Annotated in this window: 40 protein-coding genes, 1 tRNA gene, 1 pseudogene and 1 riboswitch; of the genes and pseudogenes, 29 read left to right on the top strand and 13 right to left on the bottom strand. The window is 67.9% G+C overall.

All coding sequences use genetic code 11. The features are described from left to right. From TX83_RS07355 to TX83_RS07325, 7 genes and pseudogenes are all read left to right on the top strand, one after another. Positions 1-2,366, top strand: a pseudogene (locus TX83_RS07355) (hypothetical protein); the annotation flags it as partial. 3 nt (positions 2,367-2,369) lie between these two features. Further along, a complete protein-coding gene (locus TX83_RS07350; protein WP_064747288.1) occupies positions 2,370-4,181 on the top strand; it encodes a hypothetical protein in 1,812 nt (603 codons plus the stop codon). Beyond that, the gene (locus TX83_RS07345; protein ID WP_064747287.1) at positions 4,178-4,861 is read left to right on the top strand and encodes a hypothetical protein; all 684 of its coding nucleotides are present in this window, start codon (positions 4,178-4,180) and stop codon (positions 4,859-4,861) included. The genes TX83_RS07350 and TX83_RS07345 overlap by 4 nt, the downstream gene beginning before the upstream one ends. 358 nt (positions 4,862-5,219) lie before the next feature. After that, the gene (locus TX83_RS07340; protein WP_064747286.1) at positions 5,220-7,373 is read left to right on the top strand and encodes a hypothetical protein; all 2,154 of its coding nucleotides are present in this window, start codon (positions 5,220-5,222) and stop codon (positions 7,371-7,373) included. Between the two features lie 104 nt (positions 7,374-7,477). Then, positions 7,478-9,757, top strand: a complete 2,280-nt coding sequence (locus TX83_RS07335; RefSeq protein ID WP_064747285.1) for a hypothetical protein — start codon at positions 7,478-7,480, stop codon at positions 9,755-9,757. Between the two features lie 217 nt (positions 9,758-9,974). Beyond that, on the top strand, positions 9,975-13,040 hold the full coding sequence (locus TX83_RS23250) for a hypothetical protein (RefSeq protein ID WP_064747284.1): 3,066 nt from the start codon (positions 9,975-9,977) through the stop codon (positions 13,038-13,040). Positions 13,041-13,047: 7 nt separating this feature from the next. Continuing rightward, the gene (locus TX83_RS07325; RefSeq protein WP_064747283.1) at positions 13,048-13,980 is read left to right on the top strand and encodes a hypothetical protein; all 933 of its coding nucleotides are present in this window, start codon (positions 13,048-13,050) and stop codon (positions 13,978-13,980) included. Between the two features lie 308 nt (positions 13,981-14,288). On the opposite strand, the gene btuB is transcribed toward TX83_RS07325, so the two are convergent. From btuB to TX83_RS07310, 3 genes are all read right to left on the bottom strand, one after another. Further along, complete coding sequence (gene btuB, locus TX83_RS07320; protein WP_064747282.1) at positions 14,289-16,136, bottom strand: TonB-dependent vitamin B12 receptor; 1,848 nt, start codon at positions 16,134-16,136, stop codon at positions 14,289-14,291. Positions 16,137-16,256: 120 nt separating this feature from the next. Further along, positions 16,257-16,508, bottom strand: a riboswitch (cobalamin riboswitch). 146 nt (positions 16,509-16,654) lie between these two features. Further along, on the bottom strand, positions 16,655-17,113 hold the full coding sequence (locus TX83_RS24055) for a TfoX/Sxy family protein (RefSeq protein WP_075575041.1): 459 nt from the start codon (positions 17,111-17,113) through the stop codon (positions 16,655-16,657). Beyond that, the gene (locus tag TX83_RS07310; protein ID WP_064747281.1) at positions 17,110-17,592 is read right to left on the bottom strand and encodes a GAF domain-containing protein; all 483 of its coding nucleotides are present in this window, start codon (positions 17,590-17,592) and stop codon (positions 17,110-17,112) included. The genes TX83_RS24055 and TX83_RS07310 overlap by 4 nt, the downstream gene beginning before the upstream one ends. 105 nt (positions 17,593-17,697) lie before the next feature. Between TX83_RS07310 and bioD the strand changes: the two genes are divergently transcribed. Then, entirely contained in the window at positions 17,698-18,417 is a 720-nt protein-coding gene (gene bioD / locus TX83_RS07305; protein ID WP_428992546.1) for a dethiobiotin synthase, read from the top strand. 169 nt (positions 18,418-18,586) lie between these two features. Here the strand turns inward: bioD and TX83_RS07300 are convergent, their stop codons facing one another. From TX83_RS07300 to TX83_RS07290, 3 genes are all read right to left on the bottom strand, one after another. Next, entirely contained in the window at positions 18,587-19,000 is a 414-nt protein-coding gene (locus TX83_RS07300) for a phasin family protein (RefSeq protein WP_064747279.1), read from the bottom strand. 494 nt (positions 19,001-19,494) lie between these two features. Then, positions 19,495-19,848, bottom strand: a complete 354-nt coding sequence (gene queD, locus TX83_RS07295; protein ID WP_064747278.1) for a 6-carboxytetrahydropterin synthase QueD — start codon at positions 19,846-19,848, stop codon at positions 19,495-19,497. Between the two features lie 159 nt (positions 19,849-20,007). After that, positions 20,008-20,084: transfer RNA gene (locus TX83_RS07290), tRNA-Met, on the bottom strand. A 127-nt stretch (positions 20,085-20,211) separates the two neighbouring features. On the opposite strand from TX83_RS07290, the gene TX83_RS07285 reads away from it, so the two are divergent. From TX83_RS07285 to bfr, 3 genes are all read left to right on the top strand, one after another. Then, positions 20,212-20,829 (top strand): RNA pyrophosphohydrolase, encoded by a 618-nt coding sequence (locus TX83_RS07285; RefSeq protein WP_064747277.1) that lies wholly within the window; start codon positions 20,212-20,214, stop codon positions 20,827-20,829. Positions 20,830-20,940: 111 nt separating this feature from the next. Further along, positions 20,941-21,144: a (2Fe-2S)-binding protein gene (locus TX83_RS07280; RefSeq protein WP_064747276.1), complete on the top strand. Its 204-nt coding sequence runs from the start codon at positions 20,941-20,943 to the stop codon at positions 21,142-21,144. A 135-nt stretch (positions 21,145-21,279) separates the two neighbouring features. Beyond that, the gene (gene bfr / locus TX83_RS07275; RefSeq protein ID WP_064747275.1) at positions 21,280-21,759 is read left to right on the top strand and encodes a bacterioferritin; all 480 of its coding nucleotides are present in this window, start codon (positions 21,280-21,282) and stop codon (positions 21,757-21,759) included. A 183-nt stretch (positions 21,760-21,942) separates the two neighbouring features. Here the strand turns inward: bfr and TX83_RS07270 are convergent, their stop codons facing one another. Beyond that, the gene (locus tag TX83_RS07270) at positions 21,943-22,533 is read right to left on the bottom strand and encodes a DUF4126 domain-containing protein (protein WP_064747274.1); all 591 of its coding nucleotides are present in this window, start codon (positions 22,531-22,533) and stop codon (positions 21,943-21,945) included. A gap of 63 nt (positions 22,534-22,596) precedes the next feature. On the opposite strand from TX83_RS07270, the gene TX83_RS07265 reads away from it, so the two are divergent. The 9 genes from TX83_RS07265 to TX83_RS07225 all read left to right on the top strand — a co-directional run bounded on the left by TX83_RS07265 (position 22,597) and on the right by TX83_RS07225 (position 32,107). Next, positions 22,597-23,331 carry a DUF6776 family protein gene (locus tag TX83_RS07265; RefSeq protein WP_064747273.1) on the top strand — a complete coding sequence of 245 codons (735 nt, stop codon included), beginning with the start codon at positions 22,597-22,599 and terminating at the stop codon, positions 23,329-23,331. A 3-nt stretch (positions 23,332-23,334) separates the two neighbouring features. Further along, entirely contained in the window at positions 23,335-23,757 is a 423-nt protein-coding gene (locus TX83_RS07260; protein WP_064747272.1) for a bactofilin family protein, read from the top strand. Positions 23,758-23,788: 31 nt separating this feature from the next. Next, on the top strand, positions 23,789-24,607 hold the full coding sequence (locus TX83_RS07255; RefSeq protein WP_261370051.1) for a DUF6776 family protein: 819 nt from the start codon (positions 23,789-23,791) through the stop codon (positions 24,605-24,607). A gap of 58 nt (positions 24,608-24,665) precedes the next feature. After that, positions 24,666-25,040, top strand: a complete 375-nt coding sequence (erpA, locus tag TX83_RS07250; protein ID WP_064747270.1) for an iron-sulfur cluster insertion protein ErpA — start codon at positions 24,666-24,668, stop codon at positions 25,038-25,040. After that, positions 25,037-25,993 carry an NAD(+) diphosphatase gene (nudC, locus tag TX83_RS07245; RefSeq protein ID WP_064747269.1) on the top strand — a complete coding sequence of 319 codons (957 nt, stop codon included), beginning with the start codon at positions 25,037-25,039 and terminating at the stop codon, positions 25,991-25,993. Before erpA ends, nudC begins: the two co-directional genes overlap by 4 nt. Positions 25,994-26,126: 133 nt before the next feature. Further along, the gene (gene ampE / locus TX83_RS07240; RefSeq protein WP_064747268.1) at positions 26,127-27,038 is read left to right on the top strand and encodes a regulatory signaling modulator protein AmpE; all 912 of its coding nucleotides are present in this window, start codon (positions 26,127-26,129) and stop codon (positions 27,036-27,038) included. A 380-nt stretch (positions 27,039-27,418) separates the two neighbouring features. Beyond that, positions 27,419-28,180: an RNA polymerase sigma factor gene (locus TX83_RS23775; RefSeq protein WP_315851253.1), complete on the top strand. Its 762-nt coding sequence runs from the start codon at positions 27,419-27,421 to the stop codon at positions 28,178-28,180. Beyond that, positions 28,177-29,169 (top strand): FecR family protein, encoded by a 993-nt coding sequence (locus tag TX83_RS07230; RefSeq protein WP_064747267.1) that lies wholly within the window; start codon positions 28,177-28,179, stop codon positions 29,167-29,169. Before TX83_RS23775 ends, TX83_RS07230 begins: the two co-directional genes overlap by 4 nt. 94 nt (positions 29,170-29,263) lie before the next feature. Next, positions 29,264-32,107 carry a TonB-dependent receptor gene (locus TX83_RS07225; RefSeq protein WP_064747266.1) on the top strand — a complete coding sequence of 948 codons (2,844 nt, stop codon included), beginning with the start codon at positions 29,264-29,266 and terminating at the stop codon, positions 32,105-32,107. Between the two features lie 3 nt (positions 32,108-32,110). Here TX83_RS07225 and TX83_RS07220 read toward each other — a convergent pair whose 3' ends face one another. The 3 genes from TX83_RS07220 to TX83_RS07210 form a co-directional block, all read right to left on the bottom strand. Further along, positions 32,111-32,533 carry a DUF2752 domain-containing protein gene (locus tag TX83_RS07220; protein ID WP_064747265.1) on the bottom strand — a complete coding sequence of 141 codons (423 nt, stop codon included), beginning with the start codon at positions 32,531-32,533 and terminating at the stop codon, positions 32,111-32,113. A gap of 25 nt (positions 32,534-32,558) precedes the next feature. Beyond that, complete coding sequence (locus tag TX83_RS07215; RefSeq protein WP_064747264.1) at positions 32,559-32,888, bottom strand: CD225/dispanin family protein; 330 nt, start codon at positions 32,886-32,888, stop codon at positions 32,559-32,561. 84 nt (positions 32,889-32,972) lie between these two features. Further along, on the bottom strand, positions 32,973-34,856 hold the full coding sequence (locus TX83_RS07210; RefSeq protein ID WP_064747263.1) for an MFS transporter: 1,884 nt from the start codon (positions 34,854-34,856) through the stop codon (positions 32,973-32,975). Between the two features lie 668 nt (positions 34,857-35,524). Between TX83_RS07210 and TX83_RS07205 the strand changes: the two genes are divergently transcribed. After that, positions 35,525-36,577, top strand: coding sequence for an alpha/beta fold hydrolase (locus TX83_RS07205; RefSeq protein WP_064747292.1), 1,053 nt, complete (start codon positions 35,525-35,527; stop codon positions 36,575-36,577). A gap of 169 nt (positions 36,578-36,746) precedes the next feature. Here the strand turns inward: TX83_RS07205 and TX83_RS07200 are convergent, their stop codons facing one another. Both TX83_RS07200 and TX83_RS07195 read right to left on the bottom strand, forming a co-directional pair. After that, on the bottom strand, positions 36,747-37,352 hold the full coding sequence (locus tag TX83_RS07200; protein ID WP_064747262.1) for a mechanosensitive ion channel family protein: 606 nt from the start codon (positions 37,350-37,352) through the stop codon (positions 36,747-36,749). A gap of 135 nt (positions 37,353-37,487) precedes the next feature. Next, entirely contained in the window at positions 37,488-37,892 is a 405-nt protein-coding gene (locus tag TX83_RS07195; protein ID WP_064747291.1) for a RidA family protein, read from the bottom strand. 130 nt (positions 37,893-38,022) lie between these two features. Between TX83_RS07195 and TX83_RS07190 the strand changes: the two genes are divergently transcribed. The 7 genes from TX83_RS07190 (at position 38,023) to TX83_RS07160 (ending at position 48,781) form a co-directional block, all read left to right on the top strand. After that, positions 38,023-38,943 carry a LysR family transcriptional regulator gene (locus tag TX83_RS07190; RefSeq protein WP_064747261.1) on the top strand — a complete coding sequence of 307 codons (921 nt, stop codon included), beginning with the start codon at positions 38,023-38,025 and terminating at the stop codon, positions 38,941-38,943. Between the two features lie 203 nt (positions 38,944-39,146). Next, on the top strand, positions 39,147-40,628 hold the full coding sequence (locus tag TX83_RS07185) for a type I restriction-modification system subunit M (RefSeq protein ID WP_064747260.1): 1,482 nt from the start codon (positions 39,147-39,149) through the stop codon (positions 40,626-40,628). Further along, positions 40,625-41,704 (top strand): restriction endonuclease subunit S, encoded by a 1,080-nt coding sequence (locus TX83_RS07180; protein ID WP_075575040.1) that lies wholly within the window; start codon positions 40,625-40,627, stop codon positions 41,702-41,704. Before TX83_RS07185 ends, TX83_RS07180 begins: the two co-directional genes overlap by 4 nt. Positions 41,705-41,763: 59 nt before the next feature. Further along, the gene (locus TX83_RS07175; RefSeq protein WP_064747258.1) at positions 41,764-42,543 is read left to right on the top strand and encodes a hypothetical protein; all 780 of its coding nucleotides are present in this window, start codon (positions 41,764-41,766) and stop codon (positions 42,541-42,543) included. 6 nt (positions 42,544-42,549) lie between these two features. After that, positions 42,550-46,035, top strand: coding sequence for a DEAD/DEAH box helicase family protein (locus TX83_RS07170; RefSeq protein WP_064747257.1), 3,486 nt, complete (start codon positions 42,550-42,552; stop codon positions 46,033-46,035). Positions 46,036-46,231: 196 nt separating this feature from the next. After that, positions 46,232-46,513: a hypothetical protein gene (locus TX83_RS07165; RefSeq protein WP_064747256.1), complete on the top strand. Its 282-nt coding sequence runs from the start codon at positions 46,232-46,234 to the stop codon at positions 46,511-46,513. 639 nt (positions 46,514-47,152) lie between these two features. Next, complete coding sequence (locus TX83_RS07160; RefSeq protein ID WP_222423733.1) at positions 47,153-48,781, top strand: FAD-dependent monooxygenase; 1,629 nt, start codon at positions 47,153-47,155, stop codon at positions 48,779-48,781. A 184-nt stretch (positions 48,782-48,965) separates the two neighbouring features. Here TX83_RS07160 and purD read toward each other — a convergent pair whose 3' ends face one another. Then, positions 48,966-50,264, bottom strand: coding sequence for a phosphoribosylamine--glycine ligase (purD, locus tag TX83_RS07155; RefSeq protein ID WP_064747255.1), 1,299 nt, complete (start codon positions 50,262-50,264; stop codon positions 48,966-48,968). Positions 50,265-50,393: 129 nt separating this feature from the next. Between purD and TX83_RS07150 the strand changes: the two genes are divergently transcribed. Then, positions 50,394-51,851 carry an alanine/glycine:cation symporter family protein gene (locus tag TX83_RS07150; protein WP_064747254.1) on the top strand — a complete coding sequence of 486 codons (1,458 nt, stop codon included), beginning with the start codon at positions 50,394-50,396 and terminating at the stop codon, positions 51,849-51,851. The last annotated feature ends 65 nt before the right edge of the window (positions 51,852-51,916 follow it).

Genomic DNA, 51,916 nt, shown 5'->3' with positions numbered 1-51,916 from the left:
TCGCCCCGCCGCCGCCGGCGGCCGCCGCGCCGATGCCGCCGCCGCCCGGCGTGTCGGCGGTGGTCGCGCCGCCGGCGGCCGCAGTCGGCGAACTGCGCATGCGCCCGGCGGTGCCTGGCCTGCGGATGAACCCCGCGGCGCTGCGCGCGCAGATCGAGGGCCGCGCGTTGCGGCCGCGTTTGAACGACCTGCGCCCGGACCTGTTCGCGACCGCGCCCGGCGCCGGCTTCGTCCGCGCCGATTCGCCGCAGCCCATCAGCCCCGGCGCCGCGCCCGACGACCGCTGCCTGTACGAAGACCCGCGCAATCCGCAGCAGCGCTACTGGCTGCCGCGCTATCGCCTGCGCCAGCACAACGGCCAATACGAGGTCGGGGTCGCGCTGGGTCAGGACGGCCTGTGGGCGGTCAGCCTGGCGGTGGAAACCTATCCCGCCGAAGAGATCGCCGAGGCCGCGCGCAGCGCGCAGATGTTGCCGCTGACGCGCCAGGCCACGATCGCCTATCGCGTACCGGGCACGGCGATCGAACAACGCGTGCCGGTGGCCGAGGTCCAGGACGATCCGCGCGGCGGCTGCGTGATGCTGCTGCGCATGGGCTTGGCGGAGCGCGACGGCCTGCTGCGCGCCTTCATGTCCGCCGATGCACAGGCGCGGTTGCTGGTCTCGCGTGCGTTCTCGGTCGCGGTGCCGCTGCCGGCGTCGAGCGCTGCGGACACGCCCAGGCGCCAGTTGATGATGGTCAAAGGGCAGATGCAATTCTCCAAGGCCAGCCTGCTGCGTGCCGACGCCGCAGTGCGGGTGGCGCCGGCGGCCCTCGCACCGGCCGCGATCGCGCCGCATGCGGCCACGCCCGCGCCGGCGGGCGTCGCCGCCGCGCGCGCGGTGCGCATCGGCGACGTCATGGCCGGCGGCGGCATCGCCGGCGGTCTGCCGGTCGGGCGTCCGCTGCCGGGGCGCGGCCGCATCGGCGGCATGCCGTTCCCGCGCCCGCAGCCGCGCCCACAGCCTCAGCCTCAGCCGCAACCGCAACCGCAACCGCAGGAACAGCGCTACCAAGTCAGCCATCAGGTGCAGGACTGGGCGGTGGCTTTGTTCTTCGACCCGCAGTTGCATCCTTACGTCTATCCCGCAGGCAGCCGCAACAACGCCGGCGTCAGCCGCTGGGTGGTGCATTCGCTGCGCTATCCCGCCGGCAGCGGGCGCAGTCATCCGTACTTCCAGGACCTGTCCGATCCCAGTCGCATCTATTACCTGCCGGACGCGTTCAAGCTGGCGCGGCGCAGCGAAGCGCCGCACGCACCGTCGCTGGTGTTCCGGGTCGATCAGGGCGATACGCCCGACGACGTGATGGTCGACCTGACGTGCGAAGTGCGCCCGGTGACCGACGGCGAGCGCCTGCTCGCCGCGCGCCGCGAACTCGCCGCGCAGGTGCCTGCCAGCGCCGACAACCCCCGGCGCGAGTTCGAGCTGCGCTTGCTGCGAGCGTCTTCGACCCTGCAGTTGGCCCTTAACCGGAACGGCGGCGTGCGCACCGAAGCGGTGCCGGCGACCATCGATTGGGACAACGGCTTCACCTTCAACGAGCGCTTCGAGTTCGCCGCCTTCCAGGAAGCGGTCGCGGCGCTGATGTCGACGTCCAACTCCAATCTGCTGCAGGGCCACGTGGTGGTCAGCAGCGGCGTCAACGAGAACGTGACCGTGCCGGTGCGGCTCAACTTCGCCGACATGGAAGGCGAGATGTTCCAGTCGATCGAGACGCCCGATCCGCAGACCGGCGCGGTGGCGGTGCAACTGATCAACGCCACCGAGAGCAAGCTGCGCTTCCAGCGCCTGCCGACCTGGATCAGCCGCGGCGAAGGCCTGGTCGATGCCCGCATCGACGGTCTGGACCTGAGCCGACCGGTCGAGATCGAGCCCGAGCAGCGCATCGCCTTCACCGTGCAGCCGCTGACCCCGCCGCCGGGCGCGCTGCCGGCCGACGCGATCTTCGATACCGGCTCGGTGCGCAGCGTGCCGGACGGCGAAGCGATCATGAAATACGTGCTCGACGACTCGATCGAGCAGGAAACGGTGCGCACGATCCGGGTCTCGACGGCGACGGACATCCTGCTCAACGCCGGTCGCCCGGAGGGCGAGATCCACAGCATCATCGTCGAGTTCCGCGGCAACCGCAGCGCGTTCCTCAACGCCTCCACCCTGCTGGTCGAGGTCGAAGTGCCGGTGCCGCTGATGGACATCCTGTTGCGCCGCGACAGCGAGGGCTACTACGAGTACCGCCAGACCGTGATCTACAAGTCCGGCCAGCGCGTTCCGGCCACCGCGTGGCAGCGCGTCGACACCGTCGACCTGTTCGTGACGGCGGTCTGAGCCATGTCCTTCTCCGGCCGCCCCGACTGGCGCAATCCGATGAACGTCGGCGAACGCATCGCGTTCGCCGCCTACGACCGTCCCGGCGCCTTTCTGCTGCCGCCGACCGAACTGGTCGCCTGCGGCGCCGATGCCGAGCCGCCGCTGCGCCTGGACCTGTTCCAGCAGGACCGCGGCCGCGCCGGGCTGGAACGCTTCTCGATCCTCTCGCTGGGTTTCGCCGCCGAGTTCGGCCTGGAGGCCGCGCGCCAGGCGGCGTTCGATGCGGGGCAGAGCTTCGCGCTGTCGGCGTTGCCGGCCGACGGCGGCTGGTTGCGCCTGGACGCGGTCGAGGCGCTGGATCTGCCGCCGGCGCTGGGCGAGCTGTTGCCGCTCGACGTCGCCAGCCTCGGCGCACTGGGCCTTGCGCTGCGCCTGGACAGCGCGGCCAGCGACCTGTTCGTCGCCGCGCTGCAACGCGGCCTGTTGTCGGTCAGCGCCAACGCCTGGCTGCGGGTGCGCGGCGTCGCCGATCGCTTGCCGTCGACGCTGGAGTTCGACCCGGCCGCGTTGCTGAGCGCGGTGCGCCAGCTCGGCCAGGGGCAGCTCGCACTGGACCGCGACCTGTTGCGCGAGCGTCTGATCGAAGCGCCCCAGAGCCTGGGTTTTCCCGCGCAGGCGCCGACCGATGGCTGGACGCCGCAGCGGCTGGCCGATGCCTTGCTCGATCGCATCGCCGTGCGTTTCGCCGCGCTCGCGCCGACGCCGGCCGAGGTCGAGCCGGGGGTACGGCTGGCCTTCGATCCGGCGGCGATGCCTGCCGGGCGAGTGCGCTGGGATCTGGCCGAACCGATGCTGGCGCCGCGCCTGTTCGCCATTCAAGCCGATCCGCTCGGCCCGCTGCGCACGATGCCGGCGGCGATGCACGATGCGGTCGTGCGTCGTCACGACGTGCGCGCGCTGAGCAGCGGTTGGCGCGCGCTGACGGTGCGACCGAACATGCCCGAACGTCGGGTCGGCCTGGCCCAGGCCCAGGTGGAAGTGAAGCTGCCGGCGCGCCTGCCGTCGCGGCCGTTCACGATCAAGGCGTCCGCCCCCTTGGATGCGAGCGACCGTCCGGTCCGGCTGGATCTTCGCTTGTCGCCGAGCGAGGCGCTGAGCTATTCGTGGCAAACCTCGGCGGTGCTGCTGCACGAAGGCCGTGCGGAAATCTTCAAGGGGCCGCTGCAACAGTCCGATCGCGAGCACCTGCTGATCGCGCCGGAAGACTTCGGTCTGCGCCTGATCCCGGTCGAGGCCGAACCGGCGTTTCTCGAGCAGGCCGACATCGATCTGGAATGCGCCGGCCTGCGCCGCGGCAAGCCCTGGTCGTCGCGCGGCCGGTTGGATCGCGACGCGCCGACGCTGGCGTTCGCGATCCCGCCCGACCTCGAACAGGCCGCGATCCGCGGTCTCGCACGCGCCCGTGCCGACGGCCGCTGCTGTGCGCTGGCGCCGGTGGAGGCCGAGGCGTTGCGCCTGGATGCCTTCAGCTTCGAGGGCGCCGGCGTGCGCGAGCTCAGGGTCGACGCCGACTTCGACGACGACGCGCCGCAATTGCTGATCGAACTGGCGCCGGAAGACCGCATCGACGACCCCAAGCGCCGGCGCAGCCTGCGCCTGAGCCGCAACGCCGCGCAGGCGGATTGGCACTGGTTGGCGCTGTCGCCGTTCCGGTCCGGCTATCGCTGGCGCTGGTCGCCGCAATCGCCGTGGTCGCCGGTGCTGCAACCCGATACGCCGCTGCGCCTGCGCAGCAGCCAAATTCCAAGGACGACCGCCGGAGCAGGAGCATGATCCGCAACCCCGCACACGAGGAATACCAAGACATCGCCGGCGTGCTGGCGGCGCCGGCGGACGAGCCGGCTACCTGGTACTACCGCGCCAAAGCGCCGGCGCTGGCCACGGACAACCAAGGCCGGCCGCAGTTCTCGCTGGTCGCGGTGGGCGCGATGGCGATGCTGTCGCTGACCGCGGTCTGGGGCGTGGACGCGGACCGGTTGGGCGCGTTGCGCGCCGAGTTGGCCGTGCGTGCGCAACTGCCGCCTGAGCAGGTGCGGCTGTACCCGGCGCCGGTCGAGGTCGGCGAAGCGGTGCTGCAGATCGGCGACGGTCAGGGCGGTTATCTGCGCTTGGCGAGCAGCCGCACGTCCGGCGCGCCGCCGTACCACGCAGCGTTCAGCGCCATGCTGGCCGGCGAACAACTGGACAAGGCGCGCAAGGCCCTGTCCGGACAGCGCGGATGGCTGGAGATCCGCTACCTGATCGCCGACGTCGAACCGGCGCTGCGCGAAAGAACGGTAACGGCGAGCGAATCCAGCGAGCACGAATCGCGCGTGCGCGACGGGACCGGAGAAGCCGGATTCAGTTCGGTCGCGCGCAGCGACTACCGACAGGAAGACATCACGCCGCGATCGGTGCCGAAGACGCACTGGTATGCGGCGGACGCGGCCGACTGGGGCCTGCCGCGAAGTTGACGCTTGCGCCGCGGTGTGTGCGCCGCGACGGACCTTATCGGCGCGAGTTGCGCCTGCGGCCTGAGCCGCAACGACAACGTGGACCCGACGCGGCCGTCGCCGGCCGCGCAGGCAGCGTTCGTTCCGAAACAGCGTGCGCCGGTCGGCGCGCGGCGGGGAAGCTCATGCCGATGCGGGGCAGGGACGTGGAAGAAACAGCGAAAAACCAGGGAAAAACGTTGTCCGGACGCGATCGCCGGCGGCGTTTGCAAAGTTCGACCGGATCGCAAGGGGTCGCGGCATTCGCGCCGCGGCGACAGGAAAACGCAGCGCGCTCCCGGACTGGGGCGCGGCGGACTATCGGATAAGGAGCAGGTCCATGATGAAACTCGACAGCGGCAGAAACGTCGGCGACTACTTCGTCTACGGCGACGATGCCAACGACCACACTTTCTACATCATGCCGCAGGGCCCGACGTTCGCGCGCATGAGCAACGGCGACCTGGCCCTGCGCTTCGTCGAATACGGCCAGATCCGCGAAGACGGCGGAAAGAAGTTCGGCGGCTTCATCGCGTTCGACACCGATCTGTCGGTGCCGGCCGACGAGAAGAAGAAGATCACCGCCGAACTGCAGAAGGAGCTGGCGGAGAAGTACAAGGGCAAGACCCCGCCCAAGGTGGTGCTGGCGCCGGTGCTGTGGACCGACGGCACGGTCGAGCTGTTGCTGACCGAGGGCGGCGCCCTGGTCGAGAAGATCCGCGGCGCCGGCAAGCCCTCGCTGTACGGCGACAACAAGGCCTCGTTCATGGTCGAACTGTCCGAGTTGGGCACGGCGATCTTCAAGGAGACCCTGAGCACCGGCTCGGCTTCGGCCGTGCAGGTCGTGTACAAGCTCAATTGCTATATGCGCCTGCCGGAAATGAAGGCCTGGGGCACCTGGAACGCGTCGGAGTTCTACCGCTTCGCCCAAGACGTCACGGTCAAGGAGAACTGCTGGGGCGACGACGCTTACAGCGAGATGGTCAGCTCGACGCGCTGGAAGAACGACGTCACCAAGACCCATTTCGACTTCGTCCAAGCGCCCAACGGCACTCCGGAAGAAAACGCCAAGCTGGAGGCCGACATCCGCGCGGCGATCAACAAGCAGCTGGAAGCGGCGGTGCAGCGCAACCTGCTGAAGGAAATCGCCGAGGTCGACCCCAACATCAAGGAACTGCAGGAAGGCCAGGACTTCGAGAAGATCCGCCGCGCGGTCAGCAAGACCCAGATCGCCAACGTGCGGGTCGAATGGAGCGAGGCCAAGGCGGTGATCGTCAACCGCAACCCGCAGGGCATGCTGCCCACCATCACGTCGCTCAAGGACGGCAAGAACAAAGCGCTGAAGTGGGAGAACTACTACTCCAAGATCAACCTGGACGAGTTCCTCAAGACCGTGCGGGTGAACATGCGGGTCAACGCCGACTTCGCCAACCTGCCGATCCACAGCGTCGAGGTCAAGATCAACTACCCGCACGGCCCGAACAAGAAGGTGCAGGAGTTCACCTTCACCAGCCCGGACGACGTGGCCAAGTTCGAGGCCTTCGTGCATCAGGGCATTCGTAAGTTCAAGTATTCCTATACGGTCAACTACAAGGGCAACGCGTTCAAGCATCAGTCGCCGGAAATCGAGACCGACGACACCAATCTGGTGATCAACGTCGACGACCTGGGCCTGCTGTCGCTGGACATCGGTCCCGGCGACATCGACTTCGCTCAGGTGCCGCGCACCCAGGTCACCGTGCGCTACAAGGGCGGCAAGCAACCGGTCGAGGCCAAGTTCAACCTGACCAAGGACACGCCGACCTTCCAGCTGCGCAAGATCATCGGCGTGCCGCGCACCCAGGACATCGAGTACGAACTGCTGTACTCGCTGGCCGACGGCCGCCAGATCAAGAAGGCCGGCGCCCAGCAGGCCAAGGAGCTGTACATCGACGACCCGTTCACCGCCCAGAAGACGGTCAGCTTCCGCGCCGCCGGCGATCTGGAGAACGAGATCGCGTCGATCACGGTGGAAGGCAGCTACGAGGACACCGCCAACAAGTACAGCCAGAAGACCGTGATCACCCTGTCCAAGGACATGACCTCGTTCGACTGGGCCTTCCCGGTGGTCGACGAAACCCTGGGCACGGTCAAGTACGCGGTCACCACCCTGTACGCCGACGGCACCAGCAAGGAAGAGCCCGAGCAGGTCGCCAGCCGTTCGACCGTGCTGGTCGGCAAGAAGCTGGACGCGCTGGAAGTGGCGGTGGTGCCGGACCTGCTCAACTGGGACGAGCTGAAGATGGTCAGCGTCGCCCTGTCGCACGGGCCCAAGCGCATCGACCTGCGCTTCAAGCCCGGCGACGAGGAGAAGAGCTGGAAGCTGCCGATCGCCAACGGCGAGGACCCCGAGTACGACGCCAAGATCACCTATTTCATGGCCGACAACTCGCGCAAGGTGGTCGCGCTCGACGACGCCACCGATCTGACCCTGTTCCTGGAAGTGCCGGCCTGAGCGTTGCGCCGCCGCCGTCGGGCCTGCGCTGCAGGCCCGGAGCGGCGGTCGCGCACCGCCCGCCGTCCACCCGCCATCACGCCTGACTCGGAAGGAGTCCGATCATGCTTCTCCTCGACAGCCGCACTCGCGAGATCAACGGCATCTCGGTCTTCCCGGACCATGCCGATCCCGAGCAGTGGTACTACATGCCGACCGCGCCGCATCTGACCACCGTGCGCGACCCGTCGCTCGGCATCGACGTGCCGCAATTCCTCCTGATCGGTTTCCGCGGCGACGCGGGCACCGGCGGGTTCCTCAATTTCGACTGCAACGTCGGCGCCAGCGCCAAGCAGATCGACGATCTGGCGCGCGAGATCGCCAACGCCGAGAACCTGCGCAACAAGCCGCGCATCGCCCCGGTGCCGCTGGAAGACGGATCGGTAAGGCTGCTGATGCTCGGCAAGGCCAGCGGCGATACCGCGGCGACCCCGGGCGGCGGTCCGCAGTTCGTGCTCAAGATCGACCAGGCCGCCAAGCCCGCCCTGTACGGCAACAACCAGGCCGCGTTCTCGGTGCGCCTGGATCAGGACGGCTACACGGTGATGGAGCAGTGCCTGGAGGGCGAGATCCTGCCGGTGGCGGTGATCTACTCGCTGGACTTCCTCGGCTTGCGCCCGGCCTACAACATCAACCTGAAGATCGATTGGGACCGCGTCCAGAAGCACATGGACGAGAGTTTCTCCGGCGGCAACATCTTCTTCTCCACCGAGATCGGCAAGGCGGTCGACGAGCTGGTCGAAAAGCGCGCGATCGTGCTGGAGTCGGACACCTTCGTCGCCGAGAGCGAGGACACCAAGGGCATCATCGACCGCCGCGATGCGGCCTTGGCCCAGGTCCGCAACATGGTCACCGACGCTTTCTTCCAGCCCAGCTTGCCGCCGTGGTCGCCGGAGAAGAAGAACGACTTCGAACGCGGCCTGGAAGCGATCGGCAAGTTCGCCGCCGAATCCTCGGCCCGCGCCGCCGGCGGACCGATTGGCGCGCTGATGCCGAGCTTCAGCTACAAGCGCATGGACTACAAGCGCGTCGACCGCAAGAAGCTCAACGTCAACTTCTCCGAGCGCGTGGCTATCAAGCGCTCGATCCATCCGCAAGGACACCTGGCGGCGCTGTTCAAGACCGTCCGCGACGGCAACGTGCCGCGCGAGCGGCTGGTCAAGCAGATCAGCCTGGACAACGACTTCTTCAAGAAGCGCAGGGTCAAGGTGATCTCGCGCGCCGACCTGGCCGGCGACGACATCGGCAGCATCAACGTGCGGGTGCGCTACGGCGACAAGGCGCAGAACGCGCTGCTCGGCGCCAACGCCGGCGAGGCCAGCTTCGAGTGGCTGAGCCAGCTCGAGCGCGGGGCGATGAAGCGCGAGGTGCAGGTCGAGTACGAGGTCAACTTCAAGGGCGTGGACGCGGCCGAGCGGCCGACCAAGCTCAAGTCCAAGCCGCAGGTCTTCGACGTGGAGAACATCGAAGTCGTGCCGCGCGACCTGTACGCGATCAACACCGTGCCGGTGTTGGCCGAGAACTACCCCTGGGACCGCTACAGCTCGGTCGACGTATTCCTGCGCTATCGCGACCCGGCCAACAAGATCAACCAGAACGACATGGTGCGGCTGACCAAGGACGCGCCGGCCGGAGCCTGGAAGATGTTCATGATCGACCTGGCCAAGACCGGCTACCAGGTGCGCCTGGTCCATCACGCCGTCAGCGGCCCGGACAAGGTCGTCGATTGGGCCGACCTGGACGAGCCGCAGGTGACCGTGCGCAATCCGTTCCCGACCCGGCGCGTGCTGCAGGTGGTGCCGAACTTCAACTGGAACGAAGTGCAGGAAGTGTTCGTCGACCTGCGCTATGCAGACCGCGCCAACGACGTGCTGATCGAGCAGCCGATGAGCTTCCAGGAAGGATCGGCCTCGCAGACCTTCGCTGTGGACATGCGCAACCCCGATATCAAGGCGGTCTTCTACAGCGTCAGCATCCTGTACAAGGACGGGCGCGACGTCGAGGAGATCCCCGAGTCGGTGACCTTCGGCAACCGGATCATGCTCAAGGCGGGCATGAAGGGCCGGCGCATCGTCACGGTCAAGCCGCCGACCGACTTCGCCAAGCGCAAGATGCGCAAGGTCAAGGTCTCGCTGCGCTTCGAGGATCTGGTCGGCGGGCTGAATTTCGCCGAGGACTTCGAATTCGACAACGCCCAGGCGGTCGGCGAGTTCGAGTACGACTACCTCGACCCGGCGCGCATGCGCTACGAGTACAAGGCCAGTTACCTGCTCGAGAACGGCACCAACAAGAGCCTCAACTGGTCGCCGGGCGAGGCCACCGATCTGGTGCTGAAGATGCCCTGATCGCAACCGCAACCCACAGGATCGCCGGCCCGGGACGTGCCCGCACCGCCGTCGTCCCGCGCAAGCGGGGACCCAGAGACTTCAGCGCCGTGTTTCGGCGAAGCCCTGGGTTCCCGCGTTCGCGGGAATGACGAGCCCAGCGCCCGCACCGCCCGGCGTGCAAGGACAAGGACCGGCCGCGCACCGCGCGTCCATCGCAGAATCTCCGGAGTTCGACATGCTCAGTCTCGAAAAGCCGATCGTCATCGACGGCATCACCGTGTTCCGCGACCACTCCGACAAGAGCCAGTTCTGGTATCTGCCGGGCCCGGTCGCGTTGGCGTCGCGTCCAGCCGACGGACGCAAGGAATTCAGCTTCCTCAAGTACCGCGTCGCCAACGCCGCAGCCGCCAATAAGGGGGGCGGCTTCGTCACCTTCGTCACCACCCTGCAGCTGCCTTCGTCGATGGAGAGCAAGATCGTCGGCCGGCTCAACGCCGAACCCGGCGTGCAGCTGCCGGTGCGCCTGAGCCCGGCGACCTTCGAAGAAGGCTCGGTGCAGTGCGTGGCCTTGAACGTGCAAGGCTCCGGCGGCACTTCGGCGCAACCGGCGCAGCCGGGCACTTTCAATGCGGTCGAGCACATCCTCGGCGCCAGCGTGCCGTCGATGGACGCGGCCAACCGCGCCGCCTTCAGCCTGAGCCTGTCGGCCGAAGGCGCCACCATCCTCGAGCAGGCGCTCAGCGACGGCATGACCCCGATCGGGGTGATCTACAACTTCAAGTACCTGGCGATGCGGCCGGCGCTGCGGGTGACCATCACCGCCGACTTCGAGCGCATCTACAACCACTTCAGCGCCAGCCTGGAAGGCCAATACGCCTGGTTCAAGGCCGGCATCGATGCCGCGTTCGAATCGCTGGTGCAGAAGGGCGTGATCGATATTCAGGTGGAGGCCTTCACCGACGCCGAGGATCGCCGCGACCAGGAGCAGTGGGCGCTGGATTTCTTCAAGAACGACCTGCTCAGCAAGTGGTTCGAGCCGACCCTGGTGCCGGGCCGCCTGGCCGCCGACGGCACGACGCCTGGCACGGGTACCACGCCCGGCACTGGCACGACGCCCGGCACGGGTACCACGCCCGGTACCGGCACGACGCCCGGTACCGGCACGACGCCGGGCACGGGTACCACGCCTGGTACCGGCACGACGCCCGGTACCGGCACGCAGCCGGGTACCGGCACCACACCGGGCACGGGCACCACGCCCGGTACCGGCACGACGCCCGGCAGCAGCGCGCCGGGCGGCGGCTTCAACGGTACCGCCGCCACCAGTCCCGGTACGGCGCCCGGTACCGGCACCACGCCGCCGCCAGCGCAGATCCAACCGGCCACGCTCACGGTCGAATCGCAGCAACCCTCGCCGTTGCCGGCCGGACAATCGGTTAGCCACACGCCGTCGAGCAGCGGCCTCAGCGAAACCATCACCGTGACCGGCGCCGGCGCGGTGGTCAAAGTCGACGCCCAGCCGGTGGCGCTGGACGCGCAAGGCCGTTGCACCGTCAATGTCGATCCCAACGGCGCGCGGCTGATCGAAGTCGAATGGCCGGCGGCGACCCAGGAACAGACCTTCGGCCTGTTCTTCGATTTCGACAAGCCGGCCGCCTCCGGCTGGCGGGTCAGCCCGCCTTCGGCGCAGTACCGCGCCTACGTCGAGAACACCACCACCGACCCGCGCTACCAGGACGCATCGGGCACCTTGCGCGTCGAGGGCGACGGCGACTGGACCGGCCCGCAGCGCGGCGCCGAGCGCCTGGCGGAGTGGATCCGCAATCTGCCGCCGCCGCGTAACGTGCGCTTGCAGGCCTATGCCAGCCACGAGCACGTCAGCGGCGCCAGCGAGTCGCAGCGCCGTTCGCACAACCAGTCGCTGTCGCAGCGCCGGCTCGACGTCGCCCTGGCCGTCGCGCGTCGCGCCGGCGCCACGGTGACCTCGCATACCGCCAGCGGCGACAACCCGGCCGACAGCCGCCCCGGCGCGCATACCCCGATGGGCGGCGATCCGGACAACCGCGTGGTGCACGTCACCGGCCGCGTCGCCGGTACCCAGCCCAGCCGCTGGCGCGGCCAACTGCGCCGCCCGGCTTCGTTGCAACCGCAGCCCCAACCGCAACCTCAACCACAGCCTCAACCCCAACCACAGCCGCAGCCGCAGCCGACCGTGCCGACGCCGCCGACCGCGGTCAGCCTGTCGCTCAAGCTCAAGTTCGTGCGCCAGGAAGAACGCAAGAAGCTGACCCTGCGCTACAACCGGGCCGAAGCCACCCGCCGCACCTATGCGCCGCAGGGCTTCTTCGGTTTGATGCTCGGCGACCTGCGCGACAAGTCCAAATACTTCAAGGAAATCGATCTGGACGATCCGTTCTTCCGCCAGTTCGCGGTCGAGGCGAGCCTGCCGATCGCGTTCGAGCCGATCGACCTGCTGTCGGCGCAGATCGCGCTGGACTACGGCGACAAGAGCAAGCCGCGCGATCACAAGCACGCCGATTTCGTGTTCACCCCGGACGACCACGGCGTGCGCCGGTTCGAAGTGTTCATGAATCAGACCCGCGATCTCGACTACGACGCCGCTTACCAGTTCCATTTCAATCCGCAGTCGGACTGGGCCGCCGACCGGCATTCGTACACGATCCCCGCGTCTTCCACCGAAGACCGCACCTTGTTCGTGAACCCCTACGAGCACGTCGAGTTCCGCGAGATCAACGCGATCCCCGGCGACATCGATTGGGACGTGATCGATTCGATCGAGGTGCGGTTGCAAGCGCGCGGCTATTCCAGCCCCGAACCGCGTACCAGCCTGGTCCTGACCAAGGACAGCGGGCCCAAGACCTGGCGTCTGCGCGGCGCCCGGCCGGGGCCGGCCAACCGCGGCGTGACGTATCAACTGGTGCAACGGCGCAAGGGCGCGACGCAGCCGGATCCGGCGACCGCGCCGGTCGAGGTCGACGTGCCGCAGATCGTGGTCCACGACAGCTTCGAGGATGCGCTGCAGTTGGAGTTCATCCCGACCTTCGACCCGCTGCAGGTCAAGCGCGTGTATATCGACGTCAAGTACAAGGACGGCAGCTACGAACGCAGCGAACGCATCGAGATGCCGGGCGTGCAGACCGATCCGGCCAAGCTGCGCATCGCCTTGCGCAACAAGGACCTGCGCAAGTACCGGCGGCGCTACACCTTCGTCGGCATGCAGGGGCAGTTCGACCAGCGCGCGTGGGTCGACGAGACCGAAGAACTGGTTGCGGTGCAGTGAGGTCGACATGAACGCGATGCTTTGCGAACGCACTGCGGAAACGATGCCCGAGGCGCTGCCCGCGCCGGTCGCCGCGACCCTGCAGCGCCTGGGGCGGGTGCTGCCGGGCCCGGCCGCCGCGGCCGAGGTCCTGCTCGCCCGGACCTTGGCGCCGCTGTCGCGTTCGATTTGGCCCGAAGTCGCCTGGGACTTCAGCGACCTGACCAACACCGGTGTGCCGGTGGAGTTCTCGTGGAGCTCGCGCGAGCCCTGCCTGCGCTGGGCCGCCGAAGTCGCCGCGCCGGAGACCGACGATCGCGCGCGGCTGGCGCTGGCGGCGCGGGCCTTGGATTGGCAAGGCGATCTGAGCGCCTGGTTCGAACATCAGCGTCACGGCCGGCTGATCTTCGGCGCCTGGGCCTCGGCCCGGCACGGCGACGGTTCCTTGGCGACCAAGCTCTACGTGGATCTGCCCGGCGGGCGCCTGCCGCCGCAGTGGAGCGAGCGCCATGCCTGGTTCCGTTCGCCGCTGTTGGTGTGGCGGCTGTGCGGGGTCAATCCCGACGGCAGCACCGAGTTCTACGCCCGCGCGCACGAACTCGACCGCCTGCGTCTGGCGACGATGGCCCAGGCTGCGCTCGGCGACGCGGGCCCGTTGATGCGGCAGCTGGACGCGTTGCTGTCCGGCGCGGAACTGCCGCGCCCCAGCGGCTTGAGCCTGGTGTTGTCGGCGCAGGGCGAGCTGCTGGCCTTGAGCTGGTTCGTGATCGCCAAGGCGGTGTTCCGCGACGATGCCGAAGCCGGCGCGTGCCTGCAGCGTTGCGGCGACGAGACCACGGTACCGGTACACCGTGCGCTCGCCGGCGGACCGGAAGACGGACGGTGGCGCCATGGCGTGATGGGCGTGGTCGCCGACGTGACCGGGCGTTCCTGGGTGCAGTGTTCGCTGCGGCCGACGTGAGCGTTCGAAGCGGGCGCGGCAACGGCGGCCAGGTGCCTCCACCCCAACCCCTCTTTCGCGCGCGGGAGAGGGCTTTGAGGGGGCGATCGGATCTTCAGAAGACGCCCTGGGGGCTCCCTTCTCCGCCTACGGGAGAAAGCGCCCTGAAGGGCGGATGAGGGCGGGGCGGCGAGGCAAGATCGTGGCGCGTGCGGGGCTGCCGCCGCCGCTCCTCTGTCCGCACGCCTGGCTTCCATGACGAGAGCCCGAAACGAACAAGCCCGGCCTGCGCCGGGCTTGTTCGTTCTCGCTGCAGCGAGGGAGCCGACTCAGTTGGCCGGTGCGTAACGCAGGGTCAGGAACCACTCGCGGCCGGGCTGGTTGTAGTACGACACGGTCTCGTACTCGCGGTCGAACACGTTGGCCACGCGCGCCTGCAGGCTCAGCGCCGGGGTGAAGGCGTATTCGGCGCGCAGATCCAAGGTGCCGTAGCCGCCCAGGCGCACGCTGTTGGCGGCGTTGTCGTAGCGCGAGCCGTAGCCGACCGCGGTGGCGCCGACGCGGAACTTGCCGAAGGCGCGGTCCAGGTCGATGCGGCCGCTGTGCTTGGCGCGGCGCGGCAGCTCGTTGCCGCGGTTGAAGCCGCGACGGTTCTCGGTGTCGAGGAAGCTGGCGCTGGCGGCCAGGTTCCAGCCGGCGAATTCGGTGTCGACCCCGATCTCGGCGCCGCGCATGCGCGCGCGTTCGATGTTGTTGGGCAGGTTGATCGCCGCGTCGTAGGTGATCAGGTCGTCGGCGCGGGTGTCGAAGCCGTCGATGCGCGCGGTGAAGCCGTCGCCGCGGTAAGCCAGGCCGACTTCCCAGGTCTTGGACTCTTCCGGCTTGAGCCGGGCGTTGCCGAAGAACGGGTAGTACAGCTCGTTGAAGGTCGGCGCCTTGAACGCGGTGCCGTAGCCGGCGGTGACGCGCCAGCGTTCGGCGAAGTCCAGGCCCCAGGCGACGCCGCCGGTGGTGTGGCCGCCGAACTGTTCGTTGTCGTCGCGGCGCAGGCTGGCTTCGAAGGAATGGGCGCCGAGGCGGCCCTGGTACTGGACGAAGCCGGCCTTGTTGTCGCGCTCGCGCTCGTCGTAGATCGTGTCGCTGTCGACGCGGTCGCGCAGCCAATCGAAGCCCGCAGTCAACACATGGCCGTCGGCGACGGTGAAATCGGCCTGCAGGCTGGCGCTGTCGCGGTCGGTGCTGAAGAAGCCCATCGGCAGCGAGCCGAGGAAGTTGTCGGAACTGTCGACGTTGCGGCCGGCGACCAATTGCACGTTGACCGTTTCGCTCGGGCGCCAGCGGACCTTGCCGCCGATCACCTGCTGCACGGTCTCGGAGTAATTGACGAAGCTGCCGTCGTAGTCGTTCTCGCCCTCGGCGCGCAGGGCCTGGCCTTCGATGCTCCACCTCTCATTGAGGTCGATGCCGCCGCGCAGCGACAGGGCGTGGCTTTCGTAGCCGTCGCGGTCGGGCTCGTCGGTGAAGCAGCCGGCGAACACCGGGAAGCCGGCGCCGCGGCAGGCGTCGATGCCCTGGGTCTTGCGGAAGCTGTAGTCGGCGCCGAACCAGCCGCGGCCGCTGCGGCCGCCGAAGCCGGTGCCGAATTCGATCGCGCCGTTGCTGCCGCCGCCGACGTGGGCACGCGGGGCGAAGCCCTGCTGCTCGCGACGGGTGAACACCTGGATCACGCCGCCAATGGCGTCGGCGCCGTACAGGCTCGAGCGCGGGCCGCGCACGATTTCGATCCGGTCGATCAGGGCCAGCGGCAGATCCTGCAGCGAGGCCAGGCCGGAGGTCGGCGAGCCGATGCGGATGCCGTCGACCAGGAACAGCACGTGGTCGGATTCGCTGCCGCGCAGGAACAGGGTGGTCAGCTTGCCGGCGCCGCCCTGGTTGGACAGCGAGATGCCGGCGCGGCCGCGCAGCAGATCGTTGAGGTCGCGGGCCTGGCTGCGCTCGATCTCGGTGCGGGTCAGCACTTCCACCGGGCTCAGGGCGTCGTTGACGCTGACCGCGGTGCGGTTGGCGGTGACCACGACCTCGTCGAGGTCGGTGGCCTCGCCCGCGGGCGCGGCGAGGGCGGTGGCCGGCAGCGCGAGCGCGCAGGCGATGGCGAAGGACAGGTTCAGGGCACGCATGGCAAAGCTCCACGACGCGCGCGCACGGCGCGCGGTAAAACGGCAGGGAAGGCGGCGGGGGAGAGGCGGACGACGACGGGCGCGGGAACGGCGGCCGTGCCGCGACGCCCTCCGCATCGCAACCGATGGCGCCTCGGGGCCGGTCTCCGGACTCGCGGGCGAAGCCGGCCGGGCCGGACTTCCGGTCGCGGCGCCTTCCCGTGCATCGCACAGTGGCGCAGGCCGCGACCTGGCTCGCTTACCGTTGCGGGGGCAGTGCCGGACTGGGCTGCGGCGCCGGCGGAAGATCCGTCGGGCCGGGCGCGTCACCGGCTTCCCGTTTCAACCCCGGCGGCGGTCGGCCGTGGGGTCACCTCGAAGCGGGGCGGATTCTACGCGATGCCGGGCAGGCTGTCCGAAACGGCCGCGCGGACCGAGCCGGGCGATCCATTGCAGGTGCGGCCGGCTGGCCTCCGGGTCGGGCCCCGGGGCGGGGCGATCGCAGCGGGCGGCGGACGCGTATCGGCCGCCCGGCGGGGTCAGTCGCGCTCGCCGCGTTCGTCGTCGTCGCGCTCGCCTTCGTCCGCGCCGCCATCGCGGTCGAAACCGCCGCCGTGATCGTCGTCGTGGCCGGACTCGCGCTCGCCCGCCGCGGCGAAACCGCCGCCGGATTCGTAACCGTCTTCGGCATGCACGGTGGTGCGCACCGGCGCGGCGGCCGGCTTGTTGCGCGGCGCCGGCAGCAGGGCGGTGGCGGCATCGGCGGCCAGGATCAGCTCCTGCCGGCGCTCCTCGCTGATCTCTTGCCAGTGGCAGTCGAGCAGGGCGCCCTCGATCGCGTACAGCAGGTTGAGGGTCGGCTTGAAGCCGGCGCGCTTGACCCGCATGAAGGCTTCGACCGTGCCGACCGAGGCCAGGTCCTCGTGGGTACGCAGGCCGACCTGGCGCAGCCAGGCCGCGCTCTTGGGGCCGATGTTGCGCATCTTCGCCGCGCTCATGCCAGCGACTCCAGGTAAACGCGGGCGATGGCCTCGAGGCCGGCCTGATCGTCGGCGTCGAAACGTTCCGGCAGCGGACTGTCGAGATCGAGCACGCCGATGAGCTCCTCGCCGCGCAGCAGCGGCACCACCAGTTCCGAACGCGAAGCCGCATCGCAGGCGATGTGGCCGGGGAAGTCGTGCACGTCGGCGACGCGCTGGGTCTGCCGGGTGGTCGCCGCCGCGCCGCATACGCCCTTGTCGAGCGGAATGCGCACGCAGGCCGGCAGGCCTTGGAACGGACCGACCACCAGCTCGCGGCCGTCGTAGAAATAGAAGCCGACCCAGTTGAGGTCGGGCAGGGCGTGCGCGATCAGCGCCGACAGGTTGGCGGCGTTGGCGATGCGATCGCGTTCGCCGTCGAGCAGGCCGCGCGTTTGCGCTACCAGCTGCCGGTACTGCTCGGCCTTGTCGCCGGTCAAAGAAGAGGCGGTAAACATCGCGGAAGTGTAACAGCGGCGTCTTGCGCGACTACCATGGGCCGATCCGGGAAGCGGGAACAAAAGCGCGAGATGAGTCACAACCAGCCTCCGGTCGCCGGCGCCATCCGACCAACGGCCGCAAATCGTGCCGATCCGGCGCCGCGTCCTGCCTGTCCACCGGGCGTATTCGTGACCGGCACCGACACCGGCATCGGCAAATCGCTGGCCAGCGCGGCGCTGTTGCACGCGCTGCGCGCGCGCGGATTGCGCGCGGTCGGCATGAAACCGGTGGCCAGCGGCTGCGAGCCGGGGCCGGACGGTTGGCGCAACGAAGACGCGCTGCTGTTGCAGGCGGCCAGTTCGCCGGTGCCGAGCTACGAGGACGTCAATCCCTACGCCCTGCCGCAGCCGCTGGCGCCGGAGATCGCCGCCGCCGAAGCCGGCGTGAGCATCGAGCTGGACACCATCCTCGCCGCGCACGCGCGCCTGGCCGCGCAGGCCGACTGTGTGGTGGTCGAGGGCGTCGGCGGGTGGGCCGCGCCGATCAGCGCCACGCTGGACCAGGTCGATCTGGTGCGTGCGCTGGACGTGCCGGTGGTGCTGGTGGTCGGCCTGCGCCTGGGCGCGATCAACCACGCCCGGCTCAGCGCGCGCGCGCTGCAGGCCGACGGCGTGCGCGCGATCGGTTGGATCGCCAACGGCATCGATCCGGACATGGCGCGCGCCGACGAGAACTTCGAGATCCTGCGCGCGCGCCTGCCGATGCCGTGCTGGGGGCGGTTGCCGTATGCGCCGCAGCCCGATCCGCACGCGTTGGCGCAGCGGCTGGCGCCGGTGTTCTGAGCGCCGGCGCCGCGGCGCCCGGGCACCGAAGACGGCTTGTCGGACAACAAAAAACCCGGCCGCCGAAGGGGCCGGGTTTCGTGTTTTCCGATGTGCCGATACGAACCGCCGACCGGGCGGAGAGAGAGGAACGCTGCGGTCGGCGGCCGATACCGGCTCTGAGCGGGAGTTACTTGGCGGCCGGAGCGACGCCGGCCTTGGTCGCGGCCTTGGCGGCCTTCTCGACGTTGGCCTGGGTGGTCTTGGCGGCCGATTCGATCTGCGACTTGGCCAGCTCGGCGATCGCTTCGTTGGTCTTCAGCGTGCGGCCGAAGGTTTCCTGGCCGGTGCTGACGGCGCGCTCGACGTTCTCGCGGGCGATCTGCACGCCCTTCGGCCACAGGGTCTTGAAGGCTTCGAAATCGCGGGCCTCGGCGGCTTCGCCGAAGAACGCGAAGGTCGCGTTGACGCGGTCCTCGATCGCGGCGATCTGCAGGCCGAACACGGCCTCGGCGTTGTCGAGGGCGAGACGGTTGACCTGAGCGGCCGTGTCCGCGAACTGGCGCGTAGCGGCGGCGAACTGTTCGTTGAACTGCTGGTACATGGCTGAGCTCCTGAGTGGTCCAGACGGAGAACGGCTGGATGGTGCGGTGCAGCATAGCCAGGGCATTGTTGCGATGCAACATCGCAACGACGAGCGGTCTGAACCGGTTCAGAAAACCTGCCTGTTCAGCCGCTTAGCGCCCAAGCAGCGGTTCAGGCAAAGCCTAATTCGGGGCTGTGACGCCCAGGTTTCGCGTGCCTGACAGGCGCGAGGGGAGGCCGTCGCGGCGGGCGAGGGCGGTTGTGCGGGGCGCGCGGGCGGCCGAGAGACCCTCTCCCCAACCCACTCCCGCCAGCGGGAAAGGGGCTTCGAAGGTTCGATCGGGCCTCGCGACGATGGCGCCGCCGTCGTTGCCTTCTCCCGCTTGCGGGATAAGGTGCCCGGAAGGGGCGGATGAGGGGGCGGGACCGCGCCGGCGCGCGGCGACAGGAGGATTCGCTTCCCGGGGCCCGAACGCATGGCGTTCGGGCGTTCGTTGGCGCGCGAGCCGCAGCTCAGCCGCGGTAGCGGCAGCCGGCGGTGCAGGTTTCGTGCACGACGATCTCGCTCAGCAGCGGCAGCGCCGGCTTGAGCTGTTCCCAGATCCACACCGCCAGGCGTTCGCTGGTCGGGTTTTCCAGGCCGGGAATGTCGTTGAGGTAGTGGTGGTCGAGGCGGTCGTAGATCGGCTGGAACGCCTTCTTGACGTCGGCATAGTCCATCACCCAGCCGCTGTGCTCGCCCAGTTCGCCGGTCAGGTGCACTTCGACCCGGAACGAATGGCCGTGCAGGCGCGCGCACTTGTGCCCTTCCGGCACGTTCGGCAGCCGGTGCGCGGCCTCGAGGGTGAAGACCTTGAAGATGTTCATGACGGACATTGTGCGGCAAGCGGTCGGGCGGTGGACGCCGCCGGTCCGGGCGCGCGGGCCGCGGAGGGCGGAGCGTCGGGTCCGGGGCGGGGCCCGGATACGAAAAAGCCCGCAACGCTGGCGGGCCGGCTGCGACGGCGAAGGCCGGCGCGGAATCGATGGTGGCTATGGGTGGACTCGAACCACCGACCCCAGCATTATGAGTGCTGTGCTCTAACCGGCTGAGCTACATAGCCACGGGGAACCGCGAATTCTTCATGCCGGAGGGGTGCCTGTCAATGGGGACCCCGCCGCTTTGCACGACTTGTCGTCTGCCGCACCCCGTGGCAGAGTCGGACTCAGTAGAAATTCGGAGTCCGCATCGTGATCGATCCGGACGGTTACAGGCCCAATGTAGGCATCGTGTTGATGCACCCGGACGGCCGCCTGTTCTGGGCGCGCCGAGTGCATCGCGACGGCTGGCAGTTCCCGCAAGGCGGGATGAACAGCGACGAGACGCCGCTGGAGGCGATGTATCGCGAATTGCGCGAGGAGACCGGCCTGCTGCCGCAGCACGTCGAGGTCCTCGGCGCCACTCCGGGCTGGTTGCGTTACCGCCTGCCGCACCGGGCGATCCGGCGCAACGACCGTCTGGTCTGCATCGGCCAGAAACAGGTGTGGTTCCTGCTGCGCCTGACCGGGCAGGAGTCGGACCTGCGCCTGGACCTGACCGAAAAGCCCGAGTTCGACCACTGGCGCTGGGTGGATTTCTGGTACCCGGTCGAGCACGTGGTGATGTTCAAGCGCGGCGTTTACGCCAGCGCCCTGCGCCATCTGGCCCCGTTCGCCCGCCATGTCGCCGGCGCCCAGGCCGTGCCGGCGCCCGCTCCCGACACCCGCATGCACGACCCGCATCTGGCCGGCCGCAACCGGCAGCGGCCGCGCGCGCGGGCCGGCGTGCCCGGCAGCCCGGCCCGGGGCGGGTCCGAGCCGGGCGCCTGAACGCGCCGGTCCCTGGCGGCCATCGGTCGGCTGCCGTTAATTGACAATCATTCTCATTCATGGCGGAATGGCCTCGCAGCCATCCGGCTGCCTGCCCGAACGCCCGCCGCCGTGTACGTCTGCATCTGCAACGGAGTCACCGACCGCGACATCCGCCAGGCCGCGGAGGCCGGGTGCCGCAGCCTGCCCGAGCTGACCATGCGGACCGGCGCCGGCGCCAATTGCGGCAGCTGCCTGGAACTGGCCGCCTCGCTGCTGGATCAGGCGCGCGGCACGATCGACTTGCCGCTCACGGTGTTGCCGCAGGCCGCCTGATCGAGCCCGCCGCCCGGCCCCGCCGGGACTGCCAACGCCACTGATTCTCGACTCCCGTTGCGCACGATTCGCGTTCCGTCATCGGGTCCGCGAACTGGCTACAGTGCCCGCCATAGCAACGTCGGAGCCACGGCCATGAAAGGCGACCCCAAGGTCATCGAATATCTCAACAAGGCGCTCTACAACGAGCTGACCGCGATCAACCAGTACTTCCTGCACGCCAAGATGCTGAAGAACTGGGGCCTGAAAGAACTGGCCGAACACGAGTACCACGAGTCCATCGACGAGATGAAGCACGCCGACAAGCTGTCGGACCGCATCCTGTTCCTCGATGGCCTGCCCAACTTCCAGGCCCTGGGCAAGCTGCGCATCGGCGAAAACCCGCGCGAGCTGCTGGCCTGCGACTTGGCGCTCGAGCTGGAAGCGATTCCGCTGCTGCGCGAAGCGATCAAGTATTGCGAAACCGTCAGCGACTACGTCAGCCGCAAGCTGTTCGCCGACATCCTCGACTCGGAAGAAGAGCACGTGGACTGGATCGAAACCCAGCTCGCGCTGATCGAGCGCCTGGGCGAGCAGAACTATCTGCTGACCAAGATCGAGAAGGGCGAGGAATAAGCGAGGGAGACGCGAGCGGCGAGCGCAAGACGCTCGCTGCCGCTTCTATCCGGGCCTGTATCCCGCCAGCCGCGCGCAAGCGCCGCCAGCCAGACACCCAAAAGCCGCCGGTTCGCACCGGCGGCTTTTTTATTCTGCAGCAGCGATCGGCGAGCGTCGGTCGTTGCGCGCTGCCCGGTCTTCTCAGCTCACTTCCAGCTCTTTGGCCTTGCGCCGCCGCCCGAAGATCTTCCGCCACAGCCACCACAGCGCCGTTCCGATGGTCAGGCTGATCAGCACCACGATCGCCAACGTCACCCAGGGATAGGCGAACACCAGGGCCAGGCCGCCGACCACGGCGGCGTCCTCGGTGACCGAGGCGGTCCAGTTGGTGACCGGCTCGGGCGAGGCGTTGAGCAGGGCGCGCGAGCCGGACTTGAGCAGGTGGCTGGTCAGGGCCACGCCGGCGCCGGCCGCCAGGGCTCCGGCCCCCAGCTCGCCGTCGGGCGACATGGCCGCCGCGGCCAGGAACGCGCCGACCGGCACCCGCAGCAGGGTGTGCAGCAGGTCCCAGCCCGAATCGACCCCGGGGATCTTGTCGGCGAAGAACTCGCCGGCGGCGAGCAGGCCGCAGACCCCGAGCACCCACGGCGACTGGGTCGCCTGCAGGGCCTGCGGCAGGTCCAGCCAGCCCAGAAAGCCGGCCAGGCCGACGCCGAACACGGTCAGATAGACCCGGACCCCGGCCAGCCAGGCCAGAACCACTCCAACTGCGAACAGGTGCGCATCGGACACGGCGGCGTTCCCGTTAAGATCGAGGGTTGAGTATAGGCAAAGCGGCGTTTGTCGCAGTCGAGCATGGCCAAAGCCCCGCCGCCCCGTTTCGTCATCGTCCAGCAACAGCCGGACAAGCGTCCTTATATCTGGGCCGCCGTAGGCGTGGCGTGGGCGGCGTCGCTGGTCGGCGCCTGGCTGTGGTCGCAGTCGCGGGCGGCGCCGATGCTGCCCGAGGTCAGCGCCGAGCTGGCCGCGACCCAGCGCGAATTGCGCCAGCGCCAGAACGAGCTCGACCGCCTGGCCCAGCGCGAGACCACCCTGCAGCGCTCCGACCAGATCAGCCGCGCCGCCAACAAGCAGGTGCAGGAGGCCCTGGCCCAGCGCGAGGAGGAGATCTCCGACCTGCGCGCCGACGTCGCCTTCTACGAACGCCTGGTCGGTGCGACGGCGCCGGCCAAGGGCCTGAACGTCCACTCGGTCGAGTTCAAGCCCGAGGCCGGCGGCACCTGGCGCTACCAGATCGTGCTGACCCAGAACCTCAACCGCGGCGCGGTCAGCAGCGGCGGCCTGCACTTCCAGGTCGAGGGGGTACGCGGCGGCAAGCTGGCGTCGATCGGCTGGGACGAATTGCACCAGAAACCGAAAGCGCCGCCGCAGAACTATTCTTTCCGCTACTTCCAGCAGCTCGACGGCAGCGTGATGCTGCCGGCGGGGTTCACCCCGCAACGCGTGCGCGTTTCGTTGCGCGGGGAAAACGCTTCGATCGAACAGCGTTTCGCCTGGAAGAGCGGCGTCACCGTAACCGGGGAAACTTAAACGATGTTCAAGACCAGCAAACCGACCCAACTGCGCGAAGGCCAGGTCGACACCATGATCGGCCCGCAGGTGGTGATCCACGGCGACCTGCATTTCAGCGGCGGGCTGTATATCGAAGGCCGCATCGTCGGCAAGCTGGTGGCGCAGGAAGGGCAGCCGGCCAGTCTGACCCTGGCCGAAAACGGCAGCATCGAGGGCGAGGTGCGCGCGCCGGTGGTGGTCCTCAACGGCACCCTCAACGGCGACGTTTACTCCAGCGAACGGGTGGAACTGGCGGCCAAAGCGCGGGTCCAAGGAAACGTGCATTATCGGGTCGTGGAAATGACCGCCGGCTCGATGCTGACCGGCCGCCTGATCCACGCCGAGTCGGCGGCGGCCCTGCCGGCGCCTGAAGCCGCGATTACCGCCCTCGCCGCGATGGATTGAGCGGCGCGGGCCCAGCCCCCAGACGGTGTGGATGAGCGAAACGACCTCCCCAGCCACGCCGTCTCCCGCCGGGTCTCCGCCGAACGCCGACCCGAACCCCGTGGCGCCGGCCGCACAGGCGCAGCGCCATCCCTGGCGGATTCCGGCCGCGATCGCCCTGACCGCGGCGCTGGCTTTCGGCGCCTGGGGCCTGTGGCGCTCGATCGGCGAGCCGGCCGACGAGATCGCGTCGGTTCCGCCCGGAGCCGAGGTCCTGACCCCGAGGCAGATGCGCGCCGAGCTGGAACAGCTGCGCCAGCGCGTGACCACCCTGGGCCGTTCCGACGAGATCAGCCGCCAGGCCAACCGCGACCTGCAGAGCGCGCTGGCCGAGCGCGACGAGGAACTCGCCGGCTTGCGCGCCGACGTGGCCTTTTATGAACGCCTGGTCGGCGCCACCGGCCAGCGCCGCGGCCTGACCGTGCACGCGCTGAAGATGCAGGCCCAGGAGAACGCGCCCTCGGCCTGGCACTTCACCACCACCCTGACCCAGAACCTCAACCGCGGTGCGGTCAGCGCCGGGCGCCTGAGCCTGGCCCTGGAAGGCACCCGCGACGGCAAGCTGGAGAAGCTGGCCTGGACCGACCTGCGCCAGCAGCCGGCGGCGCCGGGCGTGGCCTACTCGTTCAAGTACTTCCAGCAGGTGGAGGGCGACGTGTTCGTGCCCGCCGGGCTGGTCCCGGTGCGGGTCACGGTGCGGCTGACCCCGCAGTCGGGCGCGCCGGTCGAGCAGTCCTTCACCTGGGCCGAGGCGACCCGGGAGGCGCCCGCCGGCACCGCCGCAAGCCCCGCCGCCGGCACCGGCGGCTGATCGCAGTGTTCGCCCGGTGCGCTTGAATGCGCGTCGCCGGGCCCTCATCCTTTTGCGTATGGAAACCACTCTTCACTCCGCCGCACCGGCCTATCAATCGCTGGAGCGGCCGTTGCAATTCACCTCGGCCGCGGCGAACAAGGTCCGCGAACTGATCGCCGAGGAGGGCAACGACGCCCTCAAGCTGCGCGTCTACATCCAGGGCGGCGGCTGCTCGGGCTTCCAGTACGGCTTCGAGTTCGACGAACAGCAGGGCGAGGACGACCTCGCCGTGCAGACCGACGGCGTCACCCTGCTGGTCGATCCGCTGAGCCTGCAGTACCTGATGGGCGCCGAAGTCGACTACACCGAGAGCCTGCACGGCTCGCAGTTCGTGATCCGCAATCCGAACGCGAAGACCACCTGCGGCTGCGGTTCCTCGTTCGGCGTGTGAGCGAGCCTCTCGCCCCGCAAGCGTCCGCGTTCGCCTTCGTCGACTCCGGCTCGGCCTGGCGCGCGGTCCTGGACCGCGCCGACCACCTGCGCGACGACTCCGCGGCCTTGACTGCGTTGTGGCCGCAGGCGCGGGTGATCGTGCTCGATGCGTCCGGCCAGGCCTATGCCGACGACGAGGGCGGCCTGCGCGCGCCGAGCGGGCAGGAGCTCAGCGAAGGCCCGGGCGGCGTCGGCGCCGCGGTGTTCCTCGGCCTGGACGGCGAGGGCGGGGCCTGGTTCGCGATCGAGGCCGAACTGGTCGCCTGGCAGGCGCCGCGCCGGGTCGATCTGCGCAGCGCCGCCGCGCATTGGCCGCTGTTGCATGCCAGCGTGTTCGCCCAGGCCCGCGCCCTGCAGCACTGGCGCAGCCGGCACCGTTTCTGCGGCGCCTGCGGGGGCGAAGTCGCGTTCGCGCGCGCCGGCTGGCTCGGCCGTTGCGGCCTGTGCGGCAGCGAGCACTATCCGCGCACCGATCCGGCGGTGATCGTCGCGGTCGGCGACGGCGAGCGCCTGCTGCTCGGCCGCCAGGCCGGCTGGCCGCCGCGCCGTTACTCGGTGATCGCCGGCTTCGTCGAGCCCGGCGAATCGCTGGAGCAGACCGTGGCGCGCGAAGTGCTGGAGGAAACCGGCGTGCGCGTGCGCGGCTGCCGTTACCTCGGCTCCCAGCCCTGGCCGTTCCCGGGCGCGCTGATGCTCGGTTTCTCCGCATTGGCCGAACCCGACCCGCCGCAGGTCGGCGATGAGCTCGAAGAGGCGCGCTGGTTCACCCGCGAGGAGATCCGCGCCGCCGCCGCGCGCGGCGAACGCGACCGCGACGACGGCGTCGGCCCGTTGCTGTCGCCGAGCATTTCCATCTCGCGCTGGCTGATCGATCAGTGGCTGGCCGAAGCCGAGGCGCACGCGCGCGGATGAGGCCCCCGCGCCGGCCGCAAGCGCCGGCGCAATGCGTTCACGTACGGTGCGCGCGGCGCGCTGCGGCCGGCCTCAGTTCCGTACGGTCGCGCTAGAATCGGACTCAGATTCGCTACGCCAGGAGCGTCGCCCGATGTCCGTCACGTTGATCGCCGCCGTCGTCGCACTGGTGCTCGGCCATCTTGCCCAGTCGCTGGCCGCGTCGGTGCGTCACTACGGCTGGTACGGCGACTGGCTGCGCTGGATCGGCAGCCGCTTCCCCGAAGGCAGCTTCTGGCACGGGCAGGGCGGCCTGATCCTGGCCCTGCTGCCGCCGTTGCTCGGCGTCGGCCTGTTCCAGCTGGCCCTGGACGAACCGCTGATCGGCCTGGGCGGGCTGGTGTTCGCGATCGTGGTGCTGTTCTACGCCTGGGGCCCGCGCGATCTGGATCAGGATGTCGAGGCGCTGGCTTCGGCGCGCGATCCGGCGGCGCGCCGCGAGGCTGCGGCGCGGCTGTTCGGCTACGGCGAGACCCCGGTGCTGGACGGCGGCGCACTGGTCGAGGCGGTGTTCCGCAGCGCGTTGCGGCGTTGGTTCGGGGTGCTGTTCTGGTTCCTGGTGCTGGGTCCGGTCGGTGCGCTGGGTTACCGCCTGATCGCCCTGGCCGCCGAAGGCGAGGCCTCGCGCGAGCTGCCCGGCGAAAACCGCGCCGGTGCGCGCGCCGCGTTGGCGGCGCTGGACTGGCCGGTGGCGCAGCTGATGACCCTGGCCCTGGCCCTGGTCGGCAATTTCGACACCGTGCTCGGCGCCTGGCGCGAGTCCGGCGGTGCCCGCCCCAGCCTGGACCACCGCTTCCTCGGCGCAGTCGCGCGCGCCAGCGTCAAATGCGAACTGGCCGAAGAGGCCGCCGACTACGTCGACGAATCCGGGGTGAGCGCGCCCACGGCGCCGGCCACGATCGGCGAGGTGCCCGAGCTGCGCGACGCGATGAGCCTGGTCTGGCGCAGCCTGCTGGTCTGGCTGGCGGTGCTCGCGCTGTTCGTGATCGCCGGCTTCGTGTCCTGAGCCCGCCCGCGCCCGCCCGGGCGCGTGTTCCCTCCGCGGCGGCGGCGCCTGCCGCCACGACCGTTCGGTCCCGGTTTGCGACCGTCTGAACCGAATCCCGACGCCGGCGCATGGAACGGGTAGGGAGCCTCCGCCCCAACTGCGTTTCATGTCACGGGTGCGGCAGATCCGATGCGCCGCGCGAGTCGCCCGCTTCCCGCGTCGCATCGGGAGGCGTCGGTTCCGCCGGGGTGGCGAGGCGGGCTTCGCGCGCCGCGGACCGGTCGGGCCCGGCGGTCGTGTTGCAGCGTGTCGCGACGCCTTGCCGGCGCTCGGGGGACGGCGCGCAAACGCTCTCTGGGGCGGCGGCAGGCGATCGAATCGTTCCGGCGTTGCGTTGCGTGACTGCGGTCGCGCCTGCGCGCTCAACTTCCTGCGGAGAACCCGATCCGGTGAGTCGATTTACGCCCATCATCCAGGCCGGTTTCGCGCCCGGCCTCGCCGTGCCCGAGACCGCGGACTTCGTTCGCCCGGCGCAGACGGCTGGGCTAGTATCGAAACACATCCCGGGAACGTGGACGAAAGTGGACGTGGGTCAGGACTCCTCGGCGGCGAACCAGGCGGCTTCGGCGCGCGCGGACGAAGATCATTTCGTCGCGTTCCTGCGCGACCACCGCGAACCGCTGATCGCGTTCCTGCGCAAATCCGCCGCCAGCCTCGAGGACGCCCAGGACATCGCCCAGGAAACGATGATGCGGATGCTGCGCTACCGCGAGCAGCCGCCGGAATCGCTGAAGATCCTGATGTACCGCATCGCGATCAACGCCCTCAACGATCGCGGCCGGCGACAGAAGACGCGACACGCGCCCGAACACGTCAGTCTGGACGAGGACTACCATGCGCTGCCTTCGCAGGAGCCCGCGCACGACCAGCGCGTGGCGACCGAGCAGGAACTGGCGGTGGTGCGCGCGGCGATCCTGCAGTTGCCCGCGCGCAGCCGCCAGGTCTATCTGCTCAACCGCATCAACGGCATGAGCTACACCCAGATCGCGCGCCATTGCGGTATTTCTGTAAAGGCGGTGGAGAAGAATATCGGCCGGGCGCTGGCGCTGTTGCGCACGCGCATGAAGGAAAGCGGCTACGAGAGCTGGCAGGAATCATGAAGACTTCACTCACCGCATCGACGGGTGTCGACGACGGCCGCGCGGAAGCGTGGGTGGCGCGGCTGGATTCGCCCGAATGCACCTCCGAGGAGCGGGCGCAGTTCCAGCGCTGGCTGGACGAATCGCCCGCGCACGTGGAGGCCTATGTGCAGGCCGAACGCGCGCACCAACTGGCGGCGCAACTGGCCGGCGACGACATGCTCCAGGCCGCCGCGCGCATCGCCTGGCGCGCCAGCCGCGATAGCGCGCGGCCGCGCTGGTGGGCGCCGGCCGCGCTGGCCGCTTCGTTGCTGGTCGCCACCGTGGTCGGCATCGGCTGGCTGCGCACGCCCGCGCCGCTGCCCGCCGGCGAACGCTATGCGACTGCGGTCGGCGAGCAGCGCGCGCTGCGCCTGGCCGACGGCACCCGGGTCTTGCTCGACACCGACTCGGTGATCGTCGCCCGCTTCGGCGAGGACCGGCGCGAGATCGAAGTCGACCGCGGCCGGGTCCAGTTCCAGGTCGCCGCCGATCCGCAGCGTCCGTTCTCGGTCAAGGCCGGGCGCGGCACCATCCGCGATATCGGCACCACCTTCCAGGTCGACAAAACCGACGCTACGGTCAATGTCGGCCTGATCGAAGGCGCGGTCGAAGTCACCGGCGCGGTGGCCCAGGCCCGCAGCACCCTGAGTCCGGGCCAGCAGCTCAACTACGACGGCGAAGGCCGGCTCGGCGTGCCCGAGCCGCTGGACCTGGCCGTGGCCCAGGCCTGGCCGGACGGCGACCTGGTGTTCAAGAACCGGCGCCTGGATGCCTTGCTCAGCGAAATGAACCGTTACTCGGCGACCAAGCTGCGCCTGGCCGAGCCGGGCCTGGGCGACATCACCGTCAGCGGCGTGTTCCACATCGGCGACCAGGCCTCGCTGCTGCAGGCCCTGGAGCGCGGCTGGTCGCTGCAGAGCGAACGCAGCGACGACGGCGACATCGTTTTGCGGCGCAAGGCGGGTTGAGACACCGCATCGGCCGAGTCGATGCTATGGTTGGACGTGCGCCGTCCACAGGGGGCGCCGTGTTCCGCTGTAGTCCGATCGATGCGGTTGGTGGATGGCCAAGATTTTCCCTGCGTTCCTCGTTTCCGTCGCGCTTCTAGCCGCGTCCGAAGCCGGGGCTTTCCAGGCCCCTCCTAACGATTCCACTGGGGATGGCTACCACATCCGCGCCGGTGCGCTGGACGACGCCCTCAACGCGTTCGCCGCGCAGAGCCGCGTGCAGATCCTCTACTCGCCGTCGCTGGTCGCCAACCGTCGCAGCGCCGGCTTGGACGGCAAAGCCCCGACCCGCGAGGCCCTGGCCCGCCTGCTGCAAGGCACCGGCCTCACCGCGGTGGCCGTAAACGCCAACACCTACTTGTTGCAGGCGGTGCCGCGGCCGCGCCCGGTCGCGCCGCCGCGTGCGACGGTGCGGCGCGAATCGACCCCGCCGAGCGCGCCGACCCAGCTCGACACGGTCCATGTCACCGGCACCCGCATCCCGCGCTCGGCGTTCCAGACCTCGACCCCGCTGACCATCATCACCCGCGAGGAAATCCGCGCCAGCGGCCATCAGACCCTGTTCGACCTGCTGCGGCTGATGCCGGGCATGACCGGCCACCATCCGCGCGACGTCGCCACCGGCGGCGGCGCCTCGCAGGTGCCTTCGGCCGCGGCGGCGTCCTCGAGCCTGTACTCGCTGGGCCCGCGCGCGACCCTGTTCCTGGTCGACGGCCGGCGCATGGCCAACTACGGCCTGGTCTCGACCGACATGGGCGCGCTCAGCGATCTCAACGGCATTCCGTTGAGCATGATCGACCGGATCGAGATCCTGCACGGCGGCGCCTCGGCGATCTACGGCGCCGACGCGATGGCCGGGGTGGTCAACATCATCCTCAAGAAGGACTACAGCGGCGGCGAGATCACCGCCAACTTCGGCGTCTCCGACCGCGGCGACGCCGAACAGCAGCGGCTGTCGGCCAGCATCGGCCTGCAGACCCGCGGCGGCGGCAGCGTGTTCCTCAGCGCCGACCATTTCACCCGCAACCCGCTGGTCGGCAGCCAGCGCGACTGGAGCACGCTCGACCAGCAGGACAACGGCCTGCGCGACGCGCGCATCCCGTTCGGCTATTACTTCGGCAACTACTACGTGCCGATCGACGGCTGCGAAGACCGCGACGCCGGCGAGGGCGGCAAGCCCTGCAGCCTGGACCGCGCGCGGTACGTGAGCCTCCAGCCCGGCATCACCAGCAACGCCTTCTACGCCCATTACCGCCAGCCGATCGACAACAACGGCGAGTTCTACGCCGACCTGCGCGCGACCCGGGTGTCGCTGGAGATGCAGAACGCGCCGTTCTACGGCCTGGTCAGCCTGCCGGAAGACAGCCCCGACGCGTTCGCGCCGCTGCCGATCCTGCCGCTGGCCTATGCGTTTTCGGAGGTCGGGCCGGTGCGCAACCGCACCGTCACCAACACCCGCGACGCCACCATGGGCTTGCGCGGCTACCGCGGCCGTTGGGAGTGGGACCTGAGCCTGGCCCAGCGCCGCAACAAAGTGCACAACCGCATCGACGGATTGATCGACGAAAGCGAGCTGTTCGAAGCGGCCGAGCACGGCCTGTTCCGCTTCGACCAGAGCAGCAAGTCCAACGAGGTGATCGAGCGCATCGCGCCGCAGAACACCCTCGGCGGCGAGGTGGTGCTGGACAGCGCGGTGGCCAATTTCGACGGCCCGCTGTTCCGCATGCCCGGCGGCGACGCCACCGTCGCGGTCGGCGCCGAGTATCGCCGCGAGCGTTTGCGCAGCCGTCCCGGCGCGTCCTTCGTCAACGGCAGCGTGGCCCTGGCGCAGGACATGGAGCGCAGCAAGTCCAGCCGCAACGACTCGGCGGTGTACGGCGAGATCAATCTGCCGCTGCACGACACGCTGTCGATCGACGCGGCCTGGCGCCTGGACCGCAACGGCGGTTTCGGCAGCCGGGTCTCGCCCAAGGCCGGCTTCAAGTGGACGCCGACGCCGAGCCTGACCCTGCGCGGCTCGGTCGGCGAGGGCTATCGCGCGCCGACCCTGTTCGAGGTGCGGCGGCCGATGATGTTCGGCGACACCGCGCAGATCCCGTACTCCGACGCGATCGGCCCCTGCCTGATTCCGATCGACGACACCGCCACCTGCCTGGTCGACCAGCACGCCACGGTCAACCCGAAGTTGAAGCCGGAGACCTCGCACAGCCGCACGCTGGGGGTGATCTGGCAGCCCGCCGAGGCTTTCAGTCTCAGCCTCAATCACTACCGCATCGTGCGCAACAACGAGATGCTGGTGATCAACTCGCTGCAGCGTCCGGAGCTGTATCCGGAGGCCTTGCTGCGCGACGAGGAAGGCTACCTGTACGGAGTCAACGTCTACCTCGACAACGTCGGCCGCACCGAGGTGCGCGGCTGGGAACTCGACGCCGACTACCGGGTCGAGACCGCGCGCTGGGGCAAGTTCGCGATGCGCCTCAACGGCCATTATCTGGACCGGCTGATCCGCCGCTCGCACCCGCAGGTGCCGGCGCTGGACTACGCCGGTTACACCACGCCCGATCGCAGCCTGCTCGGCAGCGTGCAGTGGAATTACCGCGACTGGATCGCCACCCTCAACCTGCGCTACATGGGCCCGGCCAAGGTCGACTTCGGCGACCCGACCGTGGACTGCATGAAGCGCTGGAAGCGCGCCGGCAAATGCAGCACGCCCAGCGCGACCCTGGTCGGGCTCAATTTGGCCTACGGCGGCTTCGATCACTGGCTGCTGAGCCTCAACGTCAGCAACCTCACCGATCATGCCCCGGTCAATTACGACGAAAGCGCCGGCGGCTACAGCATCGCCGACGACGACCCGGTCGGCCGCTACTACCTGATCAGCGCGACCTACCGCTTCTGAGCCTCAGCCCGGCGCCAGCCACGCGAAGGGCGGCCACGGCAGGTTGCGCAGCACCCAGAAGCCGAGCAGCAGGCCGATCCACAGCCTGGCGCTGGTCAGCGCGGCGATCGCGGCCTTGGGCAGGCGATAACCGTAGGCGTGCAACACCAGCAGCGGCAGCGCCAGCATCAGCAGCGGCAACAGCGGATTCATCGCCAGCATCTGGGCGAAGTCGCCGTGGACCAGCGCGTGCGCGGCGCGGGTCATGCCGCAACCGGGGCAGTACAGGCCGGTGAGCTGGTAGAACACGCAGCCCGGCAGCGGGCTGTTGGCCGCATTGGGATCGAAACGGCGCAGCAGCCAGACCGCGGCGCCGCCGGCCAGCGCCGCCGCCGCGGCGGTCGCGGCGAGGGCGGCGTGGCGCCGGCGCGGGCTCAGTTCGTTCATGGCGCTGGGCAAGCCGGACGCAGGCTCAGCGCCGCTGGCGCGCCTGGTCGAAGAGCATGTCCACGCCGCTGGCCATGCCCTCGACGAACAGGCCCAACACCTGCATCACCACCGCCAGGCCGACCAGGGCGGTGCAGACCCAGGCCCAGGTACGGGCGTTGGCGGAGGCCTGTGCGGCGCCGGCCTCGTCGCCGGCGGCGAACTTGCTGTCGACCTGGGCGCCGTAGACGATCGAGACCACGCCCGGAATCGCGCCGACGCCGCAGCAGGCGCAGAACGCGATCACGGTGACGATGATCGACCAGACCAGGTAGTTCGGGTACGGCGACTTGGCGCCGACGGCGGGTTGATTCATGGACGCGCTCTCCCTCGCGTTGCGGCGGCGGTACCGGTGCCGCCGCGCTCGGCGCTCATCCTAGCAGCGCGACCGCGGCCCGGCTCAGGCGCAATCGCCGCGCAGCGCCCGCACCTGCGCCTCCAGGGCCGGCGCGTCGACCGCGGCGCCGTCGCGCGGCGGGTCCGCGACCACTTCGACCCGGGCCCGGAACCGGCGCGGCACGCGCATCCGGCGCAGGCGACCGTCGCGCTTGCTCCACATGCTCGACCACATTCCGCGCAACGCCATCGGCACCACCGGCACGGGGTTCTTGGCCAGGATGCGCTCGACCCCGGACTTGAACGTGGCGATCTCGCCGTCCTTGGTCAGCGCCCCCTCGGGGAAGATGCCGACCAACTGGCCGTCCGCCAGCGCCGCCTCGATTTCGGCGAAGGCGCGCCGCATGACCTCCGGGTCCTCCTTGGCGCCGGCGATCGGGATCGCCTTGGCGGTGCGGAAGATCCAGCTCATCACCGGGATGTTGAAGATCTTGTAGTACATGACGAAGCGCACCGGGCGCGGGATGCTCGCGCTGAGGATCAGCGCGTCCATGTAGCTGACGTGGTTGCACACGATCAGCCCCGCGCCTTCGTCGGGAATGCGTTCGGTGCCGGACACGCGCAGCCGGTACAGGGTGCGCACCAACACCCAGCTGAGGAAGCGCATCAGGAACTCGGGCACGATCGTGAAGATGTAGATCGCGACCAGGGCGTTGGCGATCGCCAGCGCCAGGAACACCTGCGGGATGGTCCAGTGGAAGAATCGCTGCACCACCACGCCCAGTACCGCGGCCAGGACGATGAAGGCGGCGTTCTGGATGTTCATGCCGGCGATCACGCGCGACAACTCGTTCTTGGGCGAGCGGTTCTGGATCAGCGCGAACAGCGGTACCACGAAGAAACCGGCGAACACGCCGATGCCGACCAGGTCGAGCATGATCCGCCAGGCGCCGGTCTGGGCGATGAAATCGGCGACTTCCAGCCCGGTCGCGGTGGCGGCGCCGGGGCGGGCGAAATACAGGTCGACCATGAACGCGCTCATGCCGAACGCGCCCAGCGGCACCAGGCCGATTTCGACCGTGCGCGCCGACAGTCGCTCGCACAACATCGAGCCCACGCCGGTGCCCACCGAGAACAGCGCCAGGGCGAAGATGTACAGCGTTTCGGCGCCGCCGAGGTTGGCGATGGCGTAGGTCGGCAACTGCGAGGTCAGCACCGTGCCGACGAACCAGAACCAGGACACGCCCAGGATCGAATTGCGCACCGCCGGCTGGCGCCGGGTCATGCGCAGGATGCGCAGCGATTCCGGCGCCGGATTCCACTGGATCTTCAGATCCGGCTCGCCGGCGTCGGCGCGCGGGATCATGCGGCTGACCAGGTTGCCGGTCACCGCCAGCAGCACGATCGCGCTCGCCGCGACCACCGGGCCTTGATCCCCGGCGAGCTTGAAGATGAGTCCGCCGAAGATCATCCCGACCAGGATCGAGATCGAAGTGCCCATCTCGACCAGGCCGTTGCCGCCGGTAAGTTCCTCGGGCTTGAGCACCGACGGCAGGATCGAGTACTTGACCGGCCCGAACAGGGTCGACTGCAGGCCGGTGCCGAACAGCGCGACCAGCAGGATCGCCATGTTCTGGGTGAGGAAGCCGATCGCCGCCAGCGACATGATCACGATTTCCATCGTGGTCGTGATCCGGATCAGCGTGTGCTTCTCCAGCTTCTCGGCGATCTGTCCGGCGGTGGCCGAGAACAGGAAGTAGGGCAGGATGAACAACGCCGGCGCCAGGTTGGTGTACAGCGTGCGTTGCGCGTCGCTGACCCCGAGGTAGAACAGCAGGCCGATGATCGCCTGCCGGTACACGTTGTCGTTGAAGGCGCCCAGAGCCTGGGTCAGGAAGAACGGCAGGAAACGCCGTTGGGTGAGCAACGCGAACTGGTTGTGCGCCATGCCGTCCTGCTATCGGTTCTGGTCCGCACCTGGATGGGCGGCTCGGGCGAAGGATTCGTCGGGCGAGCCTAACAAAACCGTCCCCGCGTCGTGTAGCGGGAATGGGCGGGGTAGCGGAAAAGTAGACCTGGAAGCTACGGCGTCGAACCGCGAAGGTCTTTTCCGGCCGCTCCGGCCCATCGTCCCGGCGCCGTTCGGGCCAGCTTTACCCTGCCTCCGTCGAAACAGGAGGTGGCTTTGCTCTCCACAAGGCGAGGGCCAACGCTCAACTCCTCGCGCCGGCTGCACGGTCGTCGCCCTCTAGCTTTTCAAGAAGGCAACGGCAGGGCGCAAACGGTTTGAAGACAGGCGCCGCGAACGGCCTGGAGCGCGCGGCCGCGAACGCCGCGGCCATGACGATCCCGCCTGCGTAGTTCCCCTTCTTTGAAAAACGGAGCAGGGGACTGGCTCCCGCCCGGCACAGCAGTCGAACCGTCGCCCCGATCCGGATCGCGCCCCCTTGGCTGCGACGCCGGCGAGCCCTGCGCTCCGGCACCGCCGTGTATCGCAATGTATCTGCATCCCTGTCCCGTCCGGCTTGCATACAAAACCCCCGATCCGCGGACACGTGCCGGATACCCCGTCCCGGCCCAATGACCTGGCCCGCCCATTCCCGCCAGGAGCCCGCCATGACCGCCGCCCCCATCGACCGCCTCCGCGATCCGCAACGCCGCCGTCTGCTCGGCGGCGCCGCTTCGGTTCTGCTCGCCGGCCCGCTCGGCAACCTCGGCTCCGCCTTCGCCGCCCCCGCCGGTGCGCCCGGTCCCGGTCGCAGCGTCGCTGCCGCCTGGGGCGCGCTCAAGCAGATCGACGCCGGCGTATTGCGCGTGAGTTATGCCGAGCTCGGTCCCCGCCACGGCCCTCCGGTGCTGCTGTTGCACGGCTGGCCCTACGACATCCACACCTATGCCGAGGTCGCGCCGCGGCTGGCCGAGCGCGGCTATCGCGTCATCGTTCCCTATCTGCGCGGCTACGGCCCCACCGCCTTCCTGTCCGCCGACACCCCGCGCAACGGCCAGCAGGCCGCGCTGGCCGCCGACGCCATCGCCCTGCTCGACGCGCTGGGCATCGAATCGGCGATCGTCGGCGGCTGCGACTGGGGCGCGCGCACCGCCGGCATCCTGGCCGCGCTATGGCCGCAGCGCTGCCGGGGGCTGGTATCGGTCAGCGGCTACCTGATCGGCAGCCAGCAGGCCAACCAGGCGCCTTTGCCGCCGAAGGCCGAGCTGCAGTGGTGGTACCAGTTCTACTTCGCCACCGAGCGCGGCGAACTTGGCTATGCACAGAACCGGCGCGAGTTCTCCCGGCTGATCTGGGCGCTGGCCTCGCCGCAGTGGCGTTTCGACGAAGCGACCTTCGAGCGCAGCGCCGCGGCGTTCGACAACCCCGACCATGTCGCGGTGGTGATCCACAACTACCGTTGGCGCCTCGGACTGGCCCAGGGCGAGCCGAAGTTCGACGAACTTGAAGCGCGGCTGGCGAAAGCGCCCACCATCGCTGTCCCGACCATGACCTTGGAAGGCGACGCCAACGGCGCCCCGCATCCGCCAGCGGCCGCGTATGCGCGCAAGTTCACCGGCCCCTACGCGCATCGCGAACTGCAAGGCGGCATCGGCCACAACCTGCCGCAGGAAGCGCCCGAGGCCTTCGCGCAGGCCATCATCGACGTGACTGCGCTCTGATCCGGCCGCGGCGACGCGCCGCATGCCGTGCTCTTTCGAAAACAGGGACGGGGATTCGCCGATGCCCGATCGATGCGGAAGCGATAGCTCAACGCTCCCGACCCGCTGCGCGGGCGCCCTCGCTAATACGGACAACGGCGACCGTAGGCGCTTGCGCAGGCGATTTCGCTCACCGCCCCGACGCATCCTGCCAGTCCGCCGACGCTTGCGCCTGCTCCCGCGCGGTCCGTGCCCAGGCCGGTTCCTGCCGCCAGCGCCGTGTCGTGCGTTGGAAGAACTGACTGTTGGGCACCTGCAGCACCGTGTCCTCGCTGTCGGCATGGATCTCCTGCAGCGAGGTATAGATGAAATTGATGTCGACCACCCGCCCCTTCAGCCCCGGCTTGTCGCCGTTCTCCAGCACTTCGATGTAGTCGTAGAGCCGGAAGGGCCGCGTGATCAGGATCAGCAGCGCGCAAAAGATGTTCGACAACACGCTCCACGCGGCGAAGAACGCCACCGCGCCGACCGCGACGAAGCCGGTCAGCGTGGTCCACACCACCGAGCCGGAAATGCCGAGCCGATTGAGGAACAGCAGCAGCGCGACGATGTAGATCAGCGTGCTCAGTACCCGGCGCAGGCCCAGCGCGAACGCCGGCGCGATGTCGTAACGCACGCAGACCCGCCGCACCAATTGCCGCAACAGGGTGGTCAGCAGCCAGGCCCCGACCAGGATCGCCAGGGCCTCGCCCAGCTTCATGGCGATATAGGCGCCTTGCGCGATGGTCGGCGACATGACGGTGCGGCTCTCGGCGCGTGGGATGGCCGGGCAGTGTAAGCGCAGGCGGGTCAGGGCGCCGTGCGCAAGGCGGCGGCAACGCCGGCCGCGCCGCGTCCGCCGCCCCGTGCGCGAGCGCGCGGCCAGCGCCGATCAATGCGCCGCGCTTTGCGGCAACTTGGCGATCACCTTGATCTCGAACTGGAATCCGTACAGCCAGGTCACCCCGATCCCGGTCAGGGTCGGGTGCGGCGCCTCGCCCCAGAACTCGGGCACGATCACCCAGATGCGCTCGAAATTCCGCTCCGGGTCGACCACGAACAGGGTGACATCGACCACATCGTCGAAGCTGCAGCCGGCCGCGGCCAGCACTGCGTTCAAATTGGCGAACGCCAGCCGCACCTGCGCTTCCAGTTCCGGCTCGGGCGAGCCGTCCTCGCGGCTGCCGACCTGGCCGGAGACGAACAGGAAGCCGTTCGACCGCAGCGCCGGCGAATAGCGGTTGCGCTGGTACAGCGCCTGCCGTCCTGCGGGAAATACCACATCGCGCTTGCTCATCATTGCCTCGGCGTGCAGCCGTCGTTGTCGATGCGGCCACGATAGAGAGGCACTGGATGCCGATAAACCCGGCGATCGGGTTTTCACTGTTTGTAGAATCCGGACAATCCAGAACGAAACCGGAGCCGCGATGGACCGTATCGACGCGATGCAGGCCTTCGCCCGCGTGGCCGAGACCGGCAGCTTCACCAAGGCCGCCGACACCCTGCGGATCAGCAAGACCCGCGTCACCCAGCTGGTGCAGCAGCTGGAGGCGCGGTTGCGGGTGAAGCTGCTCAACCGCACCACCCGCAAGGTCGTCGTGACCGCCGACGGCGCCGCTTACTACGAGCGGGTGCTGCGCCTGCTCGCCGACCTCGACGACGCCGAGACCAGCCTGTCCGGCGCCGCGGCCGCGCCGCGCGGCCGGCTGCGCGTGGACGTGCCCAGCTCGCTGGCACGGCTGATCCTGATCCCGGCGCTGCCGGCCTTCTGCGAGCGCTATCCCGAACTGCAACTCGACCTGGGCGTCAGCGACCGCCGGGTCGACCTGATCGGCGAGAACGTCGACTGCGTGATCCGCGGCGGCCCGATCGCCGACCCCTCGCTGGTCGCGCGCCACATCGGCGACCTCGCGCTGGGCGCCTACGCCTCGCCCGCCTACCTGCAGCGCGCTGGCGTCCCCGCGCACCCGCGCGAGCTCGACGACGCCCGCCACCGCATCGTCCGTTTCCAGTGGCCGCGCGCCGGCCAGGCCCCGGCGCAGACCCTGCAGAGCGGCGACGAACAAGTGCCGCTGCAGGGCCGCTACGTCCTCGCCGTCGACGATGGCAACGCCTACCTCGCCGCCGGCCTGGCCGGCCTCGGCGTGCTCTGGTTGCCCGAGTACATGGCCCGCGCCCGCGCCGAACGCGGCGAACTGGTGCGATTGTTCGACGGCTGGCGCCTGCCGCCGATGCCGCTGTACCTGGCCTATCCGCCGAACCGCCACGTCAGCGCCAAGCTGCGGGTGTTCATCGATTGGGTGGTGGAGGTGGTGGGGCGAGAGGCGCCGGTGGTGGGGCGGGGGTAGCGAGATGAATCTAGGCAAAGTTGATGGCCGGGGACGATATATGTGGAGGTATCCACGCAAATGTCTCCAGGATCGGGGTGTAGCGGCTATACGCATGGTTGGACGGAAGCCATAATTAACCAGGTCGCGATGCCAGGTCATTTCTAAATTGGAGGTTTTGCCTCCATGGCCTGGATTGGTAAAAACTCTAACTAAGTAGTGCAATGATTACTGGAACTATCAAAAACCAGGTCGATCAAATCTGGAACGCATTCTGGAGCGGCGGAATCTCCAACCCGATGGAAGTCATCGAGCAGATGACCTACCTGCTCTTCATCAAACGCCTGGACGAGCTGCACACCAAGGAAGAGAAGAAAGCCAACCGCCTCAAGCGCGACATCGAGAGCCCGATCTTCAACAGCAAGCAGCAGAAGCTGCGCTGGTCGGTGTTCAAGCAGATGGGCGACCCGGCCGCCATGTACGACGTGGTGGCCAACAAGGTCTTCCCCTTCATCAAGTCGCTGGGCGAGGGCGAGGACTCCACCTACTCCCGCCACATGAAGGACGCCCGCTTCACCATCCCCACGCCTGCGCTGCTGGCCAAGGTGGTGGACATGCTCGACGCGATCCCGATGGAGGACCGCGACACCAAGGGCGACCTGTACGAATACATGCTCGGCAAGATCGCCACCGCCGGGCAGAACGGCCAGTTCCGTACCCCGCGCCACATCATCAAGCTGATGGTCGAGATGATGGCGCCCAAGCCGTCTGATGTGATCTGCGACCCGGCCTGCGGCAGCGCCGGCTTCCTGGTGGCGGCGGCCGAATACCTGCAGCGGCACCACGAGCAGGAGATCTACGCCACCAAGAAGACCGCCGAGCGCTTCAACCGCGACACCTTCCACGGCTTCGACTTCGACAGCACCATGCTGCGCGTGGGCAGCATGAACATGCTGCTGCACGGCGTGGAGAGCCCGGCCATCGAGAACCGCGACTCGCTGAGCCAGAGCCACGCCGGCGTCGAAGGGCAGTTCAGCCTGATCCTCGCCAATCCGCCCTTCGCCGGTTCGCTCGACTACGAGAGTACGGCTAAGGACTTGCAGCAGATGGTCAAGACCAAGAAGACCGAGCTGCTGTTCCTGGCGCTGTTTCTGCGCCTGCTTAAACCCGGCGGACGCGCCGCGGTGATCGTGCCCGACGGCGTGCTGTTCGGTTCCACCACCGCGCACAAGACTCTGCGGCGGATGCTGGTGGAGGAGCACAAGCTGGACGGCATCGTCTCCATGCCCTCAGGCGTGTTCCGCCCCTATGCCGGCGTGTCCACCGCGATCCTGCTGTTCACCAAGACCAACTCCGGCGGTACGGACAACGTCTGGTTCTACGACATGCAGGCCGACGGCTACTCGCTGGACGACAAGCGCAACACGCTGGATACGAGCAAGCACGAGCTAAACAACCTTCCGGACATCCTCAAGCGCTGGCAGCACCGCGAAAAGGAGAGTTGTAGCGCCCGCAGCGAGCAGAGCTTCCTGGTGCCCAAGGCCGAAATTGCCGGCAACGACTACGACCTGTCAATCAACCGCTACAAGCAGGTGGTGCACGAAGTTGTGCAGCACGATCCACCGCAGAAGATTCTCGCCGAACTGAAGGCACTGGAATCGGAAATCATGCGGGGAATGGAGGAGTTGGAGGGAATGCTGGCGTGAGTCTGGTGACGCTAGGCGACATCTGTGAATTCAAGTACGGCAAGAGCCTGCCGGCGTCCGCACGCGACCCTGACGGGGCTTACGACGTTTTCGGATCGAACGGGGTAGTTGGACGACACGATGCAGCCATAACTGATGGAGCGACCATTGTCGTCGGACGCAAGGGTTCTCTAGGCGAGTTGAATTACTCCGAGTCGTCCTGTTGGCCAATAGACACTACCTACTATGTCGATAGGACTTGTACCGATGTAGACCTTCGATGGCTCTTTCATGCGATGGCTGGCCTTCGCTTGGATGAGCTAAACCGCGCAGCTGCGATTCCAGGTTTGAATCGAAATGACGCCTACGCGAAGACGATCCTGCTGCCATCACAGATCGAGCAGCGCCGTATCGCTGCAATTCTGGACAAGGCCGACTCGCTGCGCGCCAAGCGCCGCGAAGCCATCGCCAAGCTCGATCAGCTGCTGCAGTCCGCATTTCTCGAGAAATTTGGCGACCCGGTGAGAAATCCGAAGGGGTGGCCACAAAGATCGCTAAGCGAACTAGCGAGGATTCAGACTGGGGGGACACCACCTTCTTCGGCAACGGAAGTATTCGATGGTCCGATACCCTTTGTCACGCCAGGGGATCTCGGGGGGGTCATAACTGATTCCCGCCGCACCGTTACGCCAAAAGGCGCGCTCTTGAGTCGCGTTGCCTCAGCAGGGAGCACTCTCGTCTGCTGTATCGGTGCGACCATCGGGAAGATGGGATTGGCAAAGCAAGAAAGCGCCTTCAATCAACAGATAAATTCGGTGACATGGCGAGGCGAAATCGAGCAGTTGTATGGCTATTACGCGATGCGCTTCCTGGCCGGAGAGGTAGCCCGTCGGGGCGCATCCACAACCCTCCCAATATTGAAGAAGAGTGAGTTTGAGAAATTGTTGATCACGGTTCCGAGGAGGAGCGATCAGGACGAGTTTGGTCGCTTGGCTTCTGCGGTGGAACAGCAAAGGACTGCCTACCATCAAGGGATAGTCCATCTGGAGGAGCTGTTCTTTTCTCTCCGGCAAGAATTCTTCTCAGGTAGGGCCTAGCCGTGCGCGGTGAATTGATCGCAGTATGGCCTGAAGCGTGGTCATGCATATGGGAGCCTTTGTTCTCGACCGAGGCGGTTCCGACTGACATTTTTTGCGAGTTGTATCGCGAACTCGCTCAAGTGCTTCGGGTTACCCCCACCCTCGAGCAATTGGCTGACATAGTCGACAATCAAGATCAAAGCCGGGAGGCGTTTAAGGCGATAACTTCTGAAGACTTGGCGTCTGAACGCAGGCTCCTGATCTTCTTTGAAGAGGCTCACGCCATTATCAGTGACTTGGCCGGCGAGGCGATTGCTGGCCTGTATGTGCGGCTGCTGGTTAGGTTTGTTGAGAAGTTCAGCCTTCGTTATCAGGTGCGGGAGCCTTGTGTGCTTTGTCCCACGCTCCCGGGAATCTTCTCTGCTCTCGCAAGGGATCTTCAGAGAGCGTCTGAGGAGGATGATCACCTCTACGCGCTTTTTAGAGACTTTGAAAATGCATTGCGCGACCTGCGCGATGACAATTCCGATGGCCGAATAAAGACAATAATTCAGAAGCAAGTAAACGTTCTTGAGGCGTTTGGCGCCTCCTGTTCTGGTGTCCGCAGCAGCCAATTAGGTGCTATCTGTGGAGAGATCAAGAGCTGGCCGCACAGCGCGTTGCGCAGCTCTCTTTCGAACCTGTACGGCTTCGCATCGGACTATCCTGGAATCAGGCATGCGGGGAACCCGAGGGCTGCACTCAGGCCTATCGAGATGAAGGATTTGATCGCGTTGTCGGTCGTCTTGGCTGGTTTTACCCCATACCTTAGGGACAACTTCGATCCCAGTGCCGTCTACTGGGGCAAAGACGAGTAGGGTCACATGACGAACTTCCAGTTCCTGCTTTCTGAATTCAAACCGCTCTACGAGCCGGCGAAAGGAGCGGAGCAACTGGTCCATTCCGACCCGCGCGCCTGCTGCATGCGCACCCGCCATGCGCTGGAGCAGGCGGTGCACTGGTTGTACGAGAACGACCGCGACCTACGGATGCCGTACGACAACAGCCTGGGCGTGCTGCTGACCCAGCCGGCGTTCGAGAAGCTGCTGCCGCCGCATATCCACCAGAAGGCGCGGCTGATCCAGAAGCTGGGCAACCAGGCGGTACACGGCAACCAGCGCACAGGTAGCGGCGATGCGCTGCGGCTGGTGCGCGAGCTGTTCCATGTGCTGTTCTGGCTGGCGCGCACCTACACCCGCGCCAGCGACCCCAAGAGCGTCGTCGCCGAGTGGGACGACAAGCGCGTGCCGCAGCTGGTGCGCGCCGACGAGGCGATCGCCTTCACCCGCGACGAGCTGAAGAAGCAGGAAGCCAAGTTCCGCCAGGAGATCGAGACGCAGCACGCGCAGATCGAGGCGCGCGAGGCCAACATCGCCGAGGCCGCCGCCACCTTAGCCGAGCGTGAATCTGCGCTGGCCCAGGTCAATGCCGAACTGGCCGCGCTGCGCGCCGAGCTGGCGCAGGCCAAGGCCGCCAACATCGCGGTGCCGGACACGCACGACTACGACGAGTCCGACACCCGCCGCTTCTTCATCGACGTGCTGCTGCGCGAGGCCGGCTGGGTCATCGGCGACAACGCCAGCATCGAGGTGCCGGTCACCGGCATGCCCAACGGGCCGGGCGAGGGCTTCGTCGACTACGTGCTGTGGGGCGCGGACGGCAAACCGCTGGCGGTGGTGGAAGCCAAGCGCAGCTTTACCGATCCGGACGTGGGCCGGCAGCAGGCCAAGCTCTACGCCGACTGCCTGGAGGAAATGAAGGGCCAGCGCCCGCTGATCTTCTACACCAACGGCCACAAGACCTGGCTGTGGGACGACCGTCGCGCGCCGCCGCGCGAAGTGCAGGGCTTCTACACCCGCGCCGAACTGGAACGTGCGATCCAGCGTCGCCAGCTGCAGGTGCCGCTGCGCGAACTGAAGGTCAACAACGCTATCGTCGAGCGCCCCTACCAGCACCGCGCCATCCGCGCGATGACCGAATCGCTGACGCACGGGCGCCGTGCCGGTCTGCTGACCATGGCCACCGGCACCGGCAAGACCCGCACCGCGATCGCGCTGGTGGAGCTGCTGATGCGCGCCAACTGGGTCAAGCGCGTGCTGTTCCTCGCCGACCGCGTGGCGCTGGTGAATCAAGCGACGGGCGAGTTCAAGAAGCACCTGCCCGATTCCAGCCCGGTCAACCTGGTCACCGAGAAGGACGGACAGGGGCAGGTGTTCCTGTCCACCTACCCGACGATGATGGGCCTGATCGAGGAGATGGAAGGCGACCGCCGCAAGTACGGCATCGGTCACTTCGACTTGATCGTGATCGACGAGGCGCACCGCAGCGTCTACCAGAAGTACGGCGCGATCTTCCACTACTTCGACAGTTACCTGGTCGGCCTGACCGCCACCCCGCGCAACGAGGTGGACCGCGACACCTACCATCTGTTTGGGCTGGAGACCGGCGTGCCCACCGATGCCTACGGCTTGGACGAGGCCGTGGCCGACCGCTACCTGGTGCCGCCGAAGTCGCACTCGGTGCCGATCAAGTTCGTGCGCGAGGGCATCAAGTACGACGACCTGCCGGAAGCCGAGAAGGAACACTGGGAGTCGCTGGACTGGGGCGACCGCGCGGGCGAGGAGGAAGAGGGCGAAGTGCCCACGGAGGTGAGCGCCTCCGAGGTCAACAAGAAGCTATTCAACGAACACACCGTCGATCTGATGCTCAAGCATCTGATGGAGCAGGGGCTGAAGGTCGACGGCGGCGACAAGATCGGCAAGACCATCATCTTCGCGGTCAACCAGCGCCACGCCGAGTTCATCGCCCAGCGCTTCGATCACAACTACCCGCACCACAAGGGCGAGTTCGCCCGGGTGATCACGCACGCGGTGAAGTACGCGCAGACGTTGATCGACGACTTCAGCGGACCGCCCAAGCTGCCGCAGATCGCCATCTCGGTGGACATGCTGGACACCGGTATCGACGTGCCCGAGGTAGTGAACCTCGTCTTCTTCAAGGCGGTGCGGTCGAAGGTGAAGTTCCTGCAGATGATCGGCCGCGGTACCCGGCTGTGTCCGAACCTGTTCGGGCCCGGGCAGGACAAGCAGGAGTTCTTCATCTTCGACTTCTGCGGCAACTTCGAGTACTTCAATGAGGACCCGGCCGGCGCGGTGTCGCCCATGAGCGAGCCGCTGGGCAAGCGCCTGTTCAAGCGCCGGTTGGAGCTGTTGGCGTTGCTGCCGGTCAAGACCGAGCGGGACGATGCGCGCGCCGCCGCTGAAGACCGCGGCCTTTACGACGCGCTGGGACCATTGCGCCAGGGCATCATCGACCACCTCCACGGCGAGGTCGCGGCGATGAACTTGAACAACTTCATTGTCCGGCCGGAGCGCGAGCACGTAACCCGCTTCGCCCAGCGTGAGCAGTGGGATCAGCTGGGCGAGACAGCTCTGGTCGAACTCCGCGACCACGTCGCCGGCCTGCCGAGCGAACAGGAGGTGGAGCACATAACCGCCAAGCTCTTCGACCTAGCCTGCCTCGGTCTACAGGTGGCCTTGATCAAGGCGACGAGAGACTTCATTGGCTACCGCGATCGGGTCATCGAGGTAACCACCCAGTTGGAAACCATGGAGGCGATTCCCGCGGTCAAGGAGCAGCTGGCACTGATCCAGGAGATCCAGTCCGAAGCATTCTGGAAGGACATCACCCTGCCGATGATCGAAAACGTCCGCCGCCGTCTGCGAGGATTGGTCAAGTTCATTGAGCGCAAGGCGATAGGTCCGGTCTACACCGTCCTGACCGACGAGATTGGCGAGTCCGCCGAGATCCAATTGAAGGACTTCAGTACAGGCATCAACGTTGCCCAGTATAAGCGCAAGGTCGAGGCTTATATCCGTGCCAATGAGGGGCACATTGCGGTTGCGAAGCTGCGCCATAACAAGCCGCTGACGCCTACGGATCTCAAGGAGTTGGATCGCTTCGTATACGAGGCTGACGTGGTCGAAGGGCGATCACGATTCGAGCAGATATACGGGGTGGACGTATCGCTTCCACTATTTATTCGCTCGTTGGTGGGGCTGGACCGGAATGCCGCCAAGGAAGCATTTGGCCGCTTCTTGGACGAGGGGCGGTATAGCAGTCAGCAGATTCGATTCGTGGATATGATCATCGACCGTCTCACTAGTACTGGCGTGATGGATCCAGGAATGCTCTATGAGCCCCCTTTTACTGCGGTGCACTACGAAGGCGTTGATGGAGCGTTTTCTGACGCGGATGCGGTTTCTATAATCTCGATTTTGGCTGAGATCAACTTGCGGGCAGCTGCATAAGGTCGGCGAATTACTGCGATTAGGTCTATATGGAATTAGCTAGTCTGGCTTTGATTCAATCATTGGCCTATTCGGCAATGTCGGCGCGAAGTGAAGAACTATCGGCTGAACGCGTGCGCGGCGATGAGACGGGATTTCACGTCGCGGTGGCATCGGCTGGCTACGCTGGGCGCGAACCTTGCGAGAGGAGGTTGCCATGTCTGCGGACCCGAAGACGCCATTGGACCAGGTCAACGCGGCGTTGAACCAGCTCAAGGAAATGCGCCACTACTCGAAGAACTACGTCGAACAGCTGACGGCGCAGTGGCTGTTGTTCGACGGCGAGCTGAAGAAGCTCAAGCAGGCGCAGAACATCGAGGAATTGATGATGCGCCAGGGCGAGTTGTACGACGCCCTGGAGAAGGAGATTTCCGAGCTCGAGGAGTTGGCGGTGGCGTTGCAGCCGGCGCCCGAGGAACCGATGGGAACGGTGCATTAGGTCCGTTGTGTCCGGGCGGCGCTGGTTTCATGCGTTCGGCATGATCGCGAGGATGGACAGGAACGGGTGCGGTTTGCGCCGCTCCTGTCCGTTGCCCGTTGCCCGTTACAGTCAGGGCGCGGCTTCGGTCGACGGCGATAGCGTCCACGTTTTCGCGCGATCTTTGTCGCGACGTACAGTTTTGGTTCGGGGACAGGGGCGACGCGAGTCGCAACTAGGCTGCATCAGGTCGCGCCGTTGTTGCGTGGTCGTGATCGCGGCTTGCGCCGCATCTACGGGGAGCAGGTTTTCTGGGGTCGGAGCAACGCGAGTCGCGACTGCGGGGCGGTGGATCGCGTCGAGGTGGCGGCTTGTGGCCGGAGGAAAGCCCAGCGGTGCGCTGCTACTGCCAGGCAGCGGGCGCGGCTTCGGCCGAAGCGATAGGGCTGGCTTTCTCTGCGCAGTCTCTGTCGCGGCTCACGCCGCTCCTACAAGGAGGGGGCGGCGCTTTTGTTCGGGATGGCGGTTCGCCGCGTGCGCATCGGGAGCGGATGAGCTCCGTCCCTATGACTATCTTAGCCCCCCGGGGGCTTGCCGCAAGCCCCGGGGCGTGGGGCTCAATCGCCGGCCGTAGCGAGGGCTACGTGTCGGGAGACGGCGATGAGCATGTGGTTGGCGAAGTGGAAGGCGCGGGAATCGCGTGGTCGCGGCGGCAGGGCTGCGGCGATGACTGCGGTCGACATGCGGGAAATCGCTGCTGGCAGCGACGGCGGAGACGAGCGGCATTCGGCGGTCGAGTCGCATGCGGTGGTGATCGCCGGCGGCGGGCCGACCGGCTTGATGCTGGCGGCGGAGCTGGCGCTGGCGGGCGTCGACGTGGCGATCGTGGAGCGGCGCGAGTCGCAGGCGTTGGCGGGCTCGCGCGCGGGCGGCCTGCATGCGCGCACGCTCGAGTTGCTCGACCAGCGCGGGATCGTCGAGCGGTTTCTGGCCGAAGGACAGATCGCCCAGGTCGTCGGTTTCGCCGGAGCGACGCTCGACTTGGGCGGGATTCCGACCCGGCACCCGTACAGTCTGGGGCTGTGGCAGAACCATATCGAACGGATTCTGGCCGGCTGGGTCGGCGAGCTCGGGGTGCGTGTCTATCGCGGCCGCGAGCTGGCGGGCTTCGTGCAGGACGCGGCCGGGGTGGATATCGCCTTGTTCGACGGCACGACCTTGCGCGCGCAGTACCTGGTCGGCTGCGACGGCGGGCGCAGCGCGGTGCGCAAGGCGGCAGGGATCGACTTCGCCGGTTGGGAGGCGACCGCCAGCCACCTGATCGCCGAGGTCGAGATGGCGCAGACGCCTGCGTTCGGCACCCATCGCAGCGCGTTCGGCGTGCACTCCTTCGGCCGGACCGAGTACGAGATCCGCGACGGCCAGGTGGTGTACGCCGAGCACGGGCCGATCCGGTTGATGTTGACCGAGCCGCAGGTCGCGAAGGGCGAGCCGAGCTTGGAAGACCTGCGCGCGACGCTGATCGCGGTCTGCGGCACCGATTACGGCGTGCACAGCCCGGCCTGGATCTCGCGTTTCAGCGATGCGACCCGACAGGCGGCGGCGTATCGCGAGCGGCGGGTGCTGCTGGCCGGCGACGCGGCGCACGTGCATGCGCCGGACGGCGGGCAGGGCCTGCAATTGGGGCTGCAGGATGCGGCGAACCTGGGCTGGAAGCTGGCGCAGGTGGTCAACGGAATTTCGCCGGACAACTTGCTCGACAGCTATCAGGCCGAGCGGCATCCGGTCGCGGCGCGGGTGCTACGCACGACCATGGCCTCGGTCGCGCTGCGGCGGGCGGACGAGCGCACGACCGCGTTGCGCGAGGTCGTGGCGGAGTTGCTGGAAGCGCAGGAACCGCGCCAACGGTTGGCGGCGCAGCTGTCGGGTTTGGACATCCGCTACGAGCTGGGCGAGGGACACTCGCTATTGGGGCGGCGGATGCCGGATCTGGAACTGTCGGTCGACGGCGAGGCGGTGCGGACGTACGCCCTGTTGCATGAGGCGCGGCCGGTGGTGCTGAATTTCGGTGCGGTGGGCGCGCTGGCGATTGCCGATCCGGTCGGCCGGGTTCGGTTGGTCGATGCGCGTTACGACGGCGCTTGGGAGTTGCCGGTCGTGGGCGAGGTCGCGGCGCCGTCGGCAGTGTTGGTGCGGCCGGACGGGTATGTGGCCTGGGTCGGAGAGGGGAGCGAGGCCGGCTTGGCCGAGGCGTTGGCGCTTTGGTTCGGGGGGAGGGACGGCGGGTAAACCGCTTCGGCCGGTGGCGACGCTGTTGCGGTGCCTGCGCGTTCCTTGTCGCGGCTTACGCCGCTCCTACAGGAAGAGCCGGTTTTTTGGGGTAGAAGCGACGCGAGTCGCGACCGCGTGGAGGTCGCGTCGATGCCGGGACAAAGCCGGTGCGTCGCGCTCGGGCGCGACGCACCGCGCCGGCTCAGGCCTTGGCCTGCTCCTCGCGCTCGATCGCGCGCCAGCCGATGTCGTTGCGGTGGAATTCGCCGTCCCAATGGATCTTGGACAGGGCGGCATAGGCTTCGCGCTGGGCTTGGGCGACGTCGTCGCCGAGGGCGCAGACGCACAGCACGCGGCCGCCGGCGGTGAGGGTATCGCCGTTCGCGCCGAGCTTGGTGCCGGCCTGGAACACCTTGGCGTGCGGCGGTTGCGGCACGGTCAGGCCGTGGATGACGTCGCCGGTGCGCGGCGTGTCCGGATAGTTCGCCGCGGCCATCACCACGCCGAGCGAGGGGCGCGGGTTCCACTGCGCCTGGGCGCTGTCGAGGCGGCCGTCGATGGCGGCTTCGACCAGATCGAGCAGGTCGGACTCCAGGCGCAGCATCACCGGCTGGGTTTCCGGGTCGCCGAAGCGGACGTTGAATTCGATGACCTTGGGCGCGCCGGCCTGATCGATCATCAGCCCGGCATAGAGGAAGCCGGTGAAGGGCACGCCGTCGGCGATCATGCCGTTCACGGTCGGCATCACCACTTCGCGCATGACGCGCTCGTGCACTTCCGGCGTGACCACCGGCGCCGGCGAGTAGGCGCCCATGCCGCCGGTGTTGGGGCCGGTGTCGCGGTCGCCGACGCGCTTGTGGTCCTGCGAGGTCGCCATCGGCAGGGCATGCTTGCCGTCGACCATGGAGATGAAGCTGGCTTCTTCGCCGTCGAGGAATTCCTCGATCACCACCCGCGCGCCGGCGGCGCCGAAGGCGTTGCCGGACAGCATGTCCACCACCGCGGCTTCGGCTTCTTCCAGGCTCATCGCGACGATCACGCCCTTGCCGGCGGCCAGGCCGTCGGCCTTGACCACGATCGGCGCGCCCTTTTCGCGGATGTAGGCCAGGGCGGCGTCGACCTCGGTATGCACGGCGTAGTACGCGGTCGGGATGCCGTGGCGGGCGAGGAAATCCTTGGCGAAGGCCTTGCTGCCTTCGAGCTGGGCCGCGGCCGCGGTCGGCCCGAAGATGCGCCGGCCGGCGGCGCGGAAGCGGTCGACCACGCCGGCCACCAGCGGCGCCTCGGGGCCGACCACGGTGACCGCGACGGCTTCGTCGGCGGCCAGTTGCAGCAGGCCGTCGAGATCGGTGGCGGCCACGTTCACGTTGCGGCACTTGGCCTCGTGGGCGGTGCCGGCGTTGCCGGGGGCGACCAAGACCTCGTCGATGCGCGGGGACTGAGCGAGTTTCCAGGCGAGCGCGTGTTCGCGCCCGCCGGACCCGATGACGAGGACCTTCATGTGTGCTCCTGGGCCGGGCGGCCCGAAATGGCGCGAAACCGCGGAAATTGGCGATTTTACGCGAGCCGCAGGCAGGCGGCGAGGCGGCTGCTACCATCGCGGCTGTTCATCGCAATTCGGGGACGGCCGATGCAAGCCTTGCTGGATGGGATCGAAGCCTTGCTGCGGCCTGTGATCGGCGCGGTCAATCATGTGCTTTGGGACTATTTCCTGACCTACGGCCTGTTGCTGGTCGGCCTGTACTTCACCGTACGCCTGCGGTTCCTGCAGGTGCGGCGCTTTCCGCACATGTTGCACGTGATCGGGCGCGGCACCGGCGGCGACCGTTCCGGCATTTCGCCGTTCCAGGCGCTATGCACCTCGTTGGCCTCGCGCGTGGGCACAGGCAACCTGGCCGGTGTGGCCATCGCCCTGAGCCTGGGCGGACCGGGCGCGCTGTTCTGGATGTGGTGCACGGCCGTGCTCGGCATGGCAACGGCTTACGCCGAAAGCGCGCTGGCGCAGCTGTACAAGGTGCGCGACGAAAAAGGACAGTACCGCGGCGGGCCCTCCTACTACATGTCGCGCGGACTCAAAAAACCGTGGATGGGCGTGGCCTTCGCGCTATGCCTGCTGCTGACTTACGGCCTGGTGTTCAGCAGCGTGCACGCCAACGCGATGGCGCAATCGCTGAGCAGTGCGTTCGGCCTGAGCCAGTTGCAGATCGCCACCGGGCTGGTGGCGCTGACGGCGGTGATCATTTTCGGCGGACTGCGCGCGATCGCGCGCTTCGCCGAGTGGGTGGTGCCGTTCATGTCGCTGGGTTATCTGGGCCTGGCGGCTTGGGTGGTGGTCACCCATCTGGCGCAGATTCCGGAAGTGATGAGCCTGATCGTACGCAGCGCGTTCGGCCTCGACGCCGCCGCGGGCGGCGTGCTCGGCGGACTGGCGGTGGCGATGCTGCAGGGCGTGAAGCGCGGTCTGTATTCCAACGAAGCCGGCATGGGCAGCGCGCCGAACGTCGCCGCGGCCGCCACGCCGGTACCGCACCATCCCTCCAGTCAGGGCCTGGTGCAATCGTTGGGCGTGTTCATCGACACCCTGATGATCTGCAGCGCCACCGGTTTCGTGATCCTGTTGTCAGGCGTGCTCGGCCAGGGCGGCGACGGGGTGCAGATCACCCAGAACGCGATGAGCGTGTTCTTCCCGGCTTGGGGCACCTATTTCGTTGCCATCGCGCTGTTCTTCTTCGCCTTCACCACGATCATCGGCAACTACTCCTATGCCGAAAGCAATCTGTTGTATCTGGGCGGCGGCGCCAAGTCCTTGTTCGTGCTGCGGGTGCTGGCGCTGCTGGTGATCGTGTGGGGCGTGTACTCGAAGGTTCAGCTGGTGTGGGATGCCGCCGATGCCGCGATGGCATTGATGGCGTCGATCAACCTGGTGGCGATCGTGATGTTGTCCGGCGTAGTGGTGAAATTGACCCGCGATTACGACCGGCAGCTGCGCGAAGGCAAGTCGCCGGAGTTCCACATCGCCCAGTACGCCGAACTGGGCGACGGGGTGGATCGGGAGATCTGGAAGGAGCGCGACAAGCCGGGGGCTTGAGCGCCTGTCGATCGCTCCTACCCCTTGGGGCGCGAAGCTTTTGTAGGAGCGGCGTAAGCCGCGAC

This window comes from Lysobacter antibioticus HS124 (assembly GCF_000336385.2).
GTDB lineage: Bacteria > Pseudomonadota > Gammaproteobacteria > Xanthomonadales > Xanthomonadaceae > Lysobacter > Lysobacter firmicutimachus.
This window is presented reverse-complemented; position numbering and strand designations above follow the sequence as displayed.

Coding starts and splice junctions, on each gene's coding strand:
- queD (WP_064747278.1), bottom strand. CDS start 19,848: ATGAACATCTTCAAGGTCTTCACCCTCGAGGCCGCGCACCGGCTGCCG.
- TX83_RS07165 (WP_064747256.1), top strand. CDS start 46,232: ATGTCTGCGGACCCGAAGACGCCATTGGACCAGGTCAACGCGGCGTTG.
- TX83_RS07170 (WP_064747257.1), top strand. CDS start 42,550: ATGACGAACTTCCAGTTCCTGCTTTCTGAATTCAAACCGCTCTACGAG.
- TX83_RS07310 (WP_064747281.1), bottom strand. CDS start 17,592: ATGTTTACCGCCTCTTCTTTGACCGGCGACAAGGCCGAGCAGTACCGG.
- TX83_RS07195 (WP_064747291.1), bottom strand. CDS start 37,892: ATGAGCAAGCGCGATGTGGTATTTCCCGCAGGACGGCAGGCGCTGTAC.
- TX83_RS24055 (WP_075575041.1), bottom strand. CDS start 17,113: ATGAGCGCGGCGAAGATGCGCAACATCGGCCCCAAGAGCGCGGCCTGG.
- TX83_RS07160 (WP_222423733.1), top strand. CDS start 47,153: ATGAGCATGTGGTTGGCGAAGTGGAAGGCGCGGGAATCGCGTGGTCGC.
- TX83_RS07260 (WP_064747272.1), top strand. CDS start 23,335: ATGTTCAAGACCAGCAAACCGACCCAACTGCGCGAAGGCCAGGTCGAC.
- TX83_RS07300 (WP_064747279.1), bottom strand. CDS start 19,000: ATGTACCAGCAGTTCAACGAACAGTTCGCCGCCGCTACGCGCCAGTTC.
- btuB (WP_064747282.1), bottom strand. CDS start 16,136: ATGCGTGCCCTGAACCTGTCCTTCGCCATCGCCTGCGCGCTCGCGCTG.
- TX83_RS07220 (WP_064747265.1), bottom strand. CDS start 32,533: ATGAACGAACTGAGCCCGCGCCGGCGCCACGCCGCCCTCGCCGCGACC.
- TX83_RS07225 (WP_064747266.1), top strand. CDS start 29,264: ATGGCCAAGATTTTCCCTGCGTTCCTCGTTTCCGTCGCGCTTCTAGCC.
- TX83_RS07325 (WP_064747283.1), top strand. CDS start 13,048: ATGAACGCGATGCTTTGCGAACGCACTGCGGAAACGATGCCCGAGGCG.
- TX83_RS23250 (WP_064747284.1), top strand. CDS start 9,975: ATGCTCAGTCTCGAAAAGCCGATCGTCATCGACGGCATCACCGTGTTC.
- TX83_RS07255 (WP_261370051.1), top strand. CDS start 23,789: ATGAGCGAAACGACCTCCCCAGCCACGCCGTCTCCCGCCGGGTCTCCG.
- bfr (WP_064747275.1), top strand. CDS start 21,280: ATGAAAGGCGACCCCAAGGTCATCGAATATCTCAACAAGGCGCTCTAC.
- TX83_RS07230 (WP_064747267.1), top strand. CDS start 28,177: ATGAAGACTTCACTCACCGCATCGACGGGTGTCGACGACGGCCGCGCG.
- TX83_RS07215 (WP_064747264.1), bottom strand. CDS start 32,888: ATGAATCAACCCGCCGTCGGCGCCAAGTCGCCGTACCCGAACTACCTG.
- purD (WP_064747255.1), bottom strand. CDS start 50,264: ATGAAGGTCCTCGTCATCGGGTCCGGCGGGCGCGAACACGCGCTCGCC.
- TX83_RS07210 (WP_064747263.1), bottom strand. CDS start 34,856: ATGGCGCACAACCAGTTCGCGTTGCTCACCCAACGGCGTTTCCTGCCG.
- TX83_RS07205 (WP_064747292.1), top strand. CDS start 35,525: ATGACCGCCGCCCCCATCGACCGCCTCCGCGATCCGCAACGCCGCCGT.
- TX83_RS07265 (WP_064747273.1), top strand. CDS start 22,597: ATGGCCAAAGCCCCGCCGCCCCGTTTCGTCATCGTCCAGCAACAGCCG.
- erpA (WP_064747270.1), top strand. CDS start 24,666: ATGGAAACCACTCTTCACTCCGCCGCACCGGCCTATCAATCGCTGGAG.
- TX83_RS07190 (WP_064747261.1), top strand. CDS start 38,023: ATGGACCGTATCGACGCGATGCAGGCCTTCGCCCGCGTGGCCGAGACC.
- TX83_RS07350 (WP_064747288.1), top strand. CDS start 2,370: ATGTCCTTCTCCGGCCGCCCCGACTGGCGCAATCCGATGAACGTCGGC.
- TX83_RS07335 (WP_064747285.1), top strand. CDS start 7,478: ATGCTTCTCCTCGACAGCCGCACTCGCGAGATCAACGGCATCTCGGTC.
- ampE (WP_064747268.1), top strand. CDS start 26,127: ATGTCCGTCACGTTGATCGCCGCCGTCGTCGCACTGGTGCTCGGCCAT.
- TX83_RS07185 (WP_064747260.1), top strand. CDS start 39,147: ATGATTACTGGAACTATCAAAAACCAGGTCGATCAAATCTGGAACGCA.
- TX83_RS07200 (WP_064747262.1), bottom strand. CDS start 37,352: ATGTCGCCGACCATCGCGCAAGGCGCCTATATCGCCATGAAGCTGGGC.
- TX83_RS07345 (WP_064747287.1), top strand. CDS start 4,178: ATGATCCGCAACCCCGCACACGAGGAATACCAAGACATCGCCGGCGTG.
- TX83_RS07150 (WP_064747254.1), top strand. CDS start 50,394: ATGCAAGCCTTGCTGGATGGGATCGAAGCCTTGCTGCGGCCTGTGATC.
- TX83_RS07340 (WP_064747286.1), top strand. CDS start 5,220: ATGATGAAACTCGACAGCGGCAGAAACGTCGGCGACTACTTCGTCTAC.